We start from the raw sequence: 51029 nt of genomic DNA, 5'->3' as shown, positions 1-51029 counted from the left end.
CGTCGATCTGGTCCTCCAGCGCCGGGGTCGCCAGGTCGCCCAGCACCGCCCGCTCGAACGCCGGACCGCGGCCCGGCGTGCCGCGGCCGTCGGCCACGATCACGGCGAAGCCCTGCTCGGCGAACCACTGGCTCTCCAGGAACGCGCCGCGCCGGTTGAGCACCCGCTGGGCGTGCGGGCCGCCGTACGGGTCCATCAGGACCGGCAGCCGGCCCGAGCCCTGCTCGTACCAGGACGGCAGCACCACGGCCGTGGCCAGCTCCCGGCGGCCCGAACGCCCCAGCGACACCCGCAGGTCGAGCCCCGGACGCTCGGCGTACGACGGGATCGGGACCGCCATGCCGTCGCGCCGCACCACCGTGGTCGAGACGCCCTCGGCGTCGAGGCTCTGCTCCGACAACACGCCGACGCCGCCGGCCATCCGCCCCGAGAACACCCCGGACCGGGTCGAGACCGGCAGCAGCGAGTGGCCGTCCCAGGTCCACAGGTGGATGTCGGTCGGGTCGCCGCCGCTGGCGCTGAACAACACGCTGTCGTGGTCGACGTCGAGCACCGACCGGACCTGGAGGGTGGGCGGCGTGACCGCGCGGTCGCCGACGAACAGCCGGTGGCCGCCCTCCGACGTGGCCACCCACACCAGCGAGCCGTCGTCGAGGTGCGCCGGCACGCCGGTCACGATGTCCACCCAGGCCGGGTCGGTGTCCTCGCGGACCAGCGTGGACACGCCGGTCGCCGGGTCGACGGAGAACAGCCGCAGCGTCTTCTGGTCGCGCGTCATCGTCACGATCGACAGCGCGTGGTCGTCCCAGGCGGCCGTCGTGAGGTACTCCTCCTCGAACGACACCGCCACCCGCGAGCCGTCGAGCCCGAGCACGAACAGCTCGGTGCGGGCGTTGGGCGTGCCGGCCGCAGGGTAACGCTGGGCGACGGCCGGGCGGGACGGGTTGGCCGGGTCGGCGATGTACCAGGTGTCGACCGGCTCCTCGTCGGCCCGCTCGACCAGCAGCGCGTCGCCCGACGGCGACCACCAGTAGCCGCGCATCCGGTCCATCTCCTCGGCGGCGATGAACTCGGCCAGGCCGTAGGTGACGGTCGGCGACTCCGGCGTGGCGAGCACCTCGCCGCGCCCCGAGTCGAGGTCCTGGACGTGCAGGGCGCCGCCGGTGACGTAGGCGACCTGCCGCCCGTCGGGGGACAGCCGGGGGTCGATGACCGCGCCCGGCGTCTCCAGCCTGCGGGTCTCGCCGCTCGCCAGCTCGACGACGTAGAGCGCGCCGGACAGGGCGAAGGCCGCCCTGGTCAGCGCGGCGTCGGCGCCGTAGGCCACCACGCCGCCGGCCGCCTCACGGCTGCGCTCGCGTCGCGCACGCTCCTCCGGCGGCAGGTTCTCGTCGTCGGCGTGGAGGGTGCGGGGATCGACCACCAGGCGTTCGACGTGGGTTTCGGTGTCGAGCTCCCACAGGCAGGTGACCGGGTCGGTGCCGGATCTCGTCCGCAGGAAGACCACTCGTCCGCCGTCGGGGGAGATCGTGAACCCCCTGGGCACTCCCAGGGTGAACCGGCGGGTCCGTGCCGACAGTCGCGGGAAGCTCTCACTCATGGGCTCAATCCTGCCAGTATCCAGCCATTGTTACGCTCATGACTATGACTGATCGCCGCCTCCTGCTCGTGCACGCCCATCCGGACGACGAGTCGATCGGCACCGGCGCGACCATGGCCAAATACGTCGCGGAAGGCGCCCACGTCACGCTGGTGACCTGCACGCTGGGGGAGGAGGGGGAGGTCATCCCCGCCGACCTCGCCCACCTGGCGGCCGACCGCGACGACCTGCTCGGGCCGTACCGGATCGGGGAGCTGGCGGCGGCCTGCCAGGCGCTCGGCGTCGAGGACCACCGCTTCCTCGGCTCGCCCGGACGCTGGCGCGACTCCGGCATGATGGGCGTCGCGACCAACGACCGTCCCAACGCCTTCTGGCAGGCCGACCTCGACGAGGCGGCCGGCGAGCTGGTCAAGGTCATCCGCGAGGTGCGCCCGCAGGTCCTGGTGACCTACGACGCCAACGGCTTCTACGGCCATCCCGACCACATCCAGGCCCACCGGGTGGCCCGCCGCGCCTTCGAGCTGGCCGCCAAGCCCGACTACGTCCCGGCCGGCCGGCCCGCCCCGCGCCAGGACGAGCCGTGGCAGATCGCGAAGTTCTACCACACGGCCGTGCCCAGGTCCGTCATGCGGCGCACGGCCGAGGCGCTGCCCGGCTCCGGCACCGGCTTCCTCGTCGAGGACGTCGACGACATCCCCTTCGGCAGCCCCGACGAGGACATCACCACCGAGATCGACGCCCGCCCCTGGGTCGGCAACAAGCGGGAGGCCATGCGCGCCCACGCCACCCAGATCACCGTCGACGGCCCCTGGTACGCCCTGTCCAACAACATCGGGCAGGAGGTGCTCGGCGTGGAGCACTTCGTCCTGGCCATCGGCGTGCCCGGCCGGCCGGTGCCCGGGCCGCCGGTCGACGCCGGTGGGATCGGCGAGCCGCACAACCGCGAGAACGATCTCTTCGCGGGCATCCACTAACCTCGTTCCCCATGGAGCATCGCAGCCAGGCGGAGTCGGCGCTGGGCGGGGCGGCGTACGGCATGCTGTTCGTGCTGGGTGTCGTGCTCGGCGTCGTCGGCGGGTTCACGCACGCGCTCGACCAGCTGGGCGCCGTTCCGTGGGTGGCGATCGGGTGGGTGCTCGCGCTGTTCCTCCTTCCGCTGGGGGCGGCCAGGCTCATGCGGACGAAGCTCGCCGCGTTCGCGGTCGGGCTCGGCTGGCTGCTGGTGACGATGCCGTTCACGCTCGAACTCAGTGCCGGAGATCTGGTGATCTCTCAGGGTGCGGCGGGGTACGTCTACCTGTATGGCGGATTGCTGGCTCTCGTGGTGGCGTTCCTGTGCTCGCCCTCATCCGGTGGGGGTTCGTGGTTGTTGCGGGGATACCCACCTCCAAAGAATCCGACGTAGAGGCATAAAGTAACGTCGTGCATTCCATAGAGCGGCATGTGGACCCGGGAAACTACCGTAAGGTCGTCGGCCGCTTCGCCACGGGAGTCGCGATCGTCACGACCCGGCTCGGCGGTGTGGACCACGCGATGACCGTCAACTCCTTCACGTCGGTGTCGCTCGACCCCCTGCTCGTGCTCTTCTGCGCCGAGAAGGTGGCCCGTTTCCACGACGCCGTGATCGAGGCCGGGGTGTGGGGCGTGTCGGTGCTGCACGCCTCGATGGAGGACGCCTCCCGCTTCTTCGCCCACCGCGGCCGTCCGCTGAACGGGCAACTGGCCCGGTGGGAGCACCATCGCGGGGAGTCGGGAGTGGCCCTGTTCACCGGCGCCCTGGCCACGGTCGAGGTCGCCACGACCGCGGTGTACGACGGCGGCGACCACTCCATCGTGCTCGGCCGGGTGACGGCCCTCGGCACCCCCGCGGACGGCTCGCCGCTGCTTTACCACGACGGCCGCTACAAGAACCTCTGACGCCGCGGCTACGCCTGCCCGGTGCGGCGGTCGTGCCGGTCGAGGGCGGCGACCAGGAGCGCCCGCGCCGACGAGCACATGGTCTCGACCGCCTGTTGCCGGGGGTATCCGGCGATGTCGGTGAGCCAGACCAGCGACTCGATGCCGGTCGCAGCGCGGATGGCCACCGCCAGGTCCAGGCGCGCCACGGGGTCGGCGGGCGGGTCCGGGGGGAGCAGGGAGGTCTGCTCGATCTGCGGGTGCGCGGCGGTCAGCAGGCGGCGGGCGGCCTCGACCAGTCCATGAGCGCCGATCCAGTGGTCACGAACCCCGGTCTGTACACGGTGATCTTCGAGAACGAACGGGTCAGGGTGCTGCGCTACCGCGACCGGCCCGGCGACTCGACCAGCCCGCACGGCCATCCCGACAGCGTGATGGTCACGCTGTCGTCCTTCAGCCGCCGCCTCACCTCGGGCGCGCGAGAGGTCGAGCTGGACCTGGAGGCGGGGCAGGCGCGGTGGGTCGGCGCGCAGGAGCACGCGGGGCGGAACATCGGCGACACCGAGTCGCACGCGATCTTCGTCGAGCTCAAGGAAGGGCCGGGCGGCGTTCCGCCCGGAGCGCCGCTCGGTCCCGCTCTGTGAGGTGACCGGCCGGGTTCAGAACTCGCGGAAGCCTGGACCCAGGGCGCGTACCGACCAGCCTTCGAGGCTCTGCCACTGGGCCCAGTCGCCGTTGGGCTCGTGCTGCCAGGAGTGCACGGGGCTGCGGCCGTCCGAGGCGATCACGATCGTCTCCAGCCTGCCGTCGTGGTTCTGCCCGACGGTGGGGAAGGTGCCCAGCGGGCGGTGCCAGTCGTTCTCCAGCCCTCCGTCCGCGAGCGGTTCCCACTGCGACCAGCCGCCCTCGTGCCGCTGCCAGCTGTGCCACAGGCGGGTGTCCTGGCCGCGGGCGAAGACCTCCAGCCGGCCGTCCTGGTTGCGGACCACGGTCATGGCGCGCTCCTCAGGAGGTCTCGGCCGGACGGGTGCCGCTGCTGCGACGCTCCTCGTCCGCGTCGGCGGCGGTGGGGACGGCCCGCTCGCGCGGCGGAAGCGGCTGCGTGGTGTAGAAGCGGATCTCGTGGCCGTCCGGGTCGTGCAGGCCGGGCAGGATCCAGCCGATGGTCGCCTCGTGCACGCCGGCGTGGCTGTCGCCGAGCGTGGTCAGGTGAGCGGCCAGTTCCTCGATGGCCTGCTTGTCCGGGACGCCGATGGCGAAGTAGTCGAAGCCCGCGGCGGCCCTGGCCCGGTCCGGGTCCAGCCGCAGCGCCAGTACGGGACCGCCGGCCGGATGGGCGAGCGCGTAGCCCATCGGCACGCCCTCCTCGACGAACTCGATGTCGATCTCGTACCCGAACCGGGAGCGGTACCAGGCCAGGGAACGGTCCAGGTCGGTGACCGGGAGCTTGAGGTGGTGCACGCCGTCCAGGCGCGGGAGGTGCGACACGGCAATCCCCTCCTTGCAGTTGCACTGCATCGATGCAGTTATACTGCATTTTATGTCGGAGCCCGTCAAGCGTGATCTGCGCGCCGCCCGCATCGCCGCCACCGAGGAGAAGATCCTGACCGCCGCCACCGAGCTGTTCCTCCGCAACGGTTACGCGGCCACCACCCTGACCGCCGTCGCCCAGTCCGCCCAGGTCGGGGACCGTACCGTCTACCTGCGCTTCGGCACCAAGGCCGCGCTGCTCAAACGCTGCGTCGACGTCGCCTTCGCCGGTGACGGGGCCGCCGTCGACATCACCGGTCGCGACTGGTACGTCCGCGCCGGCACCGCCCCCACCGCCGAGGAGCGCATCGCCGCTCTGGCCGGGGGCAGCCGCCAGATGGCCGAACGCGCCGGCGACCTGCTGGCCGTCGCCCTGCAGGCCGCTCCCACCGAGCCGGACCTGGCCGCCGCCACCCGGGCCGGGCGCGAGGCCACCCGCGCGAACATGCGCGCCTTCTGGGACAAGATGGCCGCCGACGGGCTTCTGGCGGGCGGGCACGATCTCGACTGGCTGACCGACACCACCGCCGTCCTGGTGCACGCGGAGACGTACCTGCTGGCGCGGGAGATGCTGAGCTGGGACGCCGACGCCTACGAACGCTGGCTGACCGAAACCCTCACCCGCCTGCTGACCCCCACCCCACCACCCCACCCCACAAACGCCCCGCACTGACCGACCCGGGGCGTACCCGGTCACGAGCCGGAGGGATGGGAGCGGTGGCGCGGCGTCCCTACGGGGTTGGCGGGCTGGTTCAGCGGTGGTGCGGCGTCCCGGATGTGAGAGGGCCGTTGCGGTGGGTTGTGGGGCAGAAGGACATGATTCAGGCCAGGCGCTGGGGCCTGGCCTGAATCATGCGTTGTGTCGGTCGCGGGTTACTGAGTGGGGGGCTCCGGCGGGGTGGGGGTGCCGGTGTCCGTGGAGGTCGGGGTCGGGGTCGGGGTCTCGGAGGGGAGATCCGTGGGCGGCGCGCACGTCGGGATGTCCGTCGGGACGTCCGTGGGGACGTCGGTCGGGGCGCCGGTGGGGGTGTCGGTCGGGATGTCCGTCGCGGTCGGAGTCGGAGTCGGAGTCGGAGTCGGAGTCGGGGTGGGGGTCGGGGTGTCGCTCGCCGGTGGGGCGGGGGCCTGGGCCGGGGCGTCCGGGACGTCCGGGGATTCCGAGACCGAGGTCGACGGCGTGGCGGTCGGCGGTTCGGACGGCGGAAGCGGGGTCGTCGGCGGGGCGGGCTGACAGGTGTACGTCACCGTCTCCGTCGGCCCCGGCACGGTCACCGTCGGGCCGGGCACGGTCACGGTCGGGCCCGGCTGGGTCACCGTGGCGGTCACCGTGGCCTGCTCGGTCACCGTGGACGTCACGGTCGCCGTCGCGCTCGGCGCGGCCGTGGCGGTCGGCGAGACCGTCACGGTGCGGGTCGGCCAGGGGAGCGGCTTGACCTTGACGGCCGGCTTGCCCCTCGCCTTGTACGTGCCCTTGCCCAGCTTCTTCGTGGTCTGCCCGGCCCCGGTGGTGACGGGGAACTGGGCGGTGGCGCTCCTGCAGGACTGGCTCCTGCACACCTTCTGCTTCACGGTGAAGCGGGCCGCTCCGTCGTACTTGACGGACACATTCAAGTACGAGACGCCCTTCTTCTTGACCACCTTCGTCGTGGCGGTGTAATCCCCGACCGAGGGCGTCGCCGTGGGCGTCGCCGTCGGGGTCGCGGCGACGGGTAACGCCACCTGCGCGCCGGAAGGAGAATCGGTGGAACGTAGGGGATCGGTGGCTGATGTCTGGGTGATCGCGACTCCGCCGGCTCCGGCCAGTGCAACAGCGCCGAGCAGCGCGCCCAGGATGGAGAATCTCATAATCCTGCTCTTGTGGGAGATTTCAGGACGCAGATCATTATTCCGACTTGTCAAGATTGGTCAAGACTGAGACGCATGAACAGGCGCTATCGGTTCCGGCGGGCGGTGAACTATGTGAACCTCGCCACCCCGCTCGGCCTCCTCATCTCGATCGTCGGCGGCGCGGCCCGCCGGCCCGGCCCCGACGGGCTCATCCTCGCCTTCGGCTACCGCTACCGCTTTCCCGTCGCGGGCGCGTTCACGGTGGGGAACGTCGTCCTGACCAGGCAGGACGAGCTGGACGACCGGCTCATCCGGCACGAAGCACGGCACGCCACCCAGTGGGCCTGCTGCGCCGGACTGCCGATGCTCCCGCTCTACCTGCTGGCCATGCTCGTGTCGGTGGTCGTGTGCGGGCATCAGGCGTCGTACAACGTGTTCGAGCGGCTGGCCGACCTGGACGACGGTGGTTACCCGCGCGCGCCCGTGTGGTGGCGGCGGCGACGGCATAACGGCTGACCCATTACCCCGGCCTCAATGTTTCGCCTGGCCGAGGCGGGGGCTGAACCGGCCCAGCGCGACCGCCGCGATGGCCAGGGCCGAGATCGCCCCGGCCGACAACACCGACGCCGTGGATGGCCCCACGACCGCCACCCCCGCCACGGCCAGGCCGGACACCAGCGCGGCCACCGCGACGTACGCCCAGGTGGCCAGGCGTACGGCTCGCAGCCGCGCGCCCTCGGACGGGAGCGTGCGGGACAGCAGCCAGGACAGGGCCGGCAGGAGGAGCACCCCGTGCATGAGCACGGCGTGGGCCGGTTTGAGCGCGGTGGCCACCGTGTAGGCGAGCTGCTGGTTGCCCGTCATCACCGCCACGACGCCACGGGCGATCATCACGCCGCCGAAGACCATGGACGCCAGCAGCGTGGCGAAGCCGGCCCGTACGGCCAGACGGGTGCTCGGGGCGACCTCCGGCGCCGGGCGGAAGGCGGCGATCGTCATGGTGATCGCGAGGACGATGAGCGTGATGCCGAACGCGGCCAGCGTGCGGGCGATGGCCGTGTCGAGGGGGGTCTCCATGTTGAAGTGGGACGGCACCCCGCGCCACGCCTGAAGGGTGATCAGCGCCACCTCGACCGTGGAGGCCGCCGCGAACGCCCCGAGGACGAACGTGCGGGCACGCAGCCGTAACCACTGGGACACCCAGGTCAGGGTCAGCACGCTCAACCCGAACGACACCCCGAACGTGAACGGCTTGCGCCACGACACGGCCCCCTCCCACGGGCCGCCGGCCACGACGAGCACGCCCAGGTGCGCCAGGCCCACGAGCAGGAGGAAGATCCCGACGGAGTACCAGAGGCGATCGGAGTACCGGAGGCGAGTCATGCGGCCATGCTGACAGCGGCCGGGGGCCCGGCGCGTCGGACCACGGTCTGGCCTTCGACTACAACCACGGTCGTACGCCGGGCCCGCGCAGGTCCTCCCGCCCCCTGGAGGCCGGGACGTGGCCCCGGGGTCAGGGGGTGAGGGTGAGGGTGTGGACGGCGGCGTTCTTCACCGACTCGGGCTTGGAGTACATCGGGAGCAGATCGCCCCGCGCCCACGCCTCGGCCTGGTCCCAGTAGTTGTCGTGGAAGGCGTGCCCCGAGGCGCCCGTCAGGTTGATCCAGCGGGACTTGTCCAGGTCCGCCAGGTCGACGACCATGCGCATCGACGGCACCGCCGTGACCCCGTACCCCTTCTGCACGTTCCACCCGGTCGCGTTCACCGCGTCCTTGTTCCCGGGCACGGCGAACGGGCCGCGGTTGAACAGCGCCTCCACGGGCGCGAGGCCCGACGTGCCGAGCGTGCCGTTGACCAGTTCGAGCTGGTGCAGGTCGCCCCACTTCCAGGACCTGACGTCGGTGCCGAACAGCTCCGACAGCTCGTGGTAGGCCGAGGCCATCGCCTGCCGCAGCATGTCGTCGCGGGTCTCGGTGAGGTTCTTGGTGGTCACGTCGTCCCAGAAGGGGTCGTCGGGGGCGGTGAGCAGGTTGGCGACCACGTCGTACCAGCGGTCGCCGCCACCGGGCCACACCTGCTCGGGCAGGTCGTCGTCGAACGTGAGCATGAGCAGGTGCCGCCACACCGCGTTGTAGTAGGCGGCGGGGGCGGAGTCGAGCCCCTGGGAGTGGTCCCACGTGCGCAGCAGTTCGCGGGCCTGGCGGGCGGGACCGGCCAGGTCCACCCGCAGCAGCGCGGGCACCAGCGTTTCGGCGAACTCGTTGGAGGTGTCCTGCTGGATGTCCGACATCGTCCCGGCGTCGATCTTGCCCTTGGCGATCGCGGACTCGATGAGCTCGCGGATGCGCTGGGAGCGGTAGCCGTAGGACCAGTCCTTGGTCAGCAGCGGCTGGTAGCGGCGGGGGTCGATGACGGCGTTGTTCGCCGTGACGACGAACCCCTCGGCCGGGTCCTCCACCGTGGGCAGCTGGTCGTAGGGGATGGGCGCGGCCTTCCAGTCGTACTCGCCGGTCCAGCCGGGCACCGGCCAGGCGCCGTCGCCCTTCTCCCGTACGGGGATGCGCCCGGGCGCCTGGTAGCCGATCTTGCCGCTGGTGTCGGCGTAGATCAGGTTCTGGGACGGCACCTCGAACAGCGCCGCCGCCGAGCGGAACTCGGGCCAGTCGCCCGCCTTGTTGAGCGCGAAGATCGCGTCCACGGTCCTGCCGGGGGTGAGGGCGGTCCATTGCAGGGCCACGGCGTTCGCCTCGCCGCTCGGCCGGGCGTCCGCCATCACCTCGTTGATCAGCGGGCCGTGCCGGGTGCTCTTCACGGTGATCGTGACGGGGTCGCCGCCGGCGACCTTGATCTGCTCCTGCCGCGTCTCCAGCTTGACCTGCTCGCCCTTGTACAGGTACGTGTCGCCGTCCACCTTCTCCAGGAAGAGGTCGGCCACGTCCGGCCCGAGGTTCGTGAACCCCCACGCGATCTTGTCGTTGTGCCCGATGATCACGCCGGGCACGCCGGAGAAGGTGAACCCCGTGACGTCGTACGGGCACTGCTCGGACAGCTTCCTGCAGTGCAGCCCGGCCTGGTACCAGACGGACGGCATCTGCGGGGACAGGTGCGGGTCGTTGGCCAGCAGCGGCTTGCCGCTGGTGGTGTGCGCGCCGGAGACCACCCACGAGTTGGAGCCGATGCCCTCGCGCTCCTCGCTGCTCATCGTGCTCGGCACGGCGTCGAGCGTCGCGGCGGCCTGGGAGAGCGCGCGCACGCCGCCGGTCCGCGGCTCGGCCTGCTGGTCGTAGCGGCCCTGGGAGAGCGCGCCCTGGCCGACGATCGGGGAGTGGCGGTCGTACGGGTAGCCGGGGTAGAGCTGCTCGACGCGCTCCTTGGGCAGCTTGGTCAGCGCCAGGGCGCGGTCGATCTCGTCCTCCATGTTGGAGCGCAGGTCCCACGCCATGGCCTTCAGCCAGGCGACGGAGTCGACCGCGGTCCACCGCTCCGGCCGGTACTCGCCGTTCTGCAGCTTGAGCACCGAGTATTCGAGGCTGCGGTCGGAGGCGTTGGGGTTGGCGTCCAGCCAGGCGTTCACGCCCTTGGCGTACGCGGCCAGGAAGTCCTGGGTCTGCCGGTCGAGGGCGGGCAGCTCCTGCTCGGCCACCCGGCGCCAGCCCATGGTCCGCAGCGCCTTGTCGTTGCCGAGCGTGGCCTTGCCGAACAGCTCGGAGAGCCGTCCGGCGGTGGTGTGGCGGCGGAAGTCCATCTCGAAGAACCGGTCCTGGGCGTGGACGAAGCCCTGCGCCATGAACAGGTCGGCCGCAGTGTCGGCATAGATATGCGGAATCCCCGATTTATCGCGATAAATCTCGACCTTCCCGGCCAGACCGGGCAGCCGCAGCGTCCCGTCCACCTGCGGGAACGACTTCCGCACCGTGTACACCAGGACCCCGGCCAGCACGAGCGCCAGCACGAGAAGCACGGTCAACACCCGGGCGAACCACCGGAAAGGCCACGGCATCCACGCAAAGGGTCTCACCGATACCTCCATCTTGCCGAACTGGAACAAGTCTGGCAGTACCGGCTCACTGCTCCAGCCGTTTCAGACGGCCGGAGCGGCCTCGCGCGGAGGGCTTGCGATCAGAGGGCCCAGCTCTGTCCCTCCGGGGTGTCGGTGACGCGAACCCCCAGGTCGGCCAGCTCGTCCCGGAGCCGGTCGGCCGCCGCCCAGTCGTTGGCCGCCACCGCCCGCTCCCGCTGCGCCAGCAGCTCGCCGGCCCCGGCGGGCGGCACCCGCGGCTTGCCGATCTCCGTGGACAGGTCGAGCGCCAGCACCTGGTCCAGGTGCAGGAACGTCTCGAACTTCGACCCGGGCGCCACCGACTCGTCCAGCTCCAGCTCCCGCAGGACGGCCAGCGCCGCCGGGGTGTCCAGGTCGTCGTCGAGGGCCGCCCCGACGCGCTCGGCGTACGACGCGGCCATGGGCGCGCTGGGCGACTCCGACCACTCGGCCACCCGCGCCCGCCACCGCCGCACCGTGCGGTCGGCGGCCCGCAGGACGTCCCAGGAGAGGTCGAGCCGCTCCCGGTAGCGGTGCCCGAGGAAGGCCAGGCGCGCCGCCAGCGGGTCGAGCCCGGCCGCCACCACGTCGGACAACAGCACCGCCTCGCCCGCGGACTCCGCCATCTCGCGCCCGTCGAACAGCGGGCGCTCGCCGTGCACCCAGTGGCGCACCACCTCGTGGCCGGTCGCCGCGTCCGACTGGGCGCGCTCGGCCTCGTGGTGCGGGAAGCACCGGGCGGCGTCGCCGACGTGCAGGTCGATCCGTTCGCCGAGGAAACGCAGCGACAGCGCCGAGCACGCCACGTGCGGGCCGGGCAGGCCCCGGCCCCAGGGCGCGTCCCGGCCCTGGTCGCCGTCGGCGGGCCGCCACAGGGCCCAGTCGGCGTGGAAACGCCGGTGCGGATCGGCGGCGACCGGGTCGGCGGGCTTGAGGTCGTCCAGGCCGGTGCCGGAGATCTCGCCGTACGCCGGGAACGTCCGTACGTCGAAGTACACCGAGCCGTCCGGCGCCGGGTAGGCGTGCCCGCGCTCGACGAGCCCGGCGATCAGCTCGATCATCAGGTCGACCGTCTCCCCGGCGCGCGGCGCGTGCTCCGGCGGCCGCAGGTTGAGCGCGGCCGCGTCGTCGACGAACGCGTCCTCGTGAGCGCGGACCGTCCCCCCGGCCTCACCGTCGGGACGCCCGAGGTCGGCGACGTGCCGGCAGGCCACGACCCGGGTACGCCGCCCCTCCAGGACCCTCCTGACCAGGTCGGACAGCACGTACGTGCGCAGGTCGCCCAGATGGACGCGGCGGTGCAGCGCCGGCCCGCACGTGTACACGCGCACCGCCCGCCCGCCCGAGATCTCCTCGACCTGCCTGGCCCGGGTGTCGTGGATCCGCAACATCACCCGAGCCTAGCCCTCAGCCGCCGAGGAAGCCGAGGATGTCCCGGTCCCCGCGCTCGCGCAGCCGGGCCAGCACCTCCTCGCGGGTGGCCGTGTCGGGCAGCCCGATGCGGGCCCCGATCAGCCGCAGCCCCTCCATCTCGGAGTGCACCGGTGCGGTGTAGCCGATGAGGTAGAGCGCCCGGTTCAGCGGCGGCATCGCCACGGCGGCCGCGGGCAGGTAGCGGGTCAGCAGCTCGCCGCCGTCGGAGACGGTCAGGAACACGTGGTCGCCCTCGCTCGCCTTGAAGTCGGCCAGCACGTTGCGGATCGACCCCATGGTCGGCTGGTTGTGCCAGCTGATCACCACGTCGCCAGATGGCGTCGAGGCGGTCAGCGACCCGCCGGGAGCCATGCCCAGGTAGGCGGCGAACCCGGTCGGCAGGGGCGAGCCCGACCCGCGCAGGTGCTCGGCGTTGACGTCCACGCGGTGCCACCACCGGCCGTCGCGGGAGCGGAAGCTGCGCCGCGTCTCCGAGACGTCCTTGCGCGGCTGGTACGGCTCCGACTCCCCGGTCGGCGACGTTCCGGCCACCCTGATCCAGCCCCGCTGCGTGCGCTCGAACCCGGGGCCGCCCGAGTAGGCGCGCACCGAGCTCTCGCTCACGTCGTAGCGGGAGGTCAGGTTCGTCACGATCGTGCTCACCGAGGCCTCGCCGCCGGCTCGCTCGATCTCCCTGGAGATCATCTCCCTGATGCCCAGGTACTCGTCGCCGCCCCACCTGGTCAGCCCGTACTTGTTCCGGTCCACCCGGCGGAAGCGCTCGTCGGCGGTGAGCTGGTTGCGGATGCCGACCAGGCTGTAGTCCTCGCCGATGCGTTCCTGGATCTCCTCGGGCGACAGCGGCGTGCCCGCCACCGCCAGCACCGCCTCGGCCTTCTCGTTGATGCTGCGCGGCCAGGGCACCACGTGCCGGCCGAGCACCCGAAGCTGCGGCACGGCGAGGATCCACCGCTCGGCGACGTCCTCGCGGACGCCGAGCTGGGCCACCATGGACACCGCCTCGTCGAGCGGCCGCGGCCCGTCGGTGAACAACTGCCGCGTCTTCTCCCGCAGCTCGTCGGCCCCGCCGGAGACCAGCCACCCGTCGGCCTGCTCGTAGCCGGTCAGCAGCGTGCGGACGAACCGCCACGCGGGGATGCCCAGCGTGCGCAGGTCGCCGCGGTGCCACGGCACGGCGGCCGCGAGGTCGTCGGCCGGGACCGCCGACCCCAGCCTGCCCCTCAGCCACGTCACGTGCGCCACCAGCCCCGCCGCCTCAGGCGAGCCCAGCCAGGCCTCCACGTGGTCGCGCAGGTCCCGCTCGATCTGCCTGATCCGCTCGCGGGTGACCGAGAAACGCTGCGCCAGCTCGTCGAGCGTGGCGCGCTGCGCCGCGTAGAGCCGGTCGCGGGCGATGGCGCGCTGCCGGTCGTCGAGCGCGGCGAACACCGCGTCGATCAGCTCGGGAAGGGGTTTGTCGGGCCGGGCCGGGACGGGCAGGGCGGCGGGCGCGGGTTCGAGCAGCCGCTCGAACACACCGGTGAACAGCTTCTGCACCACGTCCTTGCCCAGAGACTCCGGCGTGCGCTCGGCCTCGGCGGGGTCGGAGAAACGCAGCAGCGGCAGGATGTCGCCGAGCAGCAGGTGCCCCCAGCAGGCCACGGCCAGATCGGCCAGGTGGCCCGCCACGGTCTGCGTCCCGACGATCGCGCACGCGCGGTCGAGGGGGATCGCCTGCCACCAGGCCTCGGGCAGCTGGGGCTCCTCCACGATCGGCGCGATCTGACCAGGGGAGGTCCAGCGCAGGGGTGGCGCGAGGTCGCTCAGGCTGAGGTTCATTGAGGTCCAACCGGCAAAGGGAAGATATCCGCAGTTCAGACTATGTGATCAGGGGGACAGAAATGGGCTCCCCCTTCCGGAATGCGAGATATAGAGCATCGTTCGGGCCCGTGTGCAGGCGACGAACAGTATGCTCCGCTCGCGTTGCAGCGCCCGAGCCCGCGCGGCCGGCTCCGCGGGCAGCGGCCCGGGCACCACGCCCTCCGCCACGCCGACGAGCGCCACCCGTTCGAACTCCAGGCCCTTCAGATGCTGGAAGGTCGCCACGCGCACGTCCAGCCCGTCCAGCGCCTCCCGGGCGGCCCGGACCAGCGTGGGGGTGCGCGCCCCGACGGCGATCTCGCCCTCCGGCACGCCGTCCGCCAGCCAGCCGCCGACCGTGGCCCGCAGCCCGGCCAGTTCGGACTCGGGTGTGTCGTACGCCCGGACCACCGGCCGCCGGCCGTTGTGCGTGGCGCGGTAGCCGAACAGCTCGGCCACGCCCTTGACCAGGCCGTTCGCCGGGCCGCCGCCGCGCAGCCGGACCACGTAGGACAGGATCTCCTGCGGCAGCCGGTAGGAGATCCGCAGGTCGTGCTGGACGGCCGGGATGCCCACCGCGCCGAGCGCCACCCGCGTGTCGGTCACCCGCTGGTGCGGGTCGCCCACCACGAACAGGTCGTCGTGCGCGTGCGGCGCCGCCGCCCGCAGCAGCCGCCACTGCGCCGGGCTGATGTCCTGCGCCTCGTCCACCACGATGTGCCGGTACGGCTTGCGCCCCGGCTCCACGTCGTCCAGCAGGTCGCCGGTCGTGATCGACAGCAGCCTGATCGCCTCGTCGGTGAGCTGGGCCAGCGACCGGGCCCCCGGGCCGACCAGGGCGGGACGGCGTCCCTCCGCGTCGGCGACGATCCGCACGGCCAGGCGCTCGGCGTTGTCGACCTCGACGCGCTTGCGCACGGTCTCGTCGTCGATCAGCACGTCCAGCCGGCCGGCCAGCTCCTCGGCCAGGCTCTGTGAGAACGTCACCAGCAGCACCGGGCCGCTGCCCCGCGTCGCCAGGTGGGCCGCCCGGTGCAGGGCGATGATCGTCTTGCCGGTGCCCGCGCCGCCCACCACCAGCACCGGCTGCTCGTACCGTCCGGCCCTGGCCAGCCGGTGCTGCGTCGGGTGCAGGAACGTGCACCAGTCCGGGGCCCCGAGCACCCGGTCGAGCTCCACCTTGTCGGCGGCGAACACCGCGCGGTCCGGGCTGCGCAGCAGCGCCGCGTGCAGGTCGTCGGGGTCGATCGCGCCCGTCTCCTCGTCGCGGGCGCGCCAGTTGTCCAGCTCCCGCCACGCCTCCGACAGCGTGCCGCCCCTGGCCAGGACGGCCAGCGGCGCGTACTGGGTGGGCGGCAGCAGCGGTTCGAGCGCGGCCACGTCGGCCTCGGTGGAGATCAGCCGGACCAGGGGCAGCGCGTGCACGTCGATGCCGAGCGCGAGCAGGTCGCCGTCGCAGATCTGCTCGAACAGCCGCGAGGGGCGGGCCGACCTGCGTAAGGCGGGCTCGACCCGGTCCAGAGTCTCGGCGTCCCACTCCTCGACGACGCCGATCACGGGGTTGACGCCGTACCGGTGACGCTGGGCGTACGACCACGCCTCCGGATCGGGCCGCACGGCGAGCAGCCAGTAGACGTCGCGCTGCCGGACCACCACGCCGCGATGCCCGTCGGCCAGGCGCAGCGTGGCGACCTTGGCGTCCCGGCAGCCCCGCACCCGCTCGGGGTGCGGGGCTCCGGACACGTTCAGCAGGAACCGGCGCAGCGCGACCACGGCGTCCCTGCGCACCGGCTGAGCCAGTGCGCCGAGCTCCCCTGGAAAGTCAGGGCCGATCGCGAGCCGCGGCACGGGCGGTCAGTCCAAGAGGGCGAGCAGGTCGCGGTCGCCGCGTTCGCGGAGCCTGGTGAGCAGGTCGGGCAGCCCGACGGGGCCGGTGAGCCCGATCCTCGTCGCGATCACTCTGGCCGCCTGGTCCCGGGTGCCGCCCGGCGCCGTGTAGCCGACCAGGCGCAGCGCCTTGGTGATGCTCTCGGCGTTCTGGGCGGCGACCGGCAGGTGACGGGCGCGCAGGACGCCCTCGTCCGACAGCGTGAGGAACAGGTGTCCGCCCTCCTTGGCGCCGACGTCCACGAGCAGGCGCTCGATGGACTCCAGCACCGGCCTGCCGTGCCAGGTCATGGTCAGCTCGCCCGCCGCGCTCCTGACCGCCCGGCTCTCGCCGGGGGACAGGCCCAGGTAGGCCGCGAAGCCCGTCGGGAGGGCGCACTCGCCGCCGGCCAGCTGCTCGGCGGTCACGTCGATCCGCAGCCACCAGCGGCCGTCCGGCTGCCGGAAGCAGCGCCTGGTCTGGGAGACGTCCTTGAGCGGCTGGTACGGCTTGTTCTGCTCCGCCCCGCCGTTGCCCTCCGCGGGCGGCGGCGGGACCGGCGTGAACGCCTGGAACTGCGGCGGACCGGGCGGACCGGCCGGACTGGCCGGAGGCGGCGGCGGTGGCATGGGCGGTGGCGGCAGGGGAGGCGGCGGCTGCATCGCGGCGAACGCCGAGTGCGGCTGCTGGAACTCCACCGGCTGCTGGAACTCCGCCGGCTGGTTCGGCTGCGCGGGCAGCGTGGCCAGCACGAACTGCCAGGCCGGCACCTCCAGCGCGCGGATCTCCCTGGCGTGCCAGTCGGCCGCGCCGATCAGCTGCTCCTTGGGCGCGGCCGGGCCCAGCGTCCTGCGCAGCTCGTCCAGGTGGGCGCGGTACGGCGCGGCCTCCTCGCTGGCCAGCCACTGGTCGAGACGGACGCGCAGCTCCCGCTCGGTGGCGGAGATGTCGGCCGGGGGGACGGCGAACAGCTTGGCCAGCTGGTCGACCGCCGAGGGCTCGTCGGTGAAGACGCGGTTCTGCGCCACGGCCCAGCTCTTGTCGTCGAGCCCGGCGAACGCGGCCTCGATCAGCTCGGACAACTCCTCGCCGCCCTCGGCGGACGCGGCGTGCTCGGCGTCCGCCCCGTCGGGTTCGGCGTGCCCGGCGTCGGCCTCAGGCTCGGCGTGCCTGGCGTCGGCCTCAGGCTCGCGGTGCTCAGCCTCGGCCTCGCGGTGCTCGGCGTGCCTGGCGTCCGCCTCGGGCTCGGCGTGCTCGGCGTCGGCCTCGGAGTGCTCGAAGTCGGCCTCGCGCTCGGGCTCGGCCTCGCGCTCGGGCTCGGCCTCGCGCTCAGGCTCGGTGTCGTGCTCGGGCTGCTCGGCGTGCGCCTCGGGCTCGGCGTGATCGGTGGATGCCTCGGGCTTTGCTGCCTCGGACTGTGCGGCCTCGGCCCGCTCCTCCTCCCGCCCCTCAAGGACCTCAGGGACGTCGGCGGAGCTGTCGAGGTCGGCGGGTTCGCGCCGTTCAGCCTCTTCGTCGTGATCGTCCGTGGAGAAAGGCTCCGGCTCGCCGCCGACCCCCTCCGCCTCCAGGGCGGACGCCTCCGCGGCGGCGGGCTCGGGCGCGGGCTCCTCGGCGGCGTCCAGCACGGGCTCGGCCTCGGGCCGCGGCACCTCCTCGACGACCGGCTCGGAGTCGGCGTCGAGCACCCGCTCGACATCACGGCCGGCCGCCTCCCCGACGGCCTCCGCAGCGGCCCCGCCCTCAGGGAACGCGGGCTCGTGGTCGAGCTCCGCCGCCACGACGGCGTCCGCCGGGGCCGCGAGAGCCGCCGGCACGTGCGCCTCGGCCTGCCGCCCACCCGCGTACGGATGCGCCAGCCGGACGAGCACCGCCCCGAACAACGTGTTGAGCACCGGCCGGGCCTGGATGAACGGCTGGTCCACCAGCTCCCGCCCGGTCAGCGAGAGCAGCCCCGTCCACGACCCGGCGCGGTCGAGCGCGATGGCGACGGCGGGTTCGTCGGCCTCGTCCGGGTCCAGGACGTGCAGAGCCGGCAGGACGTCGCCAATGGCGGCGGCCGGCCAGTGCTCCAGCGCGATCTCGGTCAGCAGCTCGCCCAGTGACTCCGGGCCGATGGCTGCGAGCACCAGCGGCATGGGCAGGCTTCGCCACCACGCGTCCGGCAGATCCGGCTGCCCGGTCAGTAGCGTGATCGTCGACGCGTCGCTCCACCTCAACGGTGGAACGAGGTCGCTCAGGCAGAAGTTCATCCCGTTCCGTTCACCAGCCCCTCACGCCGCCGGAGCGGCGCAGCCAACATCTCGCCGCCCACGGAACAGACCATAGTCCGGCAAAACAGCCCTACGCATCATGCACTACGCATCAGCGCCGAACAGCGGCAAAGCGTAGACGCACGTAGTCGGCCATCCAGCCCGTCTCCCTCCGGAGGGCGGGCGCGGCCAGCTCGTTGACCCGTCCGAGCAGGGGGTCCACGATCTCCGGCGGCAGTCCTTCGAGCACGGACGAGGCGAACATGCGCACCCAGTCGGCGGCCCCGCCGGGGCACTCGTCGAGCGGCGTCGGCCGGTCGAAGTACTCCAGCAGCCGGACCACGAAGCCCTCCTGCTCCAGCCGGCGCGCGTACTCGGCGGGAGTGGGGAAGTACCACGGCAGATCGGGCTCGCGCAGGCCGTACTCGCGCCAGGCGGTCAGCATCGCGGCGGTCAGCTCCGCGCAGTTGCCCGCGCCGCCCATCTCCGCGACGAACCGGCCGCCCGGCTTCAGCGCCTCGCGGACGTTGGCGATCACGGTGGCGGGGTCGCGGCTCATCCAGTGGAGTGCCGCGTTGGAGAAGACGGCGTCGTACGGGTCCACCACGGTGAAGTCGTGGCCGTCGCCGATGATGAAGTCGATCCCCGGGTACTGGGCCAGCGCCTTCTCGATCATCGCGGCGGAACCGTCGATGCCCAGGACGTCCGCGCCCCTGAAGGCGATCTGCGCGGTCAGCACCCCGGTGCCGCACCCGAGGTCGAGCACGCGCTCCCCGGGCTGCGGGTCGAGGAGGTCGACCAGCGGCGCGCCCTGGGTGGAGACGTACCCGAAACTGCTGTCGTAGGCGCGACTGTTCCACCGCTCCAAGCTCGGTGCGTCGTATCGCAAGACGATCAGCTCACATTCGTCAGACATCGGGCCCCCGTGGCCGTGCTGTCCGTTCACTTTAGAGCCTGATCGTCTCTACGACATATCAAGTCACAACGGACTCATCCCACGCTCTTGCTCCATTCCCGCTTGAGGTACGCCTTCGCCGCGTCCGTCTGCGGGATCGTCATGAGCACGGGCGGGCCGGCGGCCTTGGGCAGCCGGGCGGCCTGCTCGGTGTCGAGCTTGCCCTTCATGAGCATGGCCTCGCCGCGCGCCGGACGGGCGTAGCCCTTCTGCAGCAGGTTCTGGCCCTCGTCGGAGAACAGGAACTCCTGCCACAGCCGGGCGGCGGCCGGGTGCGGGGCGGTCTTGCTGATCGCCTGGACGTGGTACCCGCCGAACGGCGCGTCGCGCGGGATCGTCACCTCCCAGGAGTCGGCGTGGTCGGCGCTGCGGGCCGCGTTGAGGTGGTCCCAGTCGATGATCACGTTCGCCTTGGCCGGCTCGACGAGCTGCCCGGCCTGCTTGAGCTTGGCGAACAGGTCCACCCCCTGCCTGGCGTCCGGTTTGGCGCCGGCCTTCATGGACGCGGCCATCACGCCGCCGAACGCCGCCGCCGAGCGCAGCGGGTCGCCGTCGAGCGCGACGCGGTAGCCGGGCTTGAGCAGGTCGGCGAAGGAGGCCGGGGCCTTGACCTCGCGCGGGTCGTAGCCGATCGACATGTAGCCGCCGTACGCGCCGTACCAGGCCCCCTTGGGGTCCTTGACGAAGTCGGGCAGGTCCTGCCAGCCCGTCACCTTGTACGGCGCGAACTTGTCGGCCCCGTAGACGGCCATGTCCAGGGTGAGATCGAACACGTCCGGCTTGAGCTGGTCGGCGGCGTCGAGCTCACGCTTGCTGCTGGCGCCCGGCTCCAGCTCGTTGACCTTGATGTCGTACTTGTCGGCGAAGGTGTCGATGATCTCGCCGTAGTTCACCCAGTCGTGCGGCAGGCCGATCACGGTGAGCTGGCCCTCGCGCTTGGCGGCCTCGGCCAGGCGCTCCATCGTGCCGAAGCCCTGCTTCAGCGACGCGGCCCGGACGTTGAGCACCGGAAGGTCCTTGGACCCCTCGGACGTGGACGGCGATGTGGACGCGCCGCATCCGGCGCTGGCGAGAACGGCTGCTACGGCGGCGCAGATACGTACGGTCACACAATGAATACTTACCGTTACTTCGCCCGAGGTCGAGGAGGCGCGACCGGAACGACCTTGGCCGCGACCAGCGATTCCTCGTCGATCTCCACCAAGGTGCCGTCCCGCTTGCGAACGCGCAACACGCCGTCCGTCCAGGATTCGAGCACGCCGACGGCGTCCCGAAAGCCCTCTGGGACGCGCCTTCGAGTGGTGATCCGTGCGCCTATGTCCTGAGTTGTGATCGCGACGACGAGGCGTGCGGCCATGAGTTTGCCACCCTCCGTTTCGGCCAGCTGGCAAGCACGGCAATACTAGGGCGTAGCAAACCGCGGTCAGAGTCATGCCATGGTGCGGAGAAAAAGGAGCTCGAGGTGACCTACGTCATCGCGCAGCCTTGCGTGGACGTCCTGGACAAGGCGTGCATCGAGGAGTGCCCCGTCGATTGCATCTACGAGGGCGAGCGCATGCTTTACATCCACCCCGACGAGTGCGTGGACTGCGGCGCGTGCGAGCCTGTGTGCCCCGTCGAGGCCATCTTCTACGAGGACGACCTTCCCGAGCAGTGGAAGGACTTCTACAAGGCGAACGTGGACTTCTTCGAGGACCTCGGCTCGCCCGGAGGCGCCTCGAAGGTGGGCAAGATCGAGAAGGACCACCCGGTGGTGGCCGCGCTGCCGCCGCAGGGCGAGGACCACTAGCGAGTCGCGTGCGCCGGGGCCGTCCACGTCGGGCGGCCCCCGCGCGCCCGCGTCCGCCGCAGGCGTGTACGGCCCCGAACGACCCTGGAGAACCGTGAACAAGCTGCCCGACTTCCCCTGGGACCGGCTCGAACCGTACAAGGAACGCGCCCTGGCGCACCCCGACGGCATCGTCGACCTCTCGGTCGGCACCCCCGTCGACCCGGTGCCCGAGGCCGTCCAGCAGGCGCTGCGCGATTCGGCGGACAGCCCCGGCTATCCGCTGACCCACGGCACGAAGGCGCTGCGCGAGGCCGCCGCCGGCTGGCTGCGGCGCCGCCACGGCGTTACCGTCGACCAGCAGGACGTCCTGCCGCTGATCGGCTCCAAGGAGTTCGTCGCCTGGCTGCCCACCTACCTCGGCGCCCGGCGGGTGGTCTTCCCCGAGCTGGCCTACCCCACCTACGACGTGGGCGCCCGGCTCGCCGGCGCGACCGCCACCGCCTCCGACAGCACGCTGTCGGTCGGCCCCGAGCACGTCGACCTGCTCTGGATCAACTCCCCGGGCAACCCGACCGGGCGCGTGCTGCCCGCCGAGCACCTGCGCAAGGTGGTCTCCTGGGCGCGCGAGCGCGGCACGGTCGTGGCCTCCGACGAGTGCTACATCGAGCTCGGCTGGGAAGAGCAGCCGGTCTCCATCCTCCATCCCGACGTCTGCGGGGGCTCCCACGAGGGGCTGCTCGCCGTCCACTCGCTCTCCAAGCGCTCCAACCTGGCCGGCTACCGGGCCGGGTTCGTGACGGGCGATCCCGTCCTGGTCAAGCGGCTGCTGGAGACGCGCAAGCACGCCGGCATGCTCATGCCGAAGCCGGTCCAGGACGCGATGACGGTCGCGCTCGGCGACGACGCGCACGCCGAACGCCAGCGCGAGCTGTACTCCGCGCGGCGCGCCGTGCTGCGTCCCGCGCTGGAGCGGGCGGGGTGGACGATCGACCATTCGACCGCCGGTCTGTACCTATGGGCGTCGAATGGGCAGAACGCGTGGGATCAAGTGAGTAAGCTGTCCGAAATCGGGATTTTGGTCGCGCCGGGAGACTTCTACGGATCGGCTGGTGGACGGCACATCCGCGTCGCGATGACCGCCACCGACGAACGCATCAGTGCGGCCGTGCGCCGCCTCCAGTAGGATCGCCCGTCGTAACGCACGGACAAATTGAAAAAAGGCGTCTGCCGAGACAGACCGCGAGTGGAGCGAGCTGACGGATGAGCATGACCTCCATGGTCGTACTCGGGCTGAGCATCGCCACCGTCCTGTTGTTGCTGGGGGCGTTCCTGGCCACCATGCGGCAGGACAGGAGGGGCCGGTCGAGCGCGCCGCCGCCACCGGCCGAGGTCGCTCCGGTCGAGGCCCCGCTGCCGGCGCCGGTCGAGGCCCCCGGGCATGCCGGCACCGACTACGCCGACCCTCGCACGATCCAGGTCGCCGACCGGATCGAGGTGCACGGCTCCCCCTACCGGGTGCTCGGCGCGATGCACGTCTCCTGGCAGGGCCGGCAGTGGATCGAATACCTGCTGCGCGACGTCGCCCGCCGCCGCCTGTGGCTCTCGGTCGAGGTGCGCGAGGGCAAGGCCGCGGGCGAGGCGTCCCATCTTGAGGTGCTGCTGTGGACCGAGGTGCCGACGCAGGGCATGGTCCCGGCCAAGAGCATGCTGATCATGGAGGGCGTGGAGTTCTTCCCGATCCAGCGCGGCACGGCGGCCTTCAGGAGCGAGGGCGAGACCGGCAACCCCGAACGCGGCCTGCTCGACTTCGCCGACTACCACGCCTCCGACGGCCGTCTGCTCTCCTTCGACCGCATCCAGGGCCATGCCTGGAGCGCCAGCTACGCCCAGCCGCTGCCGCCGGGCTCGATCACCATCGTCACCCGCGCCACCTGACGGCCACCGCGGACGCGGGCGGTCAGGACAGCTCGACCTCGCCGTCGCCGGCCTGGCCGCCCTTCTTCCAGCCGTCCGCCTCGACGTCGTTGACCCAGGTCGCGCCGCTGTAGCCGACGCGCCGCAGCTGGTACTTCTCCGCGTACGCCACCGACCAGGACGCCACCAGCCAGCCCCGCTTCTTCGTCGTGATCGCCGGATCGCCGAGCGCCCTGGCCAGCTGCTTGCGCGCCTCGGCGGTCCTGGCCCGCGGCGCGGGCGTCTGCTTGGGCGGCGGATACCAGCAGTGGACGGACTTGGGCACCCGGCCGGTGAAGGCGGCGGCCAGGATCTTGGCGTCCTGCTCGTGCTGCGCGTACGCGTAGCCGCCCGCCGACCGCTGCACCTCCTGGGCCGCCTCGGCCAGCGGCAGCTTGCGGTAGTTCTTGACCTTCACCAGGGCGGCGAAGAACTTGTTGCTGGCGTAGACCGGGTCCATCAGCTGCTTCTTGCGCCCCCAGCCCTGCGACTCGCGCTGCTGGAACACGCCCACCGAGTCGCGGTCGCCCCAGGAGAGGTTGCGCAGCTTCGACTCCTGCAACGCGGTGCCGTACGCGATGACGACGGCCCGCTCGGGCAGGCGGCGGCGGGCCGCGACCGCGGCGATGGTCGCGGAGACCTGCGCCTGCTCCGGATCGAGGGTCAGGACGCCCTCGGGGGTGCGCACCATGCAGTAGGCCTCCGGGAGGACCAGCGGCGTCGCTCGCTTGAGCAGGAGGTAGAGCCCCACGGAGACGCCGACGGCGAGCACCACGACGATGATCGCGATGGTGATGACTCCACGGGAGAAGCGCAGGCGCACCCTGAAGAACCTACCCGGCCGGATAAGCTCCGTGGCCATGAGTCACGTGATGTCCCCGGTGGTGGACGAGCTGTGGGAACGACGCGCGGAGCTGTCCCCGGCCGACGTGGAGGCCCGCATCCAGGTCGTCGGCGCCGTCGACCTGCTGGACAAGGGTGAGGCGAGGGTCGCCCGCCTGGTCGGCGGCGAGGTCGTGGTGGACGAGCGGGCCAAGCGCGCGATCCTGCTCGCCTTCCGGCTGCTGGGCATGGCACGTTCCCAGGTGGGCGACTTCCAGCACCACGACAGGGTGCCGCTCAAGACCTCCTTCGAGGGGGTGCGGGTGGTGCCGGGCGCCATCGCGCGCTGGGGCTCGTACTTGGCGCCGGGGGTGGTGCTGATGCCGTCGTTCACGAACATCGGCGCGTACGTGGACTCGGGCACCATGGTCGACACGTGGGCCACGGTGGGCTCATGCGCCCAGATCGGAAAGAACGTGCACCTGTCCGGCGGAGTGGGCATCGGCGGCGTCCTGGAGCCGCCGGGCGCGGTGCCGGTCGTCGTGGAGGACGACGCGTTCATCGGCAGCCGCTCGATGATCGTCGAGGGTGCGCGGGTGGGCCGGGGCGCGGTGATCGGGGCGGGCACGATCCTGTCCGGCACGATCCCCGTGATCGACGTCCAGACGGGCGAGGAGCTGGCCAGGGGCAGGGTGCCCGACTGGTGCGTGGCGGTCGGCGGCACGCGGCAGAAGGAGTTCCCCGGCGGCACGTTCGGGCTGCCGTGCGTGCTGGTGATCAAGCGTCTGGAGCCGGAACAGCGGCACGACAAGGCGGCACTCAACGAGGTGCTGCGCGAACATGGAGTGAACACCTGATGCTGGACCTGACACAGGACGTACGCGCGCTGACCGCCGCGATCGTGGACATCGAGTCGGTGAGCGGCGACGAGAAGGCCCTGGCCGACGCGGTCGAGCGGGCGCTGTCCGCGCTGCCGCACCTGAAGGTCGACCGCTCCGGCGAGACGATCGTGGCCCGCACCGAGCTCGGCCGGGCCGAGCGGGTGCTGATCGCGGGCCACCTCGACACGGTCCCGGTCGCGGCCAACCTGCCCAGCCGGGTGGAGGGCGACCTGCTCTACGGCTGCGGCACCTCCGACATGAAGGCGGGCGTGGCGGTCGCGCTGAAGCTGGCGGCCACCGTCCCGGCCCCCAACCGCGACGTGACGTACGTCTTCTACGACTGCGAGGAGATCGAGGCCGAGCGCAACGGCCTGACCAGGGTCGCCAGGGACCACCCCGAGTGGCTGGCGGCCGACTTCGCGGTGCTGATGGAGCCGACCGACGGCGTGATCGAGGGCGGCTGCCAGGGCACCCTGCGCGCCGACGTCACCGTGACCGGCAAGCGGGCCCACAGCGCGAGGTCGTGGTTCGGGGTCAACGCCGTCCACGGCATCGAGCCGGTGCTGGCCAGGCTCAACGCCTACGAGGCGCGGCTGCCGGTGGTCGACGGGCTGGAGTACCACGAAGGGCTCAACGCGGTCGCGGTGCGCGGCGGCGTGGCCGGCAACGTCATCCCCGACGAGTGCGTGGTCAGCGTCAACTACCGGTTCGCCCCCGACCTGACGGTCGAGCAGGCCGAGCAGCACGTGCGCGAGGTGTTCGAGGGCTACGAGGTGAGCTTCCTCGACGCGGCGCCCGGGGCGAGGCCCGGCCTGACGCATCCCGTGGCCGCCGCCTTCGCCGCCGCGGTCGGCGGCACCCCGCGCGCCAAGCTGGGCTGGACGGACGTCTCCCGCTTCTCCGCGCTCGGCGTCCCGGCCGTGAACTACGGCCCCGGCGACCCCAACCTGGCGCACCAGCAGGGCGAGTACGTGTCGCTGCCGAAGATCACGGAGAGCGAGCGGGCCCTGCTCAACTGGCTGACAAAATGAAAGTGGCTTTCCTCGCCGGCCATTTGGCGGGGAAAGCCACTTTCAGTCCCGAGCAGCACCCTCGGCAGTTAGACGCAGGGGGGTCGAAATTCGGTTCCCTGCTTTTCCCAAGATTTTTTCGGCGCCTTCATCTGGCCTTCGACCTGGGCGTTCATCCTCGAAGTGTCCGCTTCGGCGGGCGCGGCCGGGGTCGGGAACGGCGCCGCGGGCCGGTACGGAGAGGACTAGCGTGACCACCATGGAACAGAAGCAACGAGCCGAACGCCGTCAGGGGCAGGCGGTCGTGCGCGGGAGTCTCGTCCCCAGCTCCACCCACGACCAGCGGCTGCTCGACCGGCAGGGGCCGTCCGACTGGGTGCACATGGACCCGTGGCGGGTGCTGCGCATCCAGGCCGAGTTCGTGGAGGGGTTCGGCCAGCTCGCCGAGCTGCCCGCGGCGATCACGGTCTTCGGCTCGGCCCGCACCCCCGAGGGCACCCCCGAATACCAGATGGGCCGGCGGCTCGGCCGGGCGCTGGCCGAGTCCGGCTACGCGGTGATCACGGGCGGCGGCCCCGGCGTCATGGAGGCGGCCAACCGGGGCGCCTCCGAGGTCGAGGGCGCGGTCTCGGTCGGGCTCGGCATCGAGCTGCCGTTCGAGCAGCGCATGAACGACTACGTCGACCTCGGCATCGAGTTCCGCTACTTCTTCGTGCGCAAGACGATGTTCGTCAAGTACTCGCGCGGCTTCATCGCCCTTCCCGGCGGCTTCGGCACGCTCGACGAGCTCTTCGAGGCGCTGACGCTGGTCCAGACCCACAAGGTCACCTCGTTCCCGGTCGTGCTGATGGGCTCGGAGTTCTGGGGCGGCCTGCTCGACTGGATCAAGAACACCCTGCTCGGCACCGGCAAGATCGCCGCCCAGGACCTCGACCTGATCTCCGTCACCGACGACCCCGACGAGGCCGTGCGGATCATCGCCGACTCCGACCGGGCCCGCTCCCGCCAGCGGGAGGAGGAGCTGGAGGCCGCCGCCGCCCAGACCGCGGAGCCCCAATAGGCTGTCGGCCCGTGAACATCTGCGTCTTCTGCGCCTCCAGCCTCCGCATCGACAGGAAGTACGTCGACCTGGCCGAAGAGGTGGGCGCCGAGCTCGCCAGGCGTGGTCACACGCTGGTGAGCGGCGGCGCCACGGTCTCGTGCATGGGCGCGGTCACCTCCGCCGCCCGCGCCGCCGGCGGGTTCACGGTCGGCGTGATCCCGCAGGTGCTGGTGGACATCGAGGTGGCCGACACCGACTCCGACGAGCTGATCGTCACCGACGGCATGCGCGAGCGCAAGGCCGTCATGGACGCCCGCTCCGACGCCTTCCTCGTGCTGCCCGGCGGCATCGGCACCCTGGAGGAGCTGTTCGAGATCTGGACGGCGCGGGTGCTCGGCATCCACGACCGCCCGCTGGTGATCCTCGACCCGTGGGGCCTGTACCAGCCGCTGCGGCAGCTCGTCTCCGGCATGCACGCCGAGGGCTTCACCCGGGCCGACGTCTTCGACGCGATCTCCTGGACGACCACGGTCGAGGAGGCGTTCGCCCATCTCGAAGCGCGTCCGCAGCCGGTCCGTCCGAGCGTCGCCGAGCTGGGTGAGGCCACCGGCTGAGCAGTCTGCCCCGATTGCCCGCACTTGTGGTAGATCGCTGAACGTGCTCGTCCATATGAGTACGATGCCAATGTGCTGGTCATACTCGCCATCGCCGCGATCGCCATCCTGGCCTGCGTGGTCCTGGTCTCCCTCGGCAGAGGCGGGGAGCTGACCGAGTTCCCGCCGGACGTCCCGCCGCTCGACCTGCCCGAGGCCGGACAGCTCACGGCGGTCGACTTCATGGCGCTGCAACTGCCGGTCAACCTGGTCGGCTACCACACGCAGAGCGTCGACGAGACCCTGCGCCGGGCCGCCCAGGCCATCAGCGCCCGCGACACCAGGATCGCCGTCCTGGAGCAGCGGGTGTCGGAGCTGCTGTCCAGCCGGCTGCACGCGCGCCAGGAGATCTACGCCACGCCCGGGGCCGGGCTGCGCACCGACCACGAGCCCGAGGCGCCCGCCGCGCCCAGGGAGCTGCCGGAGTCCGGCGACCCGGTCACGTCGAGCGGCGCGACGGTGGAGTGGGCGGGCGAGCCGGAGCTGCGCGACCCGTCGGAGGAGCCGGACTGGCGCCTCCCGGAGCAGGCCGAGCCCAAGACCGACGACCCCGAGAACGACGAGCCCGAGCAGGACGAGCTCGAGAAGGACGACGACGACTCCGTGCGCACGACTCCGGGCAAAGAGGACAAGGACAAGGACGAGCGCCCGTGACCGAACTCATCCGGTGCACCTGGCCGGGCATGGGCGACCCGCTGTACATCACCTACCACGACGAGGAGTGGGGCCGCCCGGTCAAGGGCGACGACGAGGTCTTCGAACGCGTGGCACTGGAGGCGTTCCAGTCGGGCCTGTCGTGGCTGACGATCCTGCGCAAGCGGGAGAACTTCCGCGCCGCCTTCGACGGCTTCTCGACCGTCAAGGTGGCCGCCTACACCGAGCGCGACGTCGAACGGCTGCTCGGCGACGCCGGGATCGTCCGCAACCGGGCCAAGATCGAGGCCGTCATCGGCAACGCCAGGGCCGCGCTCGACCTGCCCGAGGGCCTGTCGGAGCTGGTGTGGCGGTTCGCCGACCCCGACGCGCCGGTGCCCCGGACGATGGCCGACGTGCCCGCCATCACCCCCGGCTCCAAGGCCCTGGCCAAGGAGCTGCGCAAGCACGGCTTCAGGTTCGTCGGCCCGACCACCGCGTACGCGCTGATGCAGGCGATCGGGCTGGTCAACGACCACATCGAGGGCTGCCTGGCCCGCTGAGCGGCCCTGAGCACCGGCCGATCAGCGGCCTCTGAACACCGGCCGCTCCTTGGCAAGGAAGGCGCGGGTGGCGTCCTGGTGGTCGTCGGTGGCCACGCACGCGTCCTGCAGGTCGGCCTCCAGCGCGAGCGAGTCGGCCAGCGAGTGCGTGGCGGAGTGGGCCAGCGCGCGCTTGGTGGCGGCGTAGGCCGTGGTCGGCCCGGCGGCCAGGCGTACGGCCAGCTCGTGAGCGGTCTTCGGCAGGTCGTCGGCGGGCACCACCCGCGTGACCAGCCCCAGGTCGAGCGCGGCGGAGGCGTCGAGCGGCTCGCCGAGCAGCAGCAGCTCGGTCGCGCGGCCCCGGCCGACCAGGCGCTGCAACGTCCAGGACGCGCCGGAGTCGGGGGCCAGCCCGATGCCCGCGAACGCCAGCGCGAACTTGGCCTTGTCGGAGGCGACGCGCAGGTCGCAGGCGAAGGCCAGGGCCGCGCCCGCGCCCGCCGCGACGCCGTTGACCGCCGCCACGACCGGCTTGGGCATGGTGGCGATCAGCTCGACGATCGGGTTGTAGTGCTCGCGCACGGTGTCGGCCAGCCCGCGGCCCGCGGCCAGGTTGGCGGCGTGCTCGCGCAGGTCCTGGCCCGCGCAGAAGGCCCGGCCGGAGCCGGTGAGCAGCACCGCCCTGACCTCGGGGTCGGCCGCCGCCCTGCCGACCGCCGCCAGCAGCGCGGCCTTGACCTCGGCCGTGAGCGAGTTCATCGACTCCGGCCGGTCGAGGGTGACGGTGGCGACGGCGTCGGCCATGTCGTAACGGATCACATGAGCTCCCTGTCGACGAACGCGGCGGCTGCGGGCAGCAGCCTGGTGGCCTCCTGCTCGAAGAACGTGCGGGCCTTCTCGCCCGGCCAGCCCGCGGGCAGCAGCTCGGCCGGCAGCCCGGGGTCGCGGAACAGGAAGTTGCGCCAACCGTGCACCAGTCTGCTCCTGGTGGCGAACACCCGGTCGGGCGGGGCGTCCTCGGGCAGGGTGCTGATCAGCGTGACAGCTTCGGCGTGCCAGTGCTCGTACGCCTCGCCGATGGCCGCCAGGTCCCAGGCCCGCGCCACCAGCTCGCGCGGGTCGCCCTCCAGCGCCGCGTCGAACCGGTCGGCGCGCACGCCCTCGCCGTCCAGCAGGTTGTCCAGCTCGATGGAGGAGCGCGGCCCGATCCACGTCGTCTCCGACAGGCAGGCGTAGCCGAGGAAGGTCAGGTCGGCCCTGATCCGTTCCCGGCGCTGGCGCTCCCTGACCGGCTCGATGACGATCACGTGCCAGCGGCCGTGCCAGGCGAGTGTCCCTGATCGGTAAATTCTCAGCGCTGCCTCATCCAGGCGCCTGACACATTTCGGCGTGAGCCCGTAGCCGGCTCCCTGGGGCAGCCGCAGCGGACGCAACCAGCCCTGCCGGACCATCCGCGAGACCGCCGTGCGGACGGCCGGAGCGGCGATTTCCAGGGGGTTCATGAGCCGTACGAGCGCGGCCACGGTCGCCTGCCCACCGCGCGAACGCAGGTGGTCTCCGTACAGGTCGAAGAGAGCGGCGCGAGCGTGCACGAAGTCCAGTTTGGACGCCATCGCCTGGCTCGACAACGCATTCTGGGAGGAGATCGTTACCCATGAGGGCTCTCGATGCGGGAGAATAGGACATCACAGAAGACGTGAATGCGCCGACCACCCCCTCGGGCGGTCGGAAATCGCGGGCCGCGGGAGCCCAAGGCAGGAAGGGATGCACGCATGGCGGCGATGAAGCCGCGGACCGGCGATGGTCCGCTCGAGGTCACCAAGGAAGGGCGCGGCATAGTCATGCGGGTCCCTCTCGAAGGTGGCGGCCGGCTCGTCGTGGAGATCTCCGCCGACGAGGCAAAGGCGCTCGGCGAGGCGTTGAAGAACGTCGTCGGCTGAGCGCTCCCGAGACAACCTGATCCTCCGACCCTGGCGTAAGTCCGGCGCCAGGGTCGCTGACGTTTGGAGGGTTCCGTGCCCATCGAGACCACCGTCTCCGCGGTCGCCGAGGTTCCTGAGGGCGCCGAGCTGCTGGCCGTGCCCTACGCCGCCGACCTGCGTCCCGCTGTCGAGCCGTACGTCGAGCTGCACCTTCCGGTCGCCGACCTGCTGGCCCACTACGAGGCCAAGGGCGAGGCGGGCGAGATCGTCGAGGTCCCGGTGGCGCGGGCGGGTGGAATCGGGCGCGTGCTCCTGTATGGAGTCGGCGACGGCTCGCCGCGGGCGTTGCGCAGAGCCGGCGCGGCGCTGGCGCGCAAGGTCAAGGGCCGCGACACGCTGACCGTGGTGCCGCCCGAGGGCGACGTCGCGGCGTTCGCCGAGGCCGCGCTGCTGGCCGGATACACCTTCAAGATCGGCAAAGAGGGCCGGAAGGGCGTGCGGGCGATCGAGTTCGCCGGCGCCGACGCGGAGCCGCTGCGCCGGGCCGAGGTCGTGGCGGAGGCCGTCGCGCTGGCCCGCGACCTGGCCAACATGCCCTCCTCGGTCAAGCATCCCGCCTGGCTCGCCGAGCGCGCCGCCGAGCAGGGCCTGCCGGTGCGGGTGTGGGACGAGGAGCAGCTCCAGGCCGAGGGGTTCGGCGGCATCCTGGCCGTCGGGCGCGGCTCGGTCCGGCCGCCCCGGCTGATCCAGCTCTCCTACGTCCCCGAGCAGCCGGCCGAGCGGCACGTCGTGCTGGTGGGCAAGGGCATCACGTTCGACTCGGGCGGTCTGTCGCTCAAGCCGACCGAGAACATGAAGACCCAGAAGACCGACATGGCGGGCGGCGCGGTGGTGATCGCCGTGCTGGCCGCGCTGGCCCGGCTGGGCGCCCCCGTACGCGTGACGGGCCTGATCGCCGCCGCCGAGAACATGCCGTCCGGCACCGCCCAGCGTCCCAGCGACGTCATCAGGCACTACGGCGGCCGCACGGTCGAGGTGCTGAACACCGACGCCGAGGGCCGGCTCGTGCTGGCCGACGCGCTGGCCTACGCCGACGCCGAGCTCGACCCCGACGCGGTCGTGGACATCGCCACCCTCACCGGGGCCATCTCCGTGGCGCTCGGCCGCAACGTCGGCGCCGTCTACGCCTCCGACGAAGACCTGGCCGCCCAGCTGCTGGCCGCCGGTCAGGCCAGCGACGACCGGCTCTGGCGCATGCCGCTGATCGACGACTACGCCCCGGCCCTGGAGTCGTCGATCGCCGACCTGGCCAACGTCGAGAGCGGCTCCCGCTACGGCGCCGGGTCCATCACGGCGGCGCTGTTCCTGCGGGAGTTCGCGGGCAAGCGCCCGTGGGCGCACCTCGACATCGCCGGGGTCGGCCGCAGCACGGTCGACGAGGGCACCCTGACCAAGGGCGCGACCGGGTTCGGCGTGCGCGTGCTGCTGGAGTGGCTGACCCGGGGCTGACCCGGGCGGCTCGGGCTAGTCGGCGATCTTCACGGCGGCCAGCAGGCCGTCGCCCAGGGGCATGAGCACCGACCGCAGCCGGTCGTCGCCCTGCACCAGCTTGCCCAGCTCGCGCAGCGAGACCGTGTCGGGGTCGCGCTGCGTGGGGTCGGCCACCCGGTCGTGCCACAGGGCGTTGTCGAAGGCCACCACGCCGCCGACGCGCAGCAGGCGCACCGCCTCGGCCAGGTAGTCGACGTACTCCTGCTTGGCGCCGTCGGCGAAGACCATGTCGTAGCCGCCGTCGGAGAGCCGGGGCAGCACGTCGAGCGCCCGGCCTGAGATCAGCCGCACCCGCCCGCCGGAGAAGCCCGCCTCCGCGAACGCCTGCCGGGCCAGCCGCTGGTGCTCGGGCTCGACGTCGACGCTGGTCAGCGTGCCGTCGCCGCGCATGCCGCGCAGCAGCCACAACCCCGAGACGCCGCAGCCGGTGCCGATCTCGACGACCGACTTGGCGTTGACGACGGTGGCCAGGAAGCAGAGCGCCGCCCCGCCCCCGGGAAGGATGGGCACCGCACCCATCTCCAGCCCGCGCTGACGCGCCGCGTGCAGGATCTCATCCTCGTGATGGAACTGCTCCGCATAGGCCAGAGTGGCCTCCACCGGACTGGTCATCGGCCTCCTCCCCCCACTTTCGTGCGATTGGTCACCGATCGCAGCCTAGGGGAGTCACGCCTGCACGGGAACTCAGGACGGTCCGAAGGCGTTGCAGGTTTAAACGGGCTTTGCCGGTCCGGAAGGCAGGCAGTGCGCACGAAGGGACGAAACCAGGCACTATGACGGTAGCGGTGGTCCCAGAGAGAGGAGTGCTGGTGGACGAAAGCGACCACCAGGCGGATACTCCCGTGTCGTCTGATTGGACGCCTCCCACATGGGAGGAAGTGGTGCGGACTCACTCCGCACGCGTGTACCGGCTGGCGTACCGGCTTACCGGCAATGTCCACGATGCCGAAGACCTCACGCAGGAGGTCTTCGTCAGGGTCTTCAGGTCGCTGTCGAGCTACACCCCCGGCACGTTCGAGGGCTGGCTGCACCGGATCACGACGAACCTGTTCCTCGACATGGCGCGGCGCAAGCAGCGCATCCGGTTCGAGGGGCTGGCCGACGACGCCGCCGAGCGGCTGCGCGGCCGTGAGCCGTCGCCGGCGCAGGCGTTCGACGACGCCCACCTGGAGCCCGATATCCAAGCCGCCCTCGACGCGCTCGCCCCCGAGTTCCGGGCCGCGATCGTGCTGTGTGACATCGAGGGCCTGTCCTACGAGGAGATCGCGGCCACGCTCGGCGTCAAGCTGGGTACGGTCCGAAGCCGTATTCACCGTGGCCGGGCGCAGTTGCGGGAGGCGCTCGACCATCGAGCCCCCCGTACTACCCAACTCCCCCCGACCGTGATCAGTGGGGAGGAAGTCTGATATGGCTCATCTAGGAGAACGCGTTTCGGCGCTCGTCGACGGAGAGCTGAACCACACCGAGCGCGATCGCGCGCTCGCCCACCTGACCTTCTGTGCTGACTGCCGGCGGGAGGTCGAGTCGATGCGGGCGCTGAAGTCGCGCCTGCGCTCGCTCGACGGCCCGGCGATGCCGGCCGATCTGACCATGTCGCTGCTGCGCATGGCGGAGCCGGGCGGGCCGCTGCCGCCGAGGGAGCGCCCTTTTCCTACCCGTACGTTCGGGGGGGTGCCCATTCCTGGGCCCCACAGCATCGCGCCCCTGGACAACCGCCCGCGCCGGGACGCCACCGCTGGGGCCTCGGGCCCTGGGCGGGGCGGTAGGCGACGCGGGGCCTACGTCGCGGTGGGCGTGGTGTCCGCCGCCGTCGCACTCGGCACCTTCTTCGCGGTCTCGGGCACAGGGCCCCAGACCTCGCCGCCGCCGGTCGAGCTCTGGCGGGTCCAGCACTCACCGGCCACCAGCGCGCCGCCCACCGCCACGCCTTGAACCGGGGGCTCGCCTGGGATACTCGGGTGGCGTAGTCGACGATGCCAGGGGCATACGATCTGGGTTCGGGATTTGTCGCAAACAAAGCCTTTTATGACCCTCGTATGCCGCCAGAGCAAAGATTGCGGTGGCCGAGCAAGGAGTGGTGAGACGTAGATGACCGACGAGACGCGCCCGGGCGAAGGACGCACGACGTCGGACTTCCCCGAGCCACAGGGGCGGCCGGAGTTCCTGCCCGCCGACGAGCCGGGCGAGCAGGCGGACCGCCGGTCCGACCCGCCCGCCTCGTTCGGCGCGTCCTGGGGCGACCCGTCGGGCCGCCCCGACACCCCGGGCGTGTCACCGTACGAGCCGCCGGGCCGTTCCGACAGTCCGGCGTCGGCCTACGAGCCGCCGAGTCGTTCGGAGAGCCCGGCGTCGCCGTACGAGCCGCCGGGCCGTTCCGATGGTGTGCCGCCGCAGGACGGGGGCACGCGGGCGTACGAGGGCCCGTCGTTCGAGAGCCCCGCCGGGCCGCGGGGGTTCGAGAGCCCGTTCGAGAGCCCTGGCGGCACGCGGGCCTACGACACCCCGTCCTTCGGGCCGGCGGAGACCGGGCCGCGGCCGATGCAGCCGCCGCCCTTCATGGGCGCGTACGGCGGCAACCACCCGCCGCCGCCGCGGCAGGCCCTGGGCATGGGCCCGGGGTGGGCGCCGCCGCCGCAGGGCGGGCCCGGCGCGGGCGCGCTGCCCAGGCGCGGACTCAACGCCGGCGCGCTGATCGCGATCGCCGTGGCCATCGCGCTGGTGGCCTCCGTGCTCGGCAGCCTCGGCACGTACCTGCTGACCAGGTCGGGCAGCAGCGGCACCGACCCGTCCTACAGCCTCGGCCCGGCCCCGACGGGCGCGACCAACAGGGCGCCCGACTCGGTGGCCGGCGTGGCCGCGCGGGTCCTGCCCAGCGTGGTCTCGCTGGAGGTCGGCAACGGCACCAACACCGAGGGCGCCTCCGGCTCCGGATTCCTGATCAAGAACGGCTACGTGGTGACCAACAACCACGTGGTCGCCATGGCCGCCAAGGGCGGCGAGATCAAGATCATGTTCAACAACCGCAAGACCACCGCGGGCCGCATCGTCGGCCGCGACCCGGGCTCCGACCTGGCCGTGGTCAAGCCCGAGGAGACCTTCGGCACGCCGGAGATCACCCTCGGCAACTCCGACCAGGTCGTGGTGGGCGACCCGGTGATCGCCATCGGCTCGCCGCTCGGTCTCAGCGGCACGGTCACCACGGGCATCGTCAGCTCGCTCAACCGTCCGGTCATCGCCGGCGACGAGACGGGCGCCGCCACCGAGGAGCCCGCCTACATCAGCGCCATCCAGACCGACGCCGCCATCAACCCCGGCAACTCCGGCGGCCCGCTGGTCAACGGCCGGGGCGAGGTGGTCGGGGTGAACTCGGCCATCGCCACCCTCAGCCGTTCGGTGAACAGCCAGAGCGGCAGCATCGGCCTGGGCTTCGCGATCCCGGTGAACCAGACGCGGCGGGTGGCCGAGGAGCTGATCACCACGGGCAAGGCCAAGCGTCCCAAGATCGGCATCGTGCTGGACAAGGACTACAAGGGCCAGGGCGTGCGCATCGCCTCCGAGCCCGCCGAGGGCCGCCAGCCGGTCGACGCCAACGGCCCCGCCGACAAGGCCGGGCTGAAGGCGGGCGACGTCATCCTGGAGGTCGACGGGCTGGCGCTGCAGGACGGCAACGAGCTGATCGCCCTCATCCGCAGCAAGGCGCCGGGCGCCAAGATCACCATCAAGTACCAGCGCGCCGGAGCGGAACGCACCGCCACCCTCACCGTCGTCGCCGACGATCAGCCGGCTCCCACCCCGTCCTGAGTGATATGACCCATGGGGGACGGTTCACCCACGGGCTGGAGCCTTTAGTCTGTGGAGAGGATTGTGGACTGCGGGTAGGAGCGTACGGTGTTCGGACTCGGGTGGATGGAGGTCGGAGCGCTGATCGTCATCGCGCTCCTGGTCTTCGGTCCTGACAAGTTGCCGCAGGCCGCCTCGCAGGCGGGCAAGACGCTGCGCAACCTGCGGCGCATGGCCAACAACGCGCGCGACGACCTGCGGGCGGGCCTCGGGCCGGAGTTCCAGAACTTCGACCCCGCCGACCTCAACCCGAAGAACTTCGTCCGCAAGCACCTCCTCGACGAGCTGGAGGACGACTGGAACGGCCGGCCCAAAGACCTGGAGCCGGCCGCCGTCGCGTCCTACGACGCCGCTGAGCCGCCGTCGGAGCTCGCCTATGGCGAGCTGCCCCCCTACGACTCCGAGGCCACCTGACGCACCCTGCAGACGCGCGACGGGCCCGCCCAGCTTCCGCTGGGCGGGCCCGTCTTCGTATGAGCGGGTCAGGAACGGTTGGGCGCGAGGCCGAGCTGCATGCCCTTGATGCTGGAGGAGCGCTTGCTCAGACCGGCGGCGATCTTCCGCAGCTCCGCGGCGGCGGGCGAGTCGGGGTCGGTCAGCACCAGCGGCTTGCCCTCGTCGCCGCCCTCGCGCAGGCGCAGGTCGATCGGCACCTGGCCGAGCAGCGGGACGCGGGCGCCCAGCGTGCGGGTCAGGGCGTCGGCGACGGTCTGGCCGCCGCCCTCGCCGAACACGGCCACGCGCTCGTCGCAGTGGGGGCAGGGCAGCCAGGACATGTTCTCGATGACGCCGGCGATCTGCTGGTGGGTCTGGGCGGCGATCGAGCCGGCCCGCTCGGCCACCTCGGCGGCGGCCTGCTGGGGCGTGGTCACGACCAGGATCTCCGCCGACGGGAGCCGCTGCGCCACCGAGATGGCGATGTCGCCGGTGCCCGGCGGCAGGTCGAGCAGCAGGACGTCGAGGTCGCCCCAGTAGACGTCGGCCAGGAACTGGTGGAGCGCCCGGTCGAGCATCGGGCCGCGCCACACGACCGGCGAGTTGCCCTCGGGCTTGAACATGCCGACGGAGATGACCTTGATGTCGTGCGCCGACGGCGGCATGATCATGTCCTCGACCTTGGTGGGACGCTCGGCGGCGCCCAGCATGCGAGGAATGCTGTGACCGTAGATGTCGGCGTCGACGATGCCGACCTTGAGGCCGTTGGACGCCATCGCGGCGGCCAGGTTGACCGTGACCGACGACTTGCCCACGCCGCCCTTGCCGCTCGCGACGGCGAAGACGCGGGTGAGCGAGCCGGGCTGGTTGAAGGGGATCTCCTTCTCCGGGCCCCGGTCGCCCCGCAGCTTGGTCTGCAGGGTCTTGCGCTGCTCGGCGCTCATGACGTCGAGCTCGATCTGGACGTCCGTCACGCCGCCGACCTTGCCGACCGCCGTCTTCACGTCGCGGGTGATGGTGTCCTTCATCGGACAGCCTGACACGGTGAGGTAGACGCCCACCCGGACCGCGCCGTCGGGGGCGATCTCGATGTTCTTGACCATGTCGAGGTCCGTGATCGGGCGACGGATCTCGGGGTCGATGACGGTGGCGAGGGCGGCCGTCACCTGTTCCTGGGTTGGTGCCATCGAAGTCTCGGCACGAGGGAGTGCCGTCCCTCCTTAGTCGGTCTATGTGTGACAGGCGCTGAAAGCCAGTGAGAAATGCCCCTTCATGGTATGAACCAGGGGCGCCGCTCAGTTAATCCGCGCTGTTAGGTGTCTGTGCAACAACGTCTAAGGTTACTGCGTGACTCTGCTGCGCGACGAGGGGCTCACCGCCGAGGAACTGGCGGTCTGGCGGATGTTGCAGCGGGCCCAGGTGCGCATCGCCCGCCGCCTGGAGGCCGAGCTGCTGGTGGCCCACGACCTGCCGCTGGCCTCGTACGAGGTGCTGGCGCAGCTCGCCGAGGCGCCGGGGCGGCGGCTGCGCATGAACGACCTGGCCGATCGCGTGCTGCTCTCGCGCAGCGGGCTGACCAGGCTGATCGACCGGTTGCAGCGCCACGGGCTGGTCGGGCGGGAGGCGTGCTCCGACGACGCCCGCGGGCTGTTCGCGGTGCTGACCGAGCCGGGCGCCGCGCGGCTGGCCGAGGCCACGCCGACGTACCTGCGCGGGGTCAAGAACCAGTTCCTCGACCTGCTGGACGCGGGCGACCTCGGCGAGGTGCGGGCGCTGCTGGCCAGGCTCGACGTCACTGACGTTTGTTGAGCTCCTCCAGCAGCCGGCCGAGCTCGGCGCGCAGGTAGTCGCGGGTGGCGACCTCGTTGAGCGCCAGGCGCAGGCCGGCGATCTCGCGGGTGAGGTACTCGATCTCGGCCTGGTTGCGGTCGGCGGCCTCGCGGTCCTGCTCGTACTGGATGCGGTCGCGGTCGTCCTGGCGGTTCTGGGCGAGCAGGATGAGCGGCGCGGCGTAGCTGGCCTGGAGCGACAACATCAGCGTGAGGAAGATGAACGGGTACGGGTCCCACTTGAGCGCCGGGGGAGCGGCGATGTTCCAGATCACCCAGATCGCCACGAACACCGTCATGTAGACGATGAAGCGGGCCGTGCCGAGGAAGCGGGCGATGCGCTCCGAGAGGCGGCCGAACGCCTCGGGGTCGTAGTGCGGGCGCAGCGATCGGCGCAGCGCCCGCGGCTGGTCGAGCCGGTCAGTGGTCACGGTGGTCCCCCTCGCGCCAGTCGTCGGGAAGCAGGTGGTCGAGGACGTCGTCGACGGTCACCGCGCCGACCAGCCTGCCCAGCTCGTCCACGACCGGGGCGGCGACCAGGTTGTAGTTGGCCAGGAAGGCGTGGACCTGGCGCAGGGTGAAGTCGGGCCTGATCGGGTCGAGCGAGGGGTCGAGCACGCGGCCCAGCAGCGTCGAGGGCGGCTCGCGCAGCAGCCGCTGGAAGTGCGAGACCCCCAGGTACGTGCCGGTGGGCGTCTCGGTGGGCGGCCTGGTCACGTAGACCTGGGCGGCGACGGCGGGCGGCAGGTCCTGCTGGCGGATGTGGGCCAGCGCCTCGGCCACCGTCGCGTTGGGCGGCAGGACCACCGGCTCGCTGGTCATCACGCCGCCCGCGGTGTCGTCGGCGTAGGTCAGCAGCCGCCGCACCGGGGCCGCCTCGCCGGGCTCCATGAGCGCCAGCAGCCTGGCCGCCTGGTCCTCGGGCAGGTCGTGCAGCAGGTCGGCGGCGTCGTCGGGGCTCATCTCCTCCAGGACGTCGGCGGCCCGCTCGGGTTCGAGGGTGCCGAGGATGCCGATCTGGTCGTCGGGCGGCAGCTCCTCCAGCACGTCGGCCAGGCGGTCGTCGGCGAGCTCGCGGGCGATCTCGATGCGCCGCTTGCTGGGCAGCTCGTGCAGGGCGCTGGCCATGTCGGCGGCGCGCAGCGACTCGAACGCGGCGATCAGCCCGGCCGCGCCCTGGTCCTTCTGCAGGGTGTCGAAGCCGGACACCTCGGTCCAGTCGACCGTCCTGGGCTCGCGCCGGCGGCCCTTGAAGAGCGCGACCTTGGTGATCTCCCACCGGGACGGCAGGGTCTCCTCCATGGCGACGTCGTAGACGGTCATGGGCTCGTCGCCGACGCGCACGGACAGGTCGAGCACCTCGCCGATGACCAGGGTCTCCGAGGCGCGCTGCTCGAACCTGCGCATGTTCAGCCGCCCGGTGAAGACGACCGCGCCCGCCTCGATGCGGCGCACGCGGGTGATCGGCAGGAACACCCGGCGGCGCGGCTGCACCTCGACGACCATGCCGTGCACCTGGGGGTTGCCGGTGATGCGCAGGCCCACGACCACGTCGCGGACCCGGCCGATCTGATCGCCCGTGGGGTCGAAGACGGGGGTCCCCGCCAGCCGGGCCACGAAGATCTTCACGTGGGCCAGGCTAACAGTGAGACGCCGTTGCGCCCCGGTTGCCTGGCATGTCAGTATCAAACGCATTTAACGCTGATTACTGGGCACTAGGGGTAGACCATGAGGCTGGCGGGGCTCGCACTGGCATTCGTGTCGTCGTGTTGTTTCGCGTTCTCCGGGCCGATGGCCAAGTACCTCATCACCGCCGGGCTGGCGCCGGTCGAGGCCGTCTGGACCCGGATGGCGGGCGCCGGGCTGCTGCTGGTCGCGGTGCTGGCGGTGGTCAAGCCGCGGGCCCTGCGCATCCCGCGGGCCCGGCTGCCGTTCCTCGGGCTCTACACCGTGATGGCCGTCGCGGGCGTGCAGTCGCTCTACTTCGTCGCCATCACCCGGCTGCCGGTGGGGATCGCGCTGCTGCTGGAGTTCATGGCGCCGGTGATGGTGGTGGCCTGGGTCAGGCTCGTCCGCAAGGTACGCCTGGCCGGGGCCGCGTACGTCGGCGCGGTGATCGCGTTCGTCGGCCTGGCGATCGTCGTCGAGGCGTGGCAGGGCATGCGCCTGGACGCGTTCGGCCTGCTCCTCGGCCTGCTGGCCGGGGCGTGCTGCGCCGGTTACTTCCTGATGGGCGACAGCATGGGCCCCGACATCGACCTGCTCGGCCTGGTCGCGTGGGGCATGGTCGGCTCGGCCGTCGTGCTCGTCCCCTTCGCGCAGCCCTGGGACATCCCCTGGGAGGCTTTCACGGTCTCCGTCGCCCCGCAGGGCGGCACGACGCTGCCGGTGCTGGGGGCGTACCTGTGGCTGGTGCTGGTGGCGACCGCGCTGGCGTACATCCTCAGCATGAACATGGTGCGGCGGCTGTCGGCGGCGGTGGGGGCGACGGTCGCCTCGCTGGAGGTCATCGGCGGCGCGGTGGTCGCGTGGGCGCTGGTCGGCGAGACGCTGGGGGTGTTCCAGATCGTCGGCGGGCTGATCGTGCTCGGCGGCGCGCTGCTCGCCCAGACCGCCACCTCGGGCGGCGAACCGGCCCCCGCCCCGGACCGGCCGGCCGAGATCACCGCCCAGGTGTGAGCCCGGCCGCCGCGGCCCGGGCGCGGCCGAGGGTCAGCGTTCCGGTGTGAGGCGCAGGACGGTCGAGTCGCGGGCCCAGCGCTCGGTCAGGTGCTCGCTGTCGGGGGCGTTGAGCCGCTCCTTGGCCAATACCGCCACGGCGTCGGCCGCCGCGGCCTGGTCGACGACCGAGACCGCCGCGTCGAACTCCACCAGCCGCGCGCCGTTGTCCTTGCTGCGCAGCGTCACCCGCACCCGGTCGAGCGCGCCGAGCCCCGGCAGGTCCTGCTCGCCGCCGCCGGTCACGAGGTAGATGGCGCCGTCGTGCCAGGCGTGCCAGGCCAGGCGCGGGCGGTCGAGGGCGAGCCAGAGGATGCCGGACTTCTTGGCGCCCTCCTCGATGGCCGCGATGTCGTCGCTCACGATCAGACTGTAACCCCCGAACCGCTCGGGGCCCGCGCGCGTTTCATCGGTATGCGGTCGTTCATCCTCGTGCTCCTCCTCGTCGCGGGCTGCGGCGCCGCCGGTCCGGAACCGCCGTCCGGGTGCGCGGCCTCCGCCCGTACGGGCCCGCTGGACACGCGCGTCCTGCGGCAGGTCGTGTACGACTACCCGGCGTCCCCGACGCCCGAGGCGCTCGCCGGGAAGGTGGAGACCGTCGTCACCGGCCACGTGACGGGCTGGGTCGCCGGGCCCGTGGTCGAGGAGGGCATCCTGGGGGACCGCACCCATCACGTCCTCATGCGCACCCAGGTCGGCGAGCGGCTCAAGGCCGCCGCAGCGGACGTCGCGGACGTCGCCTTCTACCAAGGGGCGGCGGTGGACGACGCGGGCACGCCGGTCCACAGCGTGGCCGACTTCGCCCGCGCGGTGCCCCCGGGCACCCGGGTGCTGCTGTTCATGAACCGTGCCAGACCGACCGGCAAGGTCGTCGAGGGACGTGCGGTCGCCTGGTCGACGCCCCCGCAGGGCGTGATCCTGCACGAGGTGACCGACGATCCCGGCGGCCGGGCCGTCGGCGGCAGGGACGAGATCTTCTCCTCGACCGGCTGGAACCAGCCGTGCGGCATCGACGGCCTGATCGCCCGCCTGCGCGCCCACGGAGTCACCGGCTGAACACTTTGCCCTTTTCTGGTGTCCGCCGGGTGCTCTGTCGGGGAGAACCGCATTCATGGGGATCGTCTCTCGCGGCTTCGCCGGAAAACACTTCCGGCGGCCGCGGCCGGAGCTGGCCGGGCGGGTGCCGCCGGGGCAGTACCTGGCCGAGGGCTTCCCGGTGCTCACCGCGGGGGCGACGCAGCACATCCGGACCGAGCGCTGGTCGTTCACCGTCAGAGGCGGCGCGGGCGAGCCCACCTGGACGTGGACGGACCTGCTGTCGCTGCCCGCCGAGCAGATCACCGTGGACATCCACTGCGTCACCCACTGGAGCAAGCTCGACACCACCTGGACGGGCGTGTCCCTCGACCGGCTGCTGACCGGCGCCGACCGGGCGGCCGGGTACGCCCTGGCCGTCAGCTACGGCGGCTACGCCACCAACCTGCCGGTCGAGGAGATCGTGGACGGCAAGGCGTGGCTGGTCTACGCCTACGAGGGCGCGCCGATCCCGCCCGAGCACGGCGGCCCGGTGCGGATGCTGGTGCCCGCCCACTACCTGTGGAAGAGCGCCAAGTGGATCCACGAGCTGTGGCTCATGGACGAGGACCGCCCAGGCTTCTGGGAGCGGTCCGGCTATCACAACTTCGGGGACCCATGGCGGGAACAGCGGTACTACGACGACTGACCTGGCAGCCGGCCACGATCGCCGAGGTCGTCCCGGAGACCGACCAGACGCGTACGTTGCTGCTCGACGTGCCCGGCTGGCCGGGTCACCGCGCCGGTCAGCACGTGGACGTGCGGCTGACGGCCGACGACGGCTACCAGGCGACCCGGGCGTACTCGCTGGCCGGCGCGCCCGGCGAGCGGCCCTCGATCACCGTGGTCAGGGTGGCGGGCGGCGAGGTGTCGCCGTACCTGGTGGAGGTGGCCGAGGCCGGCGACCAGGTGGAGGTGCGCGGCCCGATCGGCGGCTACTTCGTGTGGGAGCCCATGCCGGAGCGGCGGCCGCTGCTGCTGGTCGCGGGCGGGTCCGGCGTGGTGCCGCTGCGCTCGATGCTGCGCCACCGCGCCCGGCTGGGCGACGGCACCCCGGTACGGCTGGTCTACTCCGTACGCGACCCCGGCCAGGTGATCTACCGCGACGAGCTGGAGTCCGCCGGCGCCGAGGTGACCTTCGTCTACACCCGCTCGGCCCCCACCGACTGGCCCGAGCCCGTGGGCCGGGTGGACCGCTCGCAACTGGTCCGGCTGGCCTGGCCGCCCGCCCACGAGCCGCTGGCCTACGTCTGCGGCCCGACCGCGTTCGTCGAGCACGTCGCCGCGATCCTCACCGCCCTGGGCTACCCGCCCACCGACATCCGCACCGAGCGGTACGGCTAGGAGAGACACCATGCAACAACCCGTGGACGGCAACGCCGCGGCAGGCCCGCTGGCCCAGTTCTTCGGCCGGGACATGACGGCCGCCCAGGGCGTCTGCGCGCAGTGCGGCATGAACGGCCCGCTGGGGGAGGCCACCGTGTACGGCCCCGCCCCCGGCACCGTGCTGCGCTGCCCGAACTGCGACAACGTGCTCATGACCCTCGTGGAGGCGCCGGGCCGGATGATGGCCGCGATGCCGGGCCTCGGCCTGCTGGAGACGCCCGTGCAGGGAGGTGGCTGACCGTGGCCGTCGTCTCGAAGGGCTTCAAGGGACGCGGCGGGCACGACGACCGCCTGCCGCCCGGCCAGTACCTCACGCCCGGCTTCCCCGTCCTGTCCGCGGGCCCGACGCCCCGGGTGGACACCGCCGGCTGGACGTTCACCCTGGTCACCGAGGCCGGCCGGGAACGCGTCTGGACCTGGGACGAGCTGCTCGACCTGCCCCAGAGCGCCCCGCACACCGACCTCCACTGCGTCACCGGCTGGTCGAAGTTCGACACCGACTGGCAGGGCGTGTCGCTCGACGTCCTGCTCGACGACGTGGACACGCGGGCGGAGTTCGCGGAGGCGTACTGCCACGGCGGCTACACGACCAACCTGCCGCTCGCCGACCTGCGCGACGGCAGGGCGTGGATCGTCCACACCTTCGACGGCGACCCGCTGCCCGCCGAGCACGGCGGCCCGGCCCGGCTGCTGGTCCCGCACCTGTACCTCTGGAAGTCCGCCAAATGGGTCAAGGGCCTGCGCCTGCTCGACCGCGACCGGCCCGGCTTCTGGGAACGGGCCGGGTACCACAACTACGGCGACCCGTGGCGCGAGCAGCGCTACTGGAACAGCTGATCGTGCCCATAGACGGGGGACGCCTGCCGCGGGCCGCCCCGCAGCCGTTAGCGTGGGCGCATGCGCTCACGTCGTTCCGTGCTCTCCGTGCCGGGCAGCAACCCCCGCTTCCTGGAGAAGGCCCAGACCCTGCCCGCCGACGAGGTCTTCCTCGACCTTGAGGACTCCGTCGCGCCGCTGGCCAAGGACGAGGCCCGCAAGAACGTCGTGACCGCGCTGCGCGAGGGCGACTGGACCGGCAGGACCCGCGCGGTCAGGGTCAACGACCTGACCACGATGTGGACGTACCGGGACGTGATCGAGGTCGTGGAGGGCGCCGGGGAGTTCCTCGACTGCCTGATCCTGCCCAAGGTCCAGGACCCGACCGAGGTCGTCTGGCTCGACACCCTGCTGACCCAGATCGAGCGGTCGATGGGCTACGAGGTGGGCCGCATCGGCATCGAGGCCCAGATCGAGAACGCCCGCGGCCTGGTCAACGTCGACGCCATCGCCGGGTCGTCCAGGAGGCTGGAGGCCCTGGTGTTCGGGCCGGCCGACTTCATGGCCTCGATCAACATGCGCACCCTCGTGGTCGGCGAGCAGCCGCCCGGCTACGAGGAGGGCGACGCCTACCACTACATCCTCATGCGCCTGCTGATGGCCGCCAGGATGCACGACCTCCAGGTGATCGACGGCCCCTACCTGCAGATCAAGGACGTCGAGGGCTACCGCCGGATCGCCCGCCGGGCCGCCGCGCTCGGGTTCGACGGCAAGTGGGTGCTGCACCCCCTGCAGGTGGAGGCGGCCAACGAGGTGTTCTCGCCGAGCCAGGACGACTACGACCACGCCGAGCTGATCCTGGAGGCGTACGAGCACTACACCACCGTGGAGCGGCGCGGCGCGGTCATGCTGGGCGACGAGATGATCGACGAGGCGTCCCGCAAGATGGCGCTCGTCGTCGCCGCCAAGGGCAGGGCGGCCGGTCTGGCGAGGACGAAGTCGTTCACACCTTGACGCCCACCGCGGTGAAGAACCACAACGACGAGGTCAGCCAGAGCCCGACCAGCGCCGTGAACGCCAGCCCGCCGAGCAGCGGCAACGTCCAGCCCGGCGCGTCGCGCTTGGGCAGCGCCAGCATCTTCGCCGTGAACACGCCGTAGAAGAAGCAGCCGAGCAGCGAGTGGGCCAGCACGCGCGGCACGTCGAACTGCAGGCCCAGGGCGTACAGGCAGTGGAAGGCGACGGGGATCGTGAGGAGGAAGGCCAGCCGCCCCGACCAGCGGTGGACGCCGTCCGGCAGCTCGATCCCCAGCCTTCCCCACATCGACAGCGCCGAGACCACCTGGACGATCGCCAGCGCGAACGCCCCGGTCGTCAGCCACGCCTTCATCGGCAGCGCGCCGGAGAACCCGGCCGGGCCGATCGCGAACCCCGTGGGCGTGTGCGCCCGGCCGTACACGCCGAGCCCCAGCGCCACCAGGCCGCCGACCAGCAGCGGCATCAGGAGCACGGCGGCCGTGCGGCGCGAGGGCCGGTGCGAGGGCCGGTGGACGGCGGTCATTGCATCTCCTCGATGAAGCCGTCCACGTCCTTCGGCAGGACGGTGGCGCCGGCGACGGTCACGGGGGTGGTGGGCCGCCCGGCGTCCAGCCGGGGGATCTCCACCTGGTCCTGGCCCAGGAACGCGGCGCCGACCTGGTCGTAGCCGCCGCCGGGGCGCGGGACGCGGATCCAGCCTGCCCGCAGCTTCGCGCCTCTGACCTGCGCGGTCGCCCGGTACAACCCGGACGGCCGGACCACGGCGGGCGCGGTGAACGTCCACCTCCCGCCGCCGACGGACAGGCTGCCCCTGGCGCGTCCGCCGCCGAGCGTGGCGGTCAGCCGGGCCGTGCCGGGGCCCTTCAGCACGGCCTTCCCGCCGGCCTCGCCGCCCTTGAACCAGGCTTCCGACCTGCCGTCGCAGAAGTAGCCGACGGCCTTGCCGTCGCGGACGGAGATCGCTATCAGGCCGCCGTTGCCCTTGACGTACCCGCCGTAGTCGGCCTTGGGGATCTTCGCGGCCTCGGTGGGCGCGGGCGACGCGGACGATGACACGGAGGGCGACACGGACGATGACACGGAGGGCGACGGCGCGGCGGCGGCCTCGGTGGGGGATCCCGCCGCGGCCGTGTCGGTAGTGGGCGCGGTGTCGGCCGCGGTGTCGGCCGCGGTGTCGGCCGCCGGTGCCGCGGTGACGCTGGCGACGCCCAGCCCCGCGGCCAGGACCGCGCCCGCCGCCAGGGTGATGAATGGTCCCAGCCTTGACATGGACTGCTCCCAAAGTCGGAAGGGCGAAATGCCGTACGACTCCGAGCATCCGCCCAAAGGGGCGGGTCGTCTGTGAACTAATGCTCACCCGGCAGACAGAATGTATGGATGCAGGAGAACCCTGGACCGAATCCGCCATATGGCAGTCAGCCGCCTGGGCCGCCCGTCTATCCTTATGGGCCGCCGCCCGTGCCGCAGCCGCGGTCCTGGTTCCTGCCGACGCCGCGGGGGGCGCGTTACGACCATCTCGCCCGCACTGCGGCGAACGAGCCGTGGCGGGCCGTCGCCGGCACGATCCTCGTGGGCGTCGGGTTCTTCGTCGTCGGCACCGGCGTGCTGCTCGTGGGCAAGGCCGCCGAGCTGATCCTCGGCCTGCCCGCGCCGACCGACCCCGGGCAGATCTTCGGCGATCCGGTGTTCGGGCTGGTGATGGTGCTGCTGTCGATCGCGGCCGTGCTGCCGCTCGTCTTCGGCACCGCCGCGCTCGTCCAGCGCCGCAGGCCCGGCACGCTGTCGTCGGTCGCCGGACGGCTGCGCTGGTCCTGGTTGCTGCGCTGCCTCGGCCTGGCCGTGCTGGCGCTGGTGCTGGGCCAGATCGCGCAGGTCACGGCCCTGTCGTTGTCGGGGGAGGGTTACTCCGACCTGTTCGGCTGGGTCGGCTGGGGGCGGTTCCTGCCCGCCCTCGTGGTGATCGTGCTGCTGGTGCCGTTCCAGGCGGCGACCGAGGAGTACATCTTCCGCGGCTGGTTCGTCCAGGCGGTCGGCGTGCACGTGCGCAATCCGGTGTGGGCGATCCTCATCGGGTCCCTGCTGTTCGCGTCGCTGCACGGTTACTCGTGGGTGGGGCTGCTCGACGTGTTCGCCTTCGGCGCGGTGATGGGCTGGCTGGCCGTGCGGACCGGGGGGCTGGAGGCGCCGATCGCGTTGCACGTGATGAACAACATGCTGGCCTTCGGGCTCAGCGCGGCCTCGGGCAGCCTGGAGGACGCGCTGGACCAGGGCAAGACGCCCATCCCGTGGCAGGCGTTGTCGGGAACGGTGGTGCAGCTCGCGGTGTATGCGATTGGTGTGTTCTATATATCCAAAAAGCGGGCAATCAGTGCTATTTCTGGATAAATCAGGCGGGAGGTTCCGGAAATCTCGCTAGAGAGGTCTCGCCAATCCGGCTCAGGCATGCTGGTCTGGTTCCTGTGGGACAGGCGAGGGCGTCACGGAGGTGATCGTTTTGGTGGGACGGGGTAGAAAATAGGCGCATAAGGTGGGACGGGATTTGTGGAACGGTCCGTAAAGGAACGGCCCGTTCGCTCACCGTTTCCCCGCGCAACCCGGTTGACCAGGTCCGATTCGACGGGTTCCACCTGTACGACGAGTTCGACTAGGAGGTGCGGCGCGTGGCCTCCGGCCCCAGCGATCCGCCACGGCGACCGCCGGACGACGACGACCCGCGTCCCGAGGACGCCGCGGAACCCCCCTCTCCCGAGGAGCCCGGAACCTCTCCCGGGCAGGCCAGGGCCTCTTCCGAGCAGGCCGGGGCCTCTTCCGGGGAGCCCAGGATCTGCCACTCCCCGCCCGGCCCCACCGACGACCGGGCCCGGGGCTTACCCTTGACCTCCCCTTGGGGCATGCCGCCGTTCGCGTCCCCGATCCCGGAGGAATCGCCGCAGGAGCCGCCCAAGGGGCGCAGACCGTACAGCTCGCCGACGGCCGAGCCCGAGGTCGAGCCGCGCCGTCGCCCCCGGCGCATCGTCAACCGCCCGGACAAGCTCGTCGCCGGCGGCCCGCCCCGCCAGGAACCCCCCGCCGCGCCCCCACCCTCTGCGCCCCCGTCCGGGCCCCCGGCCCCGCTCGCCGACGGCCCCCAGGAGGGCACGGCCCCCGCGGGCCCCTACCGCGAGCCGCCCTACCACCTGCCGCTCCCCGCCGACGAGGCCCCCGCCCCCGTCACGCAGCCCCCGCCCTCGCAGCCGGAGACCCCCGGCCCCCAGGCCCCCGGACCGCACGACCCCCAGTCCGACGCCCCCGAGTCCGGCGATCCGGAGTCCCGCGTCCCGGAGTCTCGCGTCCCCGAGTCCCGCGATCCCGAGGGCCGGGAAGCCGGGCTCGCGGCGGCCGGCGAGGAGGACGCCGAGGTCAGGCGGGTGGGCCGGCCGCCCGGCGGGCGTCCCACGAGACCGGACCTGCTGGTCGCCACCGGCCCGCCGCGCCCCGCCGGGGCCGGCGGCAGGCACCACAGAGGCCCGGCCCCGGCCGCCGTACGCAGGTCCAGCCCCGTGCACAGGGGCAGCAGGGCCGCCCCCATAGCCCTCACCATGGCCCTGGCGCTCCTGGTGGCCGCAGGGGTGCTCGTATGGCGCTGGAGCGACACCGACGCCACCGGGCTGCGCCTGGAGGCCGGCACCGGCCGTTCGGGGGACGACCTCTTCACCGTCCCGGCCGCCGGCGTCGGCACCAACCAGAAGCTCAACGACATCGTCTCCGTCGGCCGCGCGGTGGTCGCGGTGGGCAGCGACACCACCAGCCCGACCCCGCGCCCGCTCTTCCTGTTCTCGCCCGACGCCGGCAAGCACTGGCAGCTCGGCCAGGTGAGCGGCGCCTCCACGCCCATCGTCCAGCGCGTGGTCGGCGGCGACGGCCGCTGGCTGGCCAGCGGCGGCGACGGCCCGTCCGGCGAGCGCGGCCTGTGGACCAGCGTCGACGGCTTCAGCTGGACGACGGTCAACGCGACCGGCATGGCCGCCTTCCGCCCCGGCGACCAGATCTACGACATCGCCAGGACGGCCTCCGGCTTCGTCGCCGTCGGCGCCACGCCGGGGGACGGCGGCCCCGGCCCGGCGGCCTGGCGCTCGTCCGACGGCCGGGCCTGGGAGCGCGTGGAGACCAGAGGGCTGGACGTCCAGGAGATCAGGGCGGTCGTCGCCCAGGGCGACACGGTCGTGGCCGTCGGCCGCCCGTCCGAGGGAAGCGGCTCGCGGGTGCTGCGCTCCTCCGACGGCGGACGCGGCTGGCAGGCGACCGGCTTCCAGCTGCCCGAGGCCGAGCCGCGCACGGGCACGGTGGCCGTGCTGCCCAAACGGTTCGTCCTGGTGCCGACCCGGCAGCGTACGGTCGACGGCGGCGTGCGCGTCTACTGCTCGCCCACCGGCGCCCAGTGGTCGCAGTGCGGTTCCATCGGCGGCCTGAGCGGCGAGAGCCCCGGGGTGGAGTCGCTGGTCTCCTACCGGTCCGGCGTGGCCGCGATCAGCCAGGCCACCTTGGGTAAGTACTCGGTCCTGACCAGCGCCGACGGCCGCGGCTGGGCCAAGCGGGCCGACCTCGGCGACCTGGCGGGCGCCACGCTGCGCGGGTTCACGATCTCCGACGGCGGCACCCTGTTCGCCGGCGGCGACCAGGCCGCCTCCGACGTCGACAACCAGCTGGTGCTGATGACCGCGCCGCCGCGCGGCGCCGCCTCCCGCGTCCAGCTCGGCCAGGTCGAGGGCCTGACCAGGGTCTCGCGCGAGACCACCCGCCTGGCGGCCGCCGGCGGCCGGTACGTAGCGGTCGGCGCCGCCTCCGGCGACGCCGGCCTGTGGACGATCAGCAACTGGCAGCGCTGGAAGTCGATGAGCCTCGGCGGCCCCGGCAGGCAGATCCTGGAGGACGTCGCCCACGGCGGGCGCGGCTGGCTGGCGGCCGGCAGCACCCAGACGAACCTGGCCGTCACCGACCCCCTGCTCGTCACCTCCGACGACGGCGAGAACTGGCGGCGCGTGCCGGTCTCCGGCGACCTGGCCCGCGACCGCGACCGGCCCTACCTGGACACCCACGCCGTCGCGGCGGGCAAGAAGGGGTACGTGCTGGCCGGCGAGTCCCACGACCAGGCGGGCTCGGTGGCCGCCGCCATGTGGTTCACGCCCGACCTGCGCAAGTACACCCGGTCCAGGAAGCTGCCCCAGGGCGGCTCGGGCGTACGCGTCCACGACGTGATCGCGACCCAGGGCGGCTACGTCGCGGTCGGCGGGTCGGGGACCGGCGACCGGGAGAACAGCGTGGTCTGGTTCTCCGACGACGGCGTGAACTGGAGCGCCCGCAAACGGGTCACCCCGCCGGACGCCACGTCGGCCGGGCTGCGGCAGGTCACGACGTACCACGACAAGCTCGTCGCGATCGGCACGGCCGTGACGGACGGCTCACGCCGCGCCTTCTCCGCCGTCTCCGACGACGACGGCGAGAGCTGGACGACGGCCTGGCTGCCCGCGGACCAGGCGGCGGCCGTGCACGACCTGGCCGCGGGCGACCAGGGCCTGGTGGCGGTCGGCTGGCACGGCGTCCCGGGCGAGGGCGACAGCGCGGCCTGGGTCTCCCAGGACGGCCTGTCGTGGAACCGCATGGCCCTGACCAGGGACCGGCTCTCCGGCCTCGGCATGCAGGCCCTGACGGCCGTGGCGATCAGCGGCACGGAGGTGGTGGCGCTGGGCAGGTCCACGACGTACGACACCGACCACCTGATCCTGTGGACCTCCAGCCTCACCGCCAGCCGGTGAGCACGCCCCACTCGGTCAGGCATGCGAGCAGCCCCTCGGTGAGCGGCAGGAGCGCCAGCTCACCGGGGCCGCACCAGCGCAC

55 protein-coding genes are annotated in these 51029 nt (G+C 72.2%); 31 read left to right on the top strand and 24 right to left on the bottom strand.

Features of this window, described 5'->3' with window-relative positions:
* On the bottom strand, positions 1-1600 hold a 1600-nt coding region (locus ACWCSD_RS07455), incomplete at its 3' end, for a DPP IV N-terminal domain-containing protein (protein WP_449913554.1).
* Between the two features lie 44 nt (positions 1601-1644).
* On the opposite strand from ACWCSD_RS07455, the gene mshB reads away from it, so the two are divergent.
* From mshB to ACWCSD_RS07440, 3 genes are read left to right on the top strand one after another with little or no spacing between them, the layout of a single operon-like run.
* Positions 1645-2574 (top strand): N-acetyl-1-D-myo-inositol-2-amino-2-deoxy-alpha-D-glucopyranoside deacetylase, encoded by a 930-nt coding sequence (gene mshB / locus ACWCSD_RS07450; RefSeq protein ID WP_449913552.1) that lies wholly within the window; start codon positions 1645-1647, stop codon positions 2572-2574.
* A gap of 11 nt (positions 2575-2585) precedes the next feature.
* Positions 2586-3005, top strand: coding sequence for a DUF6113 family protein (locus tag ACWCSD_RS07445; protein ID WP_358294410.1), 420 nt, complete (start codon positions 2586-2588; stop codon positions 3003-3005).
* A 17-nt stretch (positions 3006-3022) separates the two neighbouring features.
* The gene (locus tag ACWCSD_RS07440) at positions 3023-3517 is read left to right on the top strand and encodes a flavin reductase family protein (RefSeq protein WP_397161226.1); all 495 of its coding nucleotides are present in this window, start codon (positions 3023-3025) and stop codon (positions 3515-3517) included.
* 8 nt (positions 3518-3525) lie between these two features.
* Here ACWCSD_RS07440 and ACWCSD_RS07435 read toward each other — a convergent pair whose 3' ends face one another.
* Complete coding sequence (locus ACWCSD_RS07435) at positions 3526-3705, bottom strand: hypothetical protein (RefSeq protein ID WP_449913550.1); 180 nt, start codon at positions 3703-3705, stop codon at positions 3526-3528.
* A gap of 51 nt (positions 3706-3756) precedes the next feature.
* Between ACWCSD_RS07435 and ACWCSD_RS07430 the strand changes: the two genes are divergently transcribed.
* Positions 3757-4140 carry a cupin domain-containing protein gene (locus tag ACWCSD_RS07430; protein ID WP_449913549.1) on the top strand — a complete coding sequence of 128 codons (384 nt, stop codon included), beginning with the start codon at positions 3757-3759 and terminating at the stop codon, positions 4138-4140.
* A gap of 15 nt (positions 4141-4155) precedes the next feature.
* Here ACWCSD_RS07430 and ACWCSD_RS07425 read toward each other — a convergent pair whose 3' ends face one another.
* The gene (locus ACWCSD_RS07425) at positions 4156-4491 is read right to left on the bottom strand and encodes a hypothetical protein (protein WP_449913548.1); all 336 of its coding nucleotides are present in this window, start codon (positions 4489-4491) and stop codon (positions 4156-4158) included.
* A 10-nt stretch (positions 4492-4501) separates the two neighbouring features.
* Positions 4502-4984: a VOC family protein gene (locus tag ACWCSD_RS07420; protein WP_397161218.1), complete on the bottom strand. Its 483-nt coding sequence runs from the start codon at positions 4982-4984 to the stop codon at positions 4502-4504.
* A gap of 52 nt (positions 4985-5036) precedes the next feature.
* Between ACWCSD_RS07420 and ACWCSD_RS07415 the strand changes: the two genes are divergently transcribed.
* A complete protein-coding gene (locus ACWCSD_RS07415) occupies positions 5037-5699 on the top strand; it encodes a TetR/AcrR family transcriptional regulator (protein WP_449913546.1) in 663 nt (220 codons plus the stop codon).
* Between the two features lie 200 nt (positions 5700-5899).
* On the opposite strand, the gene ACWCSD_RS07410 is transcribed toward ACWCSD_RS07415, so the two are convergent.
* Positions 5900-6871 (bottom strand): hypothetical protein, encoded by a 972-nt coding sequence (locus ACWCSD_RS07410; RefSeq protein ID WP_449913544.1) that lies wholly within the window; start codon positions 6869-6871, stop codon positions 5900-5902.
* A 75-nt stretch (positions 6872-6946) separates the two neighbouring features.
* Between ACWCSD_RS07410 and ACWCSD_RS07405 the strand changes: the two genes are divergently transcribed.
* Positions 6947-7369, top strand: coding sequence for a hypothetical protein (locus ACWCSD_RS07405; RefSeq protein ID WP_358294402.1), 423 nt, complete (start codon positions 6947-6949; stop codon positions 7367-7369).
* 15 nt (positions 7370-7384) lie between these two features.
* On the opposite strand, the gene ACWCSD_RS07400 is transcribed toward ACWCSD_RS07405, so the two are convergent.
* The 9 genes from ACWCSD_RS07400 to ACWCSD_RS07360 form a co-directional block, all read right to left on the bottom strand.
* On the bottom strand, positions 7385-8236 hold the full coding sequence (locus ACWCSD_RS07400; protein WP_397161212.1) for a hypothetical protein: 852 nt from the start codon (positions 8234-8236) through the stop codon (positions 7385-7387).
* 130 nt (positions 8237-8366) lie between these two features.
* The gene (locus ACWCSD_RS07395) at positions 8367-10853 is read right to left on the bottom strand and encodes a penicillin acylase family protein (protein ID WP_397161210.1); all 2487 of its coding nucleotides are present in this window, start codon (positions 10851-10853) and stop codon (positions 8367-8369) included.
* A gap of 119 nt (positions 10854-10972) precedes the next feature.
* On the bottom strand, positions 10973-12283 hold the full coding sequence (locus ACWCSD_RS07390) for a CysS/YqeB C-terminal domain-containing protein (protein WP_397161208.1): 1311 nt from the start codon (positions 12281-12283) through the stop codon (positions 10973-10975).
* 16 nt (positions 12284-12299) lie between these two features.
* Entirely contained in the window at positions 12300-14144 is a 1845-nt protein-coding gene (locus ACWCSD_RS07385) for a sigma factor-like helix-turn-helix DNA-binding protein (protein ID WP_352352886.1), read from the bottom strand.
* Between the two features lie 48 nt (positions 14145-14192).
* The gene (locus ACWCSD_RS07380; protein WP_449913542.1) at positions 14193-15953 is read right to left on the bottom strand and encodes a UvrD-helicase domain-containing protein; all 1761 of its coding nucleotides are present in this window, start codon (positions 15951-15953) and stop codon (positions 14193-14195) included.
* Between the two features lie 66 nt (positions 15954-16019).
* Positions 16020-18170 carry a hypothetical protein gene (locus ACWCSD_RS07375; protein ID WP_449913540.1) on the bottom strand — a complete coding sequence of 717 codons (2151 nt, stop codon included), beginning with the start codon at positions 18168-18170 and terminating at the stop codon, positions 16020-16022.
* Positions 18171-18396: 226 nt separating this feature from the next.
* On the bottom strand, positions 18397-19173 hold the full coding sequence (locus ACWCSD_RS07370; protein ID WP_352352883.1) for a class I SAM-dependent methyltransferase: 777 nt from the start codon (positions 19171-19173) through the stop codon (positions 18397-18399).
* 101 nt (positions 19174-19274) lie between these two features.
* Positions 19275-20246, bottom strand: a complete 972-nt coding sequence (locus ACWCSD_RS07365) for an ABC transporter substrate-binding protein (protein ID WP_358294394.1) — start codon at positions 20244-20246, stop codon at positions 19275-19277.
* Positions 20247-20365: 119 nt separating this feature from the next.
* On the bottom strand, positions 20366-20596 hold the full coding sequence (locus ACWCSD_RS07360) for a putative acetyltransferase (protein WP_352325366.1): 231 nt from the start codon (positions 20594-20596) through the stop codon (positions 20366-20368).
* 105 nt (positions 20597-20701) lie between these two features.
* Here ACWCSD_RS07360 and fdxA point away from each other — a divergent pair, with 105 nt between their 5' ends.
* From fdxA to ACWCSD_RS07345, 3 genes are all read left to right on the top strand, one after another.
* Entirely contained in the window at positions 20702-21028 is a 327-nt protein-coding gene (fdxA, locus tag ACWCSD_RS07355; RefSeq protein WP_106240826.1) for a ferredoxin, read from the top strand.
* 94 nt (positions 21029-21122) lie between these two features.
* A complete protein-coding gene (gene dapC / locus ACWCSD_RS07350; protein ID WP_397161201.1) occupies positions 21123-22193 on the top strand; it encodes a succinyldiaminopimelate transaminase in 1071 nt (356 codons plus the stop codon).
* Between the two features lie 77 nt (positions 22194-22270).
* A complete protein-coding gene (locus tag ACWCSD_RS07345) occupies positions 22271-22945 on the top strand; it encodes a DUF4178 domain-containing protein (protein ID WP_352352881.1) in 675 nt (224 codons plus the stop codon).
* Positions 22946-22967: 22 nt separating this feature from the next.
* Here the strand turns inward: ACWCSD_RS07345 and ACWCSD_RS07340 are convergent, their stop codons facing one another.
* The gene (locus ACWCSD_RS07340) at positions 22968-23825 is read right to left on the bottom strand and encodes a hypothetical protein (protein WP_449913537.1); all 858 of its coding nucleotides are present in this window, start codon (positions 23823-23825) and stop codon (positions 22968-22970) included.
* Here ACWCSD_RS07340 and ACWCSD_RS07335 point away from each other — a divergent pair.
* The 6 genes from ACWCSD_RS07335 (at position 23824) to ACWCSD_RS07310 (ending at position 28567) form a co-directional block, all read left to right on the top strand.
* Positions 23824-24642 carry a 2,3,4,5-tetrahydropyridine-2,6-dicarboxylate N-succinyltransferase gene (locus ACWCSD_RS07335; RefSeq protein WP_352325370.1) on the top strand — a complete coding sequence of 273 codons (819 nt, stop codon included), beginning with the start codon at positions 23824-23826 and terminating at the stop codon, positions 24640-24642. The two genes, ACWCSD_RS07340 and ACWCSD_RS07335, sit on opposite strands and share 2 nt — an antisense overlap.
* Positions 24642-25697 carry a succinyl-diaminopimelate desuccinylase gene (gene dapE / locus ACWCSD_RS07330; protein WP_449913535.1) on the top strand — a complete coding sequence of 352 codons (1056 nt, stop codon included), beginning with the start codon at positions 24642-24644 and terminating at the stop codon, positions 25695-25697. Before ACWCSD_RS07335 ends, dapE begins: the two co-directional genes overlap by 1 nt.
* Before the next feature lie 238 nt (positions 25698-25935).
* Positions 25936-26736, top strand: coding sequence for an LOG family protein (locus tag ACWCSD_RS07325; protein WP_352352877.1), 801 nt, complete (start codon positions 25936-25938; stop codon positions 26734-26736).
* An 11-nt stretch (positions 26737-26747) separates the two neighbouring features.
* Positions 26748-27332, top strand: a complete 585-nt coding sequence (locus tag ACWCSD_RS07320) for a TIGR00730 family Rossman fold protein (RefSeq protein WP_397161193.1) — start codon at positions 26748-26750, stop codon at positions 27330-27332.
* Between the two features lie 72 nt (positions 27333-27404).
* Complete coding sequence (locus ACWCSD_RS07315; protein ID WP_449913532.1) at positions 27405-28025, top strand: hypothetical protein; 621 nt, start codon at positions 27405-27407, stop codon at positions 28023-28025.
* Entirely contained in the window at positions 28022-28567 is a 546-nt protein-coding gene (locus ACWCSD_RS07310; RefSeq protein WP_357974337.1) for a DNA-3-methyladenine glycosylase I, read from the top strand. The genes ACWCSD_RS07315 and ACWCSD_RS07310 overlap by 4 nt, the downstream gene beginning before the upstream one ends.
* A 21-nt stretch (positions 28568-28588) precedes the next feature.
* Here ACWCSD_RS07310 and ACWCSD_RS07305 read toward each other — a convergent pair whose 3' ends face one another.
* Both ACWCSD_RS07305 and ACWCSD_RS07300 read right to left on the bottom strand, forming a co-directional pair.
* Positions 28589-29350 carry an enoyl-CoA hydratase-related protein gene (locus ACWCSD_RS07305; RefSeq protein WP_358294613.1) on the bottom strand — a complete coding sequence of 254 codons (762 nt, stop codon included), beginning with the start codon at positions 29348-29350 and terminating at the stop codon, positions 28589-28591.
* A gap of 11 nt (positions 29351-29361) precedes the next feature.
* Positions 29362-30159 carry a PaaX family transcriptional regulator gene (locus ACWCSD_RS07300; protein ID WP_387677288.1) on the bottom strand — a complete coding sequence of 266 codons (798 nt, stop codon included), beginning with the start codon at positions 30157-30159 and terminating at the stop codon, positions 29362-29364.
* Between the two features lie 159 nt (positions 30160-30318).
* Here ACWCSD_RS07300 and ACWCSD_RS07295 point away from each other — a divergent pair, with 159 nt between their 5' ends.
* Both ACWCSD_RS07295 and ACWCSD_RS07290 read left to right on the top strand, forming a co-directional pair.
* Positions 30319-30486 carry a DUF3117 domain-containing protein gene (locus ACWCSD_RS07295; RefSeq protein WP_020545024.1) on the top strand — a complete coding sequence of 56 codons (168 nt, stop codon included), beginning with the start codon at positions 30319-30321 and terminating at the stop codon, positions 30484-30486.
* Between the two features lie 75 nt (positions 30487-30561).
* Complete coding sequence (locus ACWCSD_RS07290; RefSeq protein ID WP_449913530.1) at positions 30562-31977, top strand: leucyl aminopeptidase; 1416 nt, start codon at positions 30562-30564, stop codon at positions 31975-31977.
* 15 nt (positions 31978-31992) lie between these two features.
* Here the strand turns inward: ACWCSD_RS07290 and ACWCSD_RS07285 are convergent, their stop codons facing one another.
* Entirely contained in the window at positions 31993-32631 is a 639-nt protein-coding gene (locus ACWCSD_RS07285) for an O-methyltransferase (RefSeq protein ID WP_352325381.1), read from the bottom strand.
* Positions 32632-32792: 161 nt separating this feature from the next.
* On the opposite strand from ACWCSD_RS07285, the gene sigE reads away from it, so the two are divergent.
* The 4 genes from sigE to ACWCSD_RS07265 all read left to right on the top strand — a co-directional run bounded on the left by sigE (position 32793) and on the right by ACWCSD_RS07265 (position 36273).
* Positions 32793-33425: an RNA polymerase sigma factor SigE gene (sigE, locus tag ACWCSD_RS07280; RefSeq protein ID WP_352325382.1), complete on the top strand. Its 633-nt coding sequence runs from the start codon at positions 32793-32795 to the stop codon at positions 33423-33425.
* Position 33426: 1 nt separating this feature from the next.
* A complete protein-coding gene (locus ACWCSD_RS07275) occupies positions 33427-33951 on the top strand; it encodes an anti-sigma factor family protein (RefSeq protein WP_352325383.1) in 525 nt (174 codons plus the stop codon).
* 156 nt (positions 33952-34107) lie between these two features.
* Positions 34108-35820: a trypsin-like peptidase domain-containing protein gene (locus tag ACWCSD_RS07270; RefSeq protein ID WP_449913527.1), complete on the top strand. Its 1713-nt coding sequence runs from the start codon at positions 34108-34110 to the stop codon at positions 35818-35820.
* 87 nt (positions 35821-35907) lie between these two features.
* Entirely contained in the window at positions 35908-36273 is a 366-nt protein-coding gene (locus tag ACWCSD_RS07265) for a sec-independent translocase (protein WP_358294385.1), read from the top strand.
* Between the two features lie 68 nt (positions 36274-36341).
* Here the strand turns inward: ACWCSD_RS07265 and ACWCSD_RS07260 are convergent, their stop codons facing one another.
* The gene (locus tag ACWCSD_RS07260; RefSeq protein ID WP_397161184.1) at positions 36342-37481 is read right to left on the bottom strand and encodes an Mrp/NBP35 family ATP-binding protein; all 1140 of its coding nucleotides are present in this window, start codon (positions 37479-37481) and stop codon (positions 36342-36344) included.
* 160 nt (positions 37482-37641) lie between these two features.
* On the opposite strand from ACWCSD_RS07260, the gene ACWCSD_RS07255 reads away from it, so the two are divergent.
* Positions 37642-38103, top strand: coding sequence for a MarR family winged helix-turn-helix transcriptional regulator (locus ACWCSD_RS07255; RefSeq protein ID WP_397161182.1), 462 nt, complete (start codon positions 37642-37644; stop codon positions 38101-38103).
* Here ACWCSD_RS07255 and ACWCSD_RS07250 read toward each other — a convergent pair.
* Together ACWCSD_RS07250 and ACWCSD_RS07245 are read right to left on the bottom strand one after the other, a co-directional pair.
* Positions 38087-38554: a DUF1003 domain-containing protein gene (locus tag ACWCSD_RS07250; RefSeq protein WP_387677298.1), complete on the bottom strand. Its 468-nt coding sequence runs from the start codon at positions 38552-38554 to the stop codon at positions 38087-38089. The genes ACWCSD_RS07255 and ACWCSD_RS07250 overlap by 17 nt on opposite strands.
* On the bottom strand, positions 38544-39752 hold the full coding sequence (locus ACWCSD_RS07245) for a magnesium transporter MgtE N-terminal domain-containing protein (RefSeq protein WP_387677300.1): 1209 nt from the start codon (positions 39750-39752) through the stop codon (positions 38544-38546). Before ACWCSD_RS07245 ends, ACWCSD_RS07250 begins: the two co-directional genes overlap by 11 nt.
* A gap of 162 nt (positions 39753-39914) precedes the next feature.
* Here ACWCSD_RS07245 and ACWCSD_RS07240 point away from each other — a divergent pair, with 162 nt between their 5' ends.
* Positions 39915-40802 carry an EamA family transporter gene (locus tag ACWCSD_RS07240; protein ID WP_449913523.1) on the top strand — a complete coding sequence of 296 codons (888 nt, stop codon included), beginning with the start codon at positions 39915-39917 and terminating at the stop codon, positions 40800-40802.
* A gap of 33 nt (positions 40803-40835) precedes the next feature.
* Here the strand turns inward: ACWCSD_RS07240 and ACWCSD_RS07235 are convergent, their stop codons facing one another.
* Positions 40836-41204: a hypothetical protein gene (locus ACWCSD_RS07235; RefSeq protein ID WP_352319219.1), complete on the bottom strand. Its 369-nt coding sequence runs from the start codon at positions 41202-41204 to the stop codon at positions 40836-40838.
* 51 nt (positions 41205-41255) lie between these two features.
* Between ACWCSD_RS07235 and ACWCSD_RS07230 the strand changes: the two genes are divergently transcribed.
* Genes ACWCSD_RS07230 through ACWCSD_RS07205 form a run of 6 tightly spaced genes read left to right on the top strand, consistent with a single transcriptional unit; the run spans position 41256 to position 45131 of the window.
* Positions 41256-41897, top strand: a complete 642-nt coding sequence (locus ACWCSD_RS07230; protein WP_449913522.1) for a hypothetical protein — start codon at positions 41256-41258, stop codon at positions 41895-41897.
* Between the two features lie 55 nt (positions 41898-41952).
* The gene (locus ACWCSD_RS07225; protein WP_352319223.1) at positions 41953-42564 is read left to right on the top strand and encodes a molybdopterin-dependent oxidoreductase; all 612 of its coding nucleotides are present in this window, start codon (positions 41953-41955) and stop codon (positions 42562-42564) included.
* Positions 42534-43259 carry a ferredoxin reductase gene (locus ACWCSD_RS07220; RefSeq protein WP_352352863.1) on the top strand — a complete coding sequence of 242 codons (726 nt, stop codon included), beginning with the start codon at positions 42534-42536 and terminating at the stop codon, positions 43257-43259. The genes ACWCSD_RS07225 and ACWCSD_RS07220 overlap by 31 nt, the downstream gene beginning before the upstream one ends.
* A 10-nt stretch (positions 43260-43269) precedes the next feature.
* Positions 43270-43539, top strand: a complete 270-nt coding sequence (locus ACWCSD_RS07215) for a DUF6510 family protein (RefSeq protein ID WP_352319227.1) — start codon at positions 43270-43272, stop codon at positions 43537-43539.
* A 2-nt stretch (positions 43540-43541) separates the two neighbouring features.
* On the top strand, positions 43542-44138 hold the full coding sequence (locus tag ACWCSD_RS07210; protein WP_449913520.1) for a sulfite oxidase-like oxidoreductase: 597 nt from the start codon (positions 43542-43544) through the stop codon (positions 44136-44138).
* Positions 44139-44198: 60 nt separating this feature from the next.
* Positions 44199-45131 carry an HpcH/HpaI aldolase/citrate lyase family protein gene (locus ACWCSD_RS07205; RefSeq protein ID WP_352352861.1) on the top strand — a complete coding sequence of 311 codons (933 nt, stop codon included), beginning with the start codon at positions 44199-44201 and terminating at the stop codon, positions 45129-45131.
* On the opposite strand, the gene ACWCSD_RS07200 is transcribed toward ACWCSD_RS07205, so the two are convergent.
* Positions 45121-45678 (bottom strand): DUF6529 family protein, encoded by a 558-nt coding sequence (locus tag ACWCSD_RS07200; RefSeq protein WP_449913518.1) that lies wholly within the window; start codon positions 45676-45678, stop codon positions 45121-45123. The two genes, ACWCSD_RS07205 and ACWCSD_RS07200, sit on opposite strands and share 11 nt — an antisense overlap.
* Positions 45675-46424: a hypothetical protein gene (locus tag ACWCSD_RS07195; RefSeq protein ID WP_449913516.1), complete on the bottom strand. Its 750-nt coding sequence runs from the start codon at positions 46422-46424 to the stop codon at positions 45675-45677. Before ACWCSD_RS07195 ends, ACWCSD_RS07200 begins: the two co-directional genes overlap by 4 nt.
* Positions 46425-46613: 189 nt before the next feature.
* Here ACWCSD_RS07195 and ACWCSD_RS07190 point away from each other — a divergent pair, with 189 nt between their 5' ends.
* Both ACWCSD_RS07190 and ACWCSD_RS07185 read left to right on the top strand, forming a co-directional pair.
* Positions 46614-47540, top strand: a complete 927-nt coding sequence (locus tag ACWCSD_RS07190; protein WP_449913515.1) for a CPBP family intramembrane glutamic endopeptidase — start codon at positions 46614-46616, stop codon at positions 47538-47540.
* 506 nt (positions 47541-48046) lie between these two features.
* Positions 48047-50947 carry a hypothetical protein gene (locus ACWCSD_RS07185; RefSeq protein WP_449913514.1) on the top strand — a complete coding sequence of 967 codons (2901 nt, stop codon included), beginning with the start codon at positions 48047-48049 and terminating at the stop codon, positions 50945-50947.
* Positions 50948-51029 lie beyond the last annotated feature (82 nt).

This window comes from Nonomuraea sp. NPDC001684, from assembly GCF_053596515.1.
This window is presented reverse-complemented; position numbering and strand designations above follow the sequence as displayed.

Bases quoted from the DNA above. Each gene is read 5' to 3' on its own strand.
- ACWCSD_RS07345 (WP_352352881.1), top strand. From the start codon at position 22,271: ATGAGCATGACCTCCATGGTCGTACTCGGGCTGAGCATCGCCACCGTC.
- ACWCSD_RS07185 (WP_449913514.1), top strand. From the start codon at position 48,047: ATGCCGCCGTTCGCGTCCCCGATCCCGGAGGAATCGCCGCAGGAGCCG.
- ACWCSD_RS07270 (WP_449913527.1), top strand. From the start codon at position 34,108: ATGACCGACGAGACGCGCCCGGGCGAAGGACGCACGACGTCGGACTTC.
- ACWCSD_RS07395 (WP_397161210.1), bottom strand. From the start codon at position 10,853: ATGCCGTGGCCTTTCCGGTGGTTCGCCCGGGTGTTGACCGTGCTTCTC.
- ACWCSD_RS07205 (WP_352352861.1), top strand. From the start codon at position 44,199: ATGCGCTCACGTCGTTCCGTGCTCTCCGTGCCGGGCAGCAACCCCCGC.
- ACWCSD_RS07335 (WP_352325370.1), top strand. From the start codon at position 23,824: ATGAGTCACGTGATGTCCCCGGTGGTGGACGAGCTGTGGGAACGACGC.
- ACWCSD_RS07325 (WP_352352877.1), top strand. From the start codon at position 25,936: ATGGAACAGAAGCAACGAGCCGAACGCCGTCAGGGGCAGGCGGTCGTG.
- dapE (WP_449913535.1), top strand. From the start codon at position 24,642: ATGCTGGACCTGACACAGGACGTACGCGCGCTGACCGCCGCGATCGTG.
- ACWCSD_RS07375 (WP_449913540.1), bottom strand. From the start codon at position 18,170: ATGCCGCTGGTGCTCGCAGCCATCGGCCCGGAGTCACTGGGCGAGCTG.
- ACWCSD_RS07225 (WP_352319223.1), top strand. From the start codon at position 41,953: ATGGGGATCGTCTCTCGCGGCTTCGCCGGAAAACACTTCCGGCGGCCG.
- ACWCSD_RS07360 (WP_352325366.1), bottom strand. From the start codon at position 20,596: ATGGCCGCACGCCTCGTCGTCGCGATCACAACTCAGGACATAGGCGCA.
- ACWCSD_RS07415 (WP_449913546.1), top strand. From the start codon at position 5,037: ATGTCGGAGCCCGTCAAGCGTGATCTGCGCGCCGCCCGCATCGCCGCC.
- ACWCSD_RS07220 (WP_352352863.1), top strand. From the start codon at position 42,534: ATGGCGGGAACAGCGGTACTACGACGACTGACCTGGCAGCCGGCCACG.
- ACWCSD_RS07400 (WP_397161212.1), bottom strand. From the start codon at position 8,236: ATGACTCGCCTCCGGTACTCCGATCGCCTCTGGTACTCCGTCGGGATC.
- ACWCSD_RS07305 (WP_358294613.1), bottom strand. From the start codon at position 29,350: ATGGCCGACGCCGTCGCCACCGTCACCCTCGACCGGCCGGAGTCGATG.
- ACWCSD_RS07340 (WP_449913537.1), bottom strand. From the start codon at position 23,825: ATGGCCACGGAGCTTATCCGGCCGGGTAGGTTCTTCAGGGTGCGCCTG.
- ACWCSD_RS07275 (WP_352325383.1), top strand. From the start codon at position 33,427: ATGGCTCATCTAGGAGAACGCGTTTCGGCGCTCGTCGACGGAGAGCTG.
- ACWCSD_RS07445 (WP_358294410.1), top strand. From the start codon at position 2,586: ATGGAGCATCGCAGCCAGGCGGAGTCGGCGCTGGGCGGGGCGGCGTAC.
- ACWCSD_RS07385 (WP_352352886.1), bottom strand. From the start codon at position 14,144: ATGAACCTCAGCCTGAGCGACCTCGCGCCACCCCTGCGCTGGACCTCC.
- ACWCSD_RS07390 (WP_397161208.1), bottom strand. From the start codon at position 12,283: ATGTTGCGGATCCACGACACCCGGGCCAGGCAGGTCGAGGAGATCTCG.
- ACWCSD_RS07230 (WP_449913522.1), top strand. From the start codon at position 41,256: ATGCGGTCGTTCATCCTCGTGCTCCTCCTCGTCGCGGGCTGCGGCGCC.
- ACWCSD_RS07200 (WP_449913518.1), bottom strand. From the start codon at position 45,678: ATGACCGCCGTCCACCGGCCCTCGCACCGGCCCTCGCGCCGCACGGCC.
- ACWCSD_RS07300 (WP_387677288.1), bottom strand. From the start codon at position 30,159: ATGGCGTCCAAACTGGACTTCGTGCACGCTCGCGCCGCTCTCTTCGAC.
- ACWCSD_RS07195 (WP_449913516.1), bottom strand. From the start codon at position 46,424: ATGTCAAGGCTGGGACCATTCATCACCCTGGCGGCGGGCGCGGTCCTG.
- ACWCSD_RS07295 (WP_020545024.1), top strand. From the start codon at position 30,319: ATGGCGGCGATGAAGCCGCGGACCGGCGATGGTCCGCTCGAGGTCACC.
- ACWCSD_RS07425 (WP_449913548.1), bottom strand. From the start codon at position 4,491: ATGACCGTGGTCCGCAACCAGGACGGCCGGCTGGAGGTCTTCGCCCGC.
- ACWCSD_RS07285 (WP_352325381.1), bottom strand. From the start codon at position 32,631: ATGACCAGTCCGGTGGAGGCCACTCTGGCCTATGCGGAGCAGTTCCAT.
- ACWCSD_RS07260 (WP_397161184.1), bottom strand. From the start codon at position 37,481: ATGGCACCAACCCAGGAACAGGTGACGGCCGCCCTCGCCACCGTCATC.
- ACWCSD_RS07405 (WP_358294402.1), top strand. From the start codon at position 6,947: ATGAACAGGCGCTATCGGTTCCGGCGGGCGGTGAACTATGTGAACCTC.
- ACWCSD_RS07410 (WP_449913544.1), bottom strand. From the start codon at position 6,871: ATGAGATTCTCCATCCTGGGCGCGCTGCTCGGCGCTGTTGCACTGGCC.
- sigE (WP_352325382.1), top strand. From the start codon at position 32,793: ATGACGGTAGCGGTGGTCCCAGAGAGAGGAGTGCTGGTGGACGAAAGC.
- ACWCSD_RS07215 (WP_352319227.1), top strand. From the start codon at position 43,270: ATGCAACAACCCGTGGACGGCAACGCCGCGGCAGGCCCGCTGGCCCAG.
- ACWCSD_RS07240 (WP_449913523.1), top strand. From the start codon at position 39,915: ATGGCCAAGTACCTCATCACCGCCGGGCTGGCGCCGGTCGAGGCCGTC.
- mshB (WP_449913552.1), top strand. From the start codon at position 1,645: ATGACTGATCGCCGCCTCCTGCTCGTGCACGCCCATCCGGACGACGAG.